The 56,341-nt window shown below is 64.5% G+C and carries 54 protein-coding genes and 1 pseudogene; 30 read left to right on the forward strand and 25 right to left on the reverse strand.

Translation table 11 applies throughout. From position 1 onward, the window contains the following. On the forward strand, positions 1–132 hold a 132-nt coding region (locus tag ACH196_RS27745), incomplete at its 5' end, for an integrase core domain-containing protein (protein ID WP_396650131.1). 28 nt (positions 133–160) lie between these two features. Here the strand turns inward: ACH196_RS27745 and ACH196_RS27750 are convergent. The 3 genes from ACH196_RS27750 to ACH196_RS27760 all read right to left on the reverse strand — a co-directional run bounded on the left by ACH196_RS27750 (position 161) and on the right by ACH196_RS27760 (position 1,878). After that, entirely contained in the window at positions 161–568 is a 408-nt protein-coding gene (locus ACH196_RS27750) for a type II toxin-antitoxin system VapC family toxin (RefSeq protein WP_396650080.1), read from the reverse strand. Next, positions 558–815 carry an antitoxin gene (locus tag ACH196_RS27755; protein WP_396650081.1) on the reverse strand — a complete coding sequence of 86 codons (258 nt, stop codon included), beginning with the start codon at positions 813–815 and terminating at the stop codon, positions 558–560. Before ACH196_RS27755 ends, ACH196_RS27750 begins: the two co-directional genes overlap by 11 nt. Positions 816–897: 82 nt before the next feature. After that, the gene (locus ACH196_RS27760; protein WP_396650082.1) at positions 898–1,878 is read right to left on the reverse strand and encodes a GlxA family transcriptional regulator; all 981 of its coding nucleotides are present in this window, start codon (positions 1,876–1,878) and stop codon (positions 898–900) included. 70 nt (positions 1,879–1,948) lie between these two features. On the opposite strand from ACH196_RS27760, the gene ACH196_RS27765 reads away from it, so the two are divergent. The 7 genes from ACH196_RS27765 to ACH196_RS27795 are packed head-to-tail and all read left to right on the forward strand — an operon-like array spanning position 1,949 to position 9,718. Next, a complete protein-coding gene (locus ACH196_RS27765; RefSeq protein WP_396650083.1) occupies positions 1,949–2,866 on the forward strand; it encodes a 3-keto-5-aminohexanoate cleavage protein in 918 nt (305 codons plus the stop codon). Between the two features lie 22 nt (positions 2,867–2,888). Further along, positions 2,889–3,512 carry an HD domain-containing protein gene (locus ACH196_RS27770; protein WP_396650084.1) on the forward strand — a complete coding sequence of 208 codons (624 nt, stop codon included), beginning with the start codon at positions 2,889–2,891 and terminating at the stop codon, positions 3,510–3,512. After that, on the forward strand, positions 3,509–4,591 hold the full coding sequence (locus ACH196_RS27775) for a 3-hydroxyacyl-CoA dehydrogenase NAD-binding domain-containing protein (RefSeq protein ID WP_396650085.1): 1,083 nt from the start codon (positions 3,509–3,511) through the stop codon (positions 4,589–4,591). The genes ACH196_RS27770 and ACH196_RS27775 overlap by 4 nt, the downstream gene beginning before the upstream one ends. Before the next feature lie 4 nt (positions 4,592–4,595). Beyond that, on the forward strand, positions 4,596–5,759 hold the full coding sequence (locus tag ACH196_RS27780) for an acyl-CoA dehydrogenase family protein (protein ID WP_396650086.1): 1,164 nt from the start codon (positions 4,596–4,598) through the stop codon (positions 5,757–5,759). Next, the gene (locus tag ACH196_RS27785) at positions 5,759–8,032 is read left to right on the forward strand and encodes an acetate--CoA ligase family protein (RefSeq protein ID WP_396650087.1); all 2,274 of its coding nucleotides are present in this window, start codon (positions 5,759–5,761) and stop codon (positions 8,030–8,032) included. Before ACH196_RS27780 ends, ACH196_RS27785 begins: the two co-directional genes overlap by 1 nt. Positions 8,033–8,043: 11 nt before the next feature. After that, positions 8,044–8,826: a carnitinyl-CoA dehydratase gene (locus ACH196_RS27790; protein ID WP_396650088.1), complete on the forward strand. Its 783-nt coding sequence runs from the start codon at positions 8,044–8,046 to the stop codon at positions 8,824–8,826. 52 nt (positions 8,827–8,878) lie between these two features. Then, a complete protein-coding gene (locus ACH196_RS27795) occupies positions 8,879–9,718 on the forward strand; it encodes an alkaline phosphatase family protein (RefSeq protein WP_396650089.1) in 840 nt (279 codons plus the stop codon). Positions 9,719–9,770: 52 nt separating this feature from the next. Here the strand turns inward: ACH196_RS27795 and ACH196_RS27800 are convergent, their stop codons facing one another. The 4 genes from ACH196_RS27800 to puuE are packed head-to-tail and all read right to left on the reverse strand — an operon-like array spanning position 9,771 to position 13,164. After that, positions 9,771–10,364, reverse strand: a complete 594-nt coding sequence (locus tag ACH196_RS27800; protein WP_396650090.1) for a nucleoside deaminase — start codon at positions 10,362–10,364, stop codon at positions 9,771–9,773. 18 nt (positions 10,365–10,382) lie between these two features. Beyond that, positions 10,383–10,883: an ureidoglycolate lyase gene (locus ACH196_RS27805; protein WP_396650091.1), complete on the reverse strand. Its 501-nt coding sequence runs from the start codon at positions 10,881–10,883 to the stop codon at positions 10,383–10,385. After that, positions 10,880–11,710 (reverse strand): bifunctional allantoicase/(S)-ureidoglycine aminohydrolase, encoded by an 831-nt coding sequence (locus ACH196_RS27810; protein WP_396650092.1) that lies wholly within the window; start codon positions 11,708–11,710, stop codon positions 10,880–10,882. The genes ACH196_RS27805 and ACH196_RS27810 overlap by 4 nt, the downstream gene beginning before the upstream one ends. Before the next feature lie 11 nt (positions 11,711–11,721). Beyond that, a complete protein-coding gene (gene puuE / locus ACH196_RS27815; protein WP_396650093.1) occupies positions 11,722–13,164 on the reverse strand; it encodes an allantoinase PuuE in 1,443 nt (480 codons plus the stop codon). A gap of 172 nt (positions 13,165–13,336) precedes the next feature. Between puuE and uraH the strand changes: the two genes are divergently transcribed. The 5 genes from uraH (at position 13,337) to ACH196_RS27840 (ending at position 19,557) form a co-directional block, all read left to right on the forward strand. Beyond that, entirely contained in the window at positions 13,337–13,702 is a 366-nt protein-coding gene (gene uraH / locus ACH196_RS27820) for a hydroxyisourate hydrolase (protein ID WP_396650094.1), read from the forward strand. Between the two features lie 2 nt (positions 13,703–13,704). After that, the gene (gene xdhA / locus ACH196_RS27825) at positions 13,705–15,180 is read left to right on the forward strand and encodes a xanthine dehydrogenase small subunit (RefSeq protein WP_396650095.1); all 1,476 of its coding nucleotides are present in this window, start codon (positions 13,705–13,707) and stop codon (positions 15,178–15,180) included. 10 nt (positions 15,181–15,190) lie between these two features. Next, the gene (gene xdhB / locus ACH196_RS27830) at positions 15,191–17,548 is read left to right on the forward strand and encodes a xanthine dehydrogenase molybdopterin binding subunit (RefSeq protein ID WP_396650096.1); all 2,358 of its coding nucleotides are present in this window, start codon (positions 15,191–15,193) and stop codon (positions 17,546–17,548) included. Between the two features lie 21 nt (positions 17,549–17,569). Then, entirely contained in the window at positions 17,570–18,550 is a 981-nt protein-coding gene (xdhC, locus tag ACH196_RS27835) for a xanthine dehydrogenase accessory protein XdhC (protein WP_396650097.1), read from the forward strand. 239 nt (positions 18,551–18,789) lie between these two features. After that, positions 18,790–19,557: a 3-ketoacyl-ACP reductase gene (locus ACH196_RS27840; protein ID WP_396650098.1), complete on the forward strand. Its 768-nt coding sequence runs from the start codon at positions 18,790–18,792 to the stop codon at positions 19,555–19,557. Between the two features lie 103 nt (positions 19,558–19,660). Here the strand turns inward: ACH196_RS27840 and ACH196_RS27845 are convergent, their stop codons facing one another. The 3 genes from ACH196_RS27845 to ACH196_RS27855 are packed head-to-tail and all read right to left on the reverse strand — an operon-like array spanning position 19,661 to position 22,429. After that, positions 19,661–20,452 carry an aldolase gene (locus ACH196_RS27845; protein WP_396650099.1) on the reverse strand — a complete coding sequence of 264 codons (792 nt, stop codon included), beginning with the start codon at positions 20,450–20,452 and terminating at the stop codon, positions 19,661–19,663. A gap of 41 nt (positions 20,453–20,493) precedes the next feature. Beyond that, complete coding sequence (locus ACH196_RS27850) at positions 20,494–21,387, reverse strand: dihydrodipicolinate synthase family protein (protein WP_396650100.1); 894 nt, start codon at positions 21,385–21,387, stop codon at positions 20,494–20,496. Between the two features lie 25 nt (positions 21,388–21,412). Further along, positions 21,413–22,429: a dihydrodipicolinate synthase family protein gene (locus tag ACH196_RS27855; RefSeq protein WP_396650101.1), complete on the reverse strand. Its 1,017-nt coding sequence runs from the start codon at positions 22,427–22,429 to the stop codon at positions 21,413–21,415. 176 nt (positions 22,430–22,605) lie between these two features. Here ACH196_RS27855 and dctP point away from each other — a divergent pair, with 176 nt between their 5' ends. Genes dctP through ACH196_RS27880 form a run of 5 tightly spaced genes read left to right on the forward strand, consistent with a single transcriptional unit; the run spans position 22,606 to position 28,032 of the window. Continuing rightward, the gene (gene dctP, locus ACH196_RS27860; protein ID WP_396650102.1) at positions 22,606–23,634 is read left to right on the forward strand and encodes a TRAP transporter substrate-binding protein DctP; all 1,029 of its coding nucleotides are present in this window, start codon (positions 22,606–22,608) and stop codon (positions 23,632–23,634) included. A 3-nt stretch (positions 23,635–23,637) separates the two neighbouring features. Further along, positions 23,638–24,153 (forward strand): TRAP transporter small permease, encoded by a 516-nt coding sequence (locus tag ACH196_RS27865; protein WP_396650103.1) that lies wholly within the window; start codon positions 23,638–23,640, stop codon positions 24,151–24,153. A 7-nt stretch (positions 24,154–24,160) separates the two neighbouring features. Next, on the forward strand, positions 24,161–25,471 hold the full coding sequence (locus ACH196_RS27870; RefSeq protein WP_396650104.1) for a TRAP transporter large permease: 1,311 nt from the start codon (positions 24,161–24,163) through the stop codon (positions 25,469–25,471). Positions 25,472–25,518: 47 nt separating this feature from the next. Further along, positions 25,519–26,988 (forward strand): aldehyde dehydrogenase, encoded by a 1,470-nt coding sequence (gene aldA / locus ACH196_RS27875; protein ID WP_396650105.1) that lies wholly within the window; start codon positions 25,519–25,521, stop codon positions 26,986–26,988. A 33-nt stretch (positions 26,989–27,021) separates the two neighbouring features. Then, a complete protein-coding gene (locus ACH196_RS27880) occupies positions 27,022–28,032 on the forward strand; it encodes a hypothetical protein (protein ID WP_396650106.1) in 1,011 nt (336 codons plus the stop codon). On the opposite strand, the gene ACH196_RS27885 is transcribed toward ACH196_RS27880, so the two are convergent. From ACH196_RS27885 to ACH196_RS27895, 3 genes are read right to left on the reverse strand one after another with little or no spacing between them, the layout of a single operon-like run. After that, positions 28,033–28,224, reverse strand: coding sequence for a 4-oxalocrotonate tautomerase (locus ACH196_RS27885; RefSeq protein ID WP_396650107.1), 192 nt, complete (start codon positions 28,222–28,224; stop codon positions 28,033–28,035). Positions 28,225–28,244: 20 nt separating this feature from the next. Then, positions 28,245–29,768, reverse strand: coding sequence for a UxaA family hydrolase (locus ACH196_RS27890; RefSeq protein ID WP_396650132.1), 1,524 nt, complete (start codon positions 29,766–29,768; stop codon positions 28,245–28,247). 43 nt (positions 29,769–29,811) lie between these two features. Beyond that, positions 29,812–30,513 (reverse strand): GntR family transcriptional regulator, encoded by a 702-nt coding sequence (locus ACH196_RS27895; RefSeq protein ID WP_396650108.1) that lies wholly within the window; start codon positions 30,511–30,513, stop codon positions 29,812–29,814. A 146-nt stretch (positions 30,514–30,659) separates the two neighbouring features. Here ACH196_RS27895 and ACH196_RS27900 point away from each other — a divergent pair, with 146 nt between their 5' ends. The 3 genes from ACH196_RS27900 to ACH196_RS27910 all read left to right on the forward strand — a co-directional run bounded on the left by ACH196_RS27900 (position 30,660) and on the right by ACH196_RS27910 (position 35,781). Then, the gene (locus tag ACH196_RS27900) at positions 30,660–32,744 is read left to right on the forward strand and encodes a hydantoinase/oxoprolinase family protein (protein ID WP_396650109.1); all 2,085 of its coding nucleotides are present in this window, start codon (positions 30,660–30,662) and stop codon (positions 32,742–32,744) included. Continuing rightward, positions 32,741–34,465 (forward strand): hydantoinase B/oxoprolinase family protein, encoded by a 1,725-nt coding sequence (locus ACH196_RS27905; RefSeq protein WP_396650110.1) that lies wholly within the window; start codon positions 32,741–32,743, stop codon positions 34,463–34,465. The genes ACH196_RS27900 and ACH196_RS27905 overlap by 4 nt, the downstream gene beginning before the upstream one ends. A 236-nt stretch (positions 34,466–34,701) precedes the next feature. Further along, positions 34,702–35,781: a tartrate dehydrogenase gene (locus ACH196_RS27910; protein ID WP_396650111.1), complete on the forward strand. Its 1,080-nt coding sequence runs from the start codon at positions 34,702–34,704 to the stop codon at positions 35,779–35,781. A 27-nt stretch (positions 35,782–35,808) separates the two neighbouring features. On the opposite strand, the gene ACH196_RS27915 is transcribed toward ACH196_RS27910, so the two are convergent. Continuing rightward, positions 35,809–36,345 (reverse strand): winged helix-turn-helix transcriptional regulator, encoded by a 537-nt coding sequence (locus ACH196_RS27915; RefSeq protein WP_396650112.1) that lies wholly within the window; start codon positions 36,343–36,345, stop codon positions 35,809–35,811. Between the two features lie 125 nt (positions 36,346–36,470). Here ACH196_RS27915 and ACH196_RS27920 point away from each other — a divergent pair, with 125 nt between their 5' ends. From ACH196_RS27920 to ACH196_RS27930, 3 genes are all read left to right on the forward strand, one after another. Beyond that, the gene (locus tag ACH196_RS27920) at positions 36,471–36,944 is read left to right on the forward strand and encodes an SRPBCC family protein (RefSeq protein ID WP_396650113.1); all 474 of its coding nucleotides are present in this window, start codon (positions 36,471–36,473) and stop codon (positions 36,942–36,944) included. 101 nt (positions 36,945–37,045) lie between these two features. Next, a complete protein-coding gene (locus ACH196_RS27925) occupies positions 37,046–37,789 on the forward strand; it encodes a DUF899 domain-containing protein (protein WP_396650114.1) in 744 nt (247 codons plus the stop codon). A 33-nt stretch (positions 37,790–37,822) separates the two neighbouring features. Then, a complete protein-coding gene (locus tag ACH196_RS27930) occupies positions 37,823–38,500 on the forward strand; it encodes a glutathione S-transferase family protein (RefSeq protein ID WP_396650115.1) in 678 nt (225 codons plus the stop codon). Between the two features lie 112 nt (positions 38,501–38,612). Here ACH196_RS27930 and dps read toward each other — a convergent pair whose 3' ends face one another. Next, positions 38,613–39,095 carry a DNA starvation/stationary phase protection protein Dps gene (gene dps / locus ACH196_RS27935; protein WP_396650116.1) on the reverse strand — a complete coding sequence of 161 codons (483 nt, stop codon included), beginning with the start codon at positions 39,093–39,095 and terminating at the stop codon, positions 38,613–38,615. Between the two features lie 376 nt (positions 39,096–39,471). On the opposite strand from dps, the gene ACH196_RS27940 reads away from it, so the two are divergent. Next, the gene (locus ACH196_RS27940) at positions 39,472–40,413 is read left to right on the forward strand and encodes a hypothetical protein (protein ID WP_396650117.1); all 942 of its coding nucleotides are present in this window, start codon (positions 39,472–39,474) and stop codon (positions 40,411–40,413) included. A 58-nt stretch (positions 40,414–40,471) separates the two neighbouring features. On the opposite strand, the gene ACH196_RS27945 is transcribed toward ACH196_RS27940, so the two are convergent. After that, on the reverse strand, positions 40,472–41,392 hold the full coding sequence (locus tag ACH196_RS27945) for a LysR substrate-binding domain-containing protein (protein ID WP_396650118.1): 921 nt from the start codon (positions 41,390–41,392) through the stop codon (positions 40,472–40,474). Between the two features lie 144 nt (positions 41,393–41,536). Between ACH196_RS27945 and ACH196_RS27950 the strand changes: the two genes are divergently transcribed. From ACH196_RS27950 to ACH196_RS27965, 4 genes are all read left to right on the forward strand, one after another. Continuing rightward, complete coding sequence (locus ACH196_RS27950; protein WP_396650119.1) at positions 41,537–42,754, forward strand: urate hydroxylase PuuD; 1,218 nt, start codon at positions 41,537–41,539, stop codon at positions 42,752–42,754. Then, a complete protein-coding gene (gene guaD, locus ACH196_RS27955) occupies positions 42,751–44,064 on the forward strand; it encodes a guanine deaminase (RefSeq protein WP_396650120.1) in 1,314 nt (437 codons plus the stop codon). Before ACH196_RS27950 ends, guaD begins: the two co-directional genes overlap by 4 nt. Positions 44,065–44,201: 137 nt before the next feature. Then, complete coding sequence (locus tag ACH196_RS27960; protein WP_396650121.1) at positions 44,202–44,702, forward strand: heme-degrading domain-containing protein; 501 nt, start codon at positions 44,202–44,204, stop codon at positions 44,700–44,702. 39 nt (positions 44,703–44,741) lie between these two features. Continuing rightward, complete coding sequence (locus tag ACH196_RS27965; RefSeq protein WP_396650122.1) at positions 44,742–46,007, forward strand: glycerate kinase; 1,266 nt, start codon at positions 44,742–44,744, stop codon at positions 46,005–46,007. 2 nt (positions 46,008–46,009) lie between these two features. Here ACH196_RS27965 and ACH196_RS27970 read toward each other — a convergent pair whose 3' ends face one another. From ACH196_RS27970 to ACH196_RS27985, 4 genes are all read right to left on the reverse strand, one after another. Beyond that, positions 46,010–47,497, reverse strand: coding sequence for a UdgX family uracil-DNA binding protein (locus ACH196_RS27970; protein ID WP_396650123.1), 1,488 nt, complete (start codon positions 47,495–47,497; stop codon positions 46,010–46,012). Next, positions 47,494–48,732, reverse strand: a complete 1,239-nt coding sequence (locus ACH196_RS27975) for a putative DNA modification/repair radical SAM protein (RefSeq protein ID WP_396650124.1) — start codon at positions 48,730–48,732, stop codon at positions 47,494–47,496. Before ACH196_RS27975 ends, ACH196_RS27970 begins: the two co-directional genes overlap by 4 nt. 87 nt (positions 48,733–48,819) lie before the next feature. Next, a complete protein-coding gene (locus ACH196_RS27980) occupies positions 48,820–50,205 on the reverse strand; it encodes a glutamine synthetase family protein (protein ID WP_396650125.1) in 1,386 nt (461 codons plus the stop codon). A 28-nt stretch (positions 50,206–50,233) separates the two neighbouring features. Next, positions 50,234–51,610 (reverse strand): aspartate aminotransferase family protein, encoded by a 1,377-nt coding sequence (locus ACH196_RS27985; RefSeq protein ID WP_396650126.1) that lies wholly within the window; start codon positions 51,608–51,610, stop codon positions 50,234–50,236. Between the two features lie 154 nt (positions 51,611–51,764). Between ACH196_RS27985 and ACH196_RS27990 the strand changes: the two genes are divergently transcribed. Beyond that, on the forward strand, positions 51,765–52,217 hold the full coding sequence (locus ACH196_RS27990; RefSeq protein WP_396650127.1) for a hypothetical protein: 453 nt from the start codon (positions 51,765–51,767) through the stop codon (positions 52,215–52,217). A 3-nt stretch (positions 52,218–52,220) separates the two neighbouring features. Here ACH196_RS27990 and ACH196_RS27995 read toward each other — a convergent pair whose 3' ends face one another. The 5 genes and pseudogenes from ACH196_RS27995 to ACH196_RS28015 all read right to left on the reverse strand — a co-directional run. Beyond that, positions 52,221–53,195, reverse strand: coding sequence for a WD40 repeat domain-containing protein (locus tag ACH196_RS27995; RefSeq protein WP_396650128.1), 975 nt, complete (start codon positions 53,193–53,195; stop codon positions 52,221–52,223). Continuing rightward, the gene (gene imm45 / locus ACH196_RS28000) at positions 53,195–53,542 is read right to left on the reverse strand and encodes an Imm45 family immunity protein (RefSeq protein WP_396650133.1); all 348 of its coding nucleotides are present in this window, start codon (positions 53,540–53,542) and stop codon (positions 53,195–53,197) included. Before imm45 ends, ACH196_RS27995 begins: the two co-directional genes overlap by 1 nt. A gap of 28 nt (positions 53,543–53,570) precedes the next feature. Then, positions 53,571–54,620: a CobW family GTP-binding protein gene (locus ACH196_RS28005; RefSeq protein ID WP_396650129.1), complete on the reverse strand. Its 1,050-nt coding sequence runs from the start codon at positions 54,618–54,620 to the stop codon at positions 53,571–53,573. A 351-nt stretch (positions 54,621–54,971) separates the two neighbouring features. After that, a complete protein-coding gene (locus tag ACH196_RS28010; protein ID WP_396650130.1) occupies positions 54,972–55,937 on the reverse strand; it encodes a hypothetical protein in 966 nt (321 codons plus the stop codon). A gap of 114 nt (positions 55,938–56,051) precedes the next feature. Beyond that, a pseudogene (locus tag ACH196_RS28015) lies at positions 56,052–56,341 on the reverse strand (hypothetical protein); the annotation flags it as partial.

A 56,341-nucleotide genomic window follows, 5' to 3' on the forward strand; every position in this document is an offset into this window, starting at 1 on the left:
TCCGCACAGCGAACCGCCGCAATGCCTGCATGGCTCGGCGATTACAACAACCGCAGACCTCACGCCGCCCTCGGCGGAAAACCACCCATAGCTAGATTGATCAAGGACAACGTCCTTGGAAATGACACCTAGGACCTGCCCTCGGAGGCGGCCTGGACGACTAGGCTTGCAGCCAATCTTCCACTCTTAGTTGCGGTATGTTTCGGAACGCCATGTCGCTGGTGACGAGGATGGCGCCGATTTCGTAGGCTTGTGCCGCAATCATCATATCCAGAGCGCCAAGGCTAATTCCCCGGCGGTTGAGTTCGGCCCGCAGTGTCCCATAGGCGGTGGCGGTTTGGCTTGTCCAGGGTAGGATGGCGAACTTTGCCAGCACCGCTCGCATCCCCGCAGCGATCCTTGTCGCCTCCGATGATTTCGCGATGCCAAACAGAATCTCGCCTTCCGTCACTGCCGAAATGAAGATGCTTTCGGGATCGTGGCTTCTCAGACGGGCGTCAGCCTGATGCGACCTTGCTCTGACCAGGACGCCAAGAGTATTCGTATCCAGCAGCAGTTTAGAGGTCATCAAAAATATCGTCGCGCTGGGGAAGGCCCGGGTCTCTGTCCTTCATGAAATCAGCCGGCAGATCGAGTTGATCGCGCAACCGGAAGAACTCATCCCAAGACTTTTCCGCCCGCCGCTCGGAAAGGATCACATCCCCCGTCTCAGGGTCGCGCCGTATCTCGACCTCGGTGCCCTCAAACCGGAATTCCGCGGGAAGGCGGACGGCCTGGCTGCGGCCATTCTTGAATAATTTGGCGACGTGGGGCATGGGCGCCTCCAAGTGGTATAGACCACGATATATACCATCATCATAAGACATTCAATGCGAGCCTAAGGTCCGTCCGTCTAAACTATTGGCGGCGCATGATCGTGGGCGAATTGCCGAACGCCCGCGAGAATGCACGGGAGAAGGCGGCCGAACTGGAGAAGCCGCAGCGTGCGGCGATATCGGCCATGGCGATGCGGGTGTCGATCACCAGCCGGCGCGCGGCATGCAGGCGCAGGCGAAGGTAGTAGGCGCCCGGTGTCTCGCCAATCGAGCGACGAAAAATGCCTTCCAGCGCGCGGGCCGTCACGCCGGCTCGCCGGGCGATGGCGGCTGTGGTGAGCGGCTGGTCGATATGGGATTCCATCAGCCGGATCGCTTGGGCAAGGCGTGGATCGTAGCCGTCGAGCCGGCCGAGCGAGACAAGCGGCTGAGCGTCGGTGGCGGCGCGTGCTTGGTCGTAGATGAAGACGCTTGCAACATCGAGCGCCACGGCCATGCCGAGGCGCGAGCGGACGAGGTGGAGCATCAGGTCGAAGGTGGGGGAGGCGCCGCCGGCGGTGAAGGCGAGACCGTCGATGACGTAGCGGTCCGGCCGCACGTCGATGCCGGGGAAGGCAGCGGAAAAATCCTCCATGTCTTCCCAGTGCGTGGTGGCGGCGTGGCCTTCCAGCAGGCCGGTGCGGGCGACTAGCCAGGACCCTGCCTCGATGCCACCGTAGGAGCGGGCGGAACGGGCGACGCGGCGGATGCCGGACAGCAGCGCCGGTGTGCCATGATCGCGGGTGCCAAAACCGCCGACGATCGCCAGCATGTCGGTGTGCTCGGTGGGGTCGAAGGGCCCTGAAACGGCGACGGGCAGGCCGGATGTGGTGACCGGCGGCGCGCCGTCGACGGATACGATCTTCCAGTCGAACAGGGTCTCGCGGGTGACGCGGTTGGCGGCGCGCAGCGGATCGATCGCCGAGGCGACGCACATAATGGAGGAGCCGGACAGGACAAGGAAGGTGACCGAGAGCGGCGTGCGTTCAGACCGGAATACGGAGGGCTTTTCGCTTTTTGCCATTTGTCTTTCGTAAAACGCAAAAGCAGGGACGAGCAAGTGGGGCATGGTCGCGGCAACAGGAGGAGATGTCATGCCGCTCGAAATGAACCGTGAGGTTTTTATCACCTGCGCCGTTACGGGGTCTGGCGGGACACAGGATCGCAGCCCGCATGTGCCGCGCTCGCCGAAGCAGATCGCCGAGTCGGCCATCGACGCGGCGAAGGCCGGGGCAGCGATCGTGCATTGCCACGTGCGCGATCCCGAGACGGGAAAGCCGCGCCGCGACGTGCATCTCTATCGCGAGGTGACCGAACGCATCCGCGACGCCAATGTCGACGTGGTGCTGAACCTGACGGCTGGCATGGGCGGCGACATGGTGTTCGGCTCCGTCGAAAGCCCGCTGCCGCTGAAGGAGCGGGGCACCGACATGGGCGGCGCGTCGAACCGCGTCGAGCATGTGCGCCAGTGTCTGCCGGAAATCTGCACGCTCGACTGTGGCACGATGAATTTCAACGAAGCTGATTATGTGATGACCAACACGCCCGGCATGCTGCGCGCCATGGGCGGCATGATGACCGAGATGGGCGTCAAGCCGGAGATTGAGGCTTTTGATACCGGGCATCTCTGGTTCGCCAAGCAACTGGTGACCGAGGGGATACTGAAGCCGGACGCGCTGGTGCAGCTCTGCATGGGCGTGCCGTGGGGCGCGCCAGACGACCTCAACACCTTCATGGCGATGGTCAACAATGTGCCGGCCGACTGGACATGGTCGGCTTTCTCCATCGGCCGCAACCAGATGGCGTATGCGGCGGCGGCGGTGCTGGCCGGCGGCAATGTGCGGGTCGGGCTGGAGGACAATCTGTGGCTCGACAAGGGCGTGCTGGCGACCAATGCGCAACTGGTCGAGCGGGCCGTGTCGATCGTCTCGAACATGGGCGCACGGGTGCTCGGCCCGGACGAGGTTCGGACGAAGCTCAATTTGACCAAGCGCGCGCCGCTGCAGGCATAGCGGCGGCAATCGGGAGCCGGCGGTGAAGACGGTCGATTTCACGGCGATGAAGGATGGGACGCGGGAGGAATATGAGTTCCTCACCGCTCATGAGATCGACTACGCCGCAAAGACCGGCGAGCGGCTGCTCGACGCACTTGTGAAACTCGACGAGGGTCTTTCGGGCTACAAGGTCACGCGGCTCGGCCATTCGCTGCAGGCGGCGACGCGAGCATGGCGCGACGGAGCGGACGCCGACTGGATCGCCTGCGCGCTGCTGCACGACATCGGCGACATCGATGCGCCGTACAACCACGACGAATACGCCGCGACAATCCTGAAACCCTTTGTGCGGGAGCAATGCACCTGGGTGGTCGAGAAGCATGGCGACTTCCAGCGGCTATATTATGCCCACCATCTCGGCGGAAACCGAAACGCGCGCGAGAAATTTGCCGGGCACGCTTACTTCGACGATTGCGATCAGTTCTGCGAACGCTGGGATCAGTCGAGCTTCGATCCGGATTACGAAACGTTCGATATCGACTTCTTCCGGCCCATTGTGGCGGAGGTTTTCGCGCGAAAAGCCTACGACCCGTCGGTCATCCGCGCAGGCGTGCGTGTGGCGCTGACCGATCCCGAAACGGCAAGACAAAGAGCAAATGCATGAGCACGATCAGGAAGGCAGCGGCCATTGGCGGCGGCGTCATCGGCGGCGGGTGGATCGCGCGGCTCGCGTTGAACGGCATCGACGTCGCGGTGTTCGATCCCCACCCCGAGGCCAAGCGCAAGGTCGACGAGGTGATGAATAATGCCCGCCGCGCCTACAAGCGCATGGCGACGAAAGGCCTGCCCAAGGAAGGCCGGGTGACCTTCGCGCCGTCCATCGCCGAGGCGGTGAAGAATGCCGACTTCATCCAGGAGAGCGTGCCGGAACGGCTCGAACTCAAGCTGAAGACGCTGGCCGAGATCGAAGCCGCGGCACCGGTTGACGCGCTGATCGGCTCGTCCACCTCGGGCTTCAAGGCGACCGACATGGCGAAGGACATGAAGCATCCCGAGCGCTTCCTGGTCGCCCACCCGTTCAACCCGGTCTACCTGCTGCCGATCAACGAGATCGTGCCCGGCGAGAAGACGAGCAAGGAATTCGTCGAGCGGGCGCGCGAGGTCTATACGTCGATCGGCATGAAGTGCGTCGTCATCAACAAGGAGATCGACGCCTTCGTCGGCAACCGGCTGCTGGAGGCCGCCTGGCGCGAGGCGCTGTGGCTGGTCAAGGATGGCATCTGCACGGTCGAGGAACTCGACGACATCATGCGCTACGGCTTTGGCCTGCGCTGGGCGCAGATGGGCATGTTCCAGACCTACCGCATTGCCGGCGGCGAGGCGGGCATGCGCCATTTCATGGCCCAGTTCGGCCCGGCGCTCGCATGGCCATGGACAAAACTGATGGACGTGCCGGAGTTCAACGACGAACTGGTCGACCTGATCGCCACGCAGTCCGACGACCAGTCCGGCCAATGGTCGATCCGCGAGCTGGAGCGCATCCGGGACGAGAATCTTGTCGGCATCATGGAGGCGCTCGCTCTGGCCGAGAAGGGCAAGGGCTGGGGCGCTGGCGAGTTGCACAACAGCTACGTCAAGCAGCTCGGCAAGACGGCGAAGGCCAAGGTCTCGCAGGCCGCCGCCAGGGCGAAGGCCGAAAAGCCGAAGAAGGCCGCGCCGGCGAAGGCAAAGAAGAAGGGCTGAGACGATGGATTTCGGTCTTTCCGAGGAACAGAAACTCATCGTCGAGACGACGCGCGCCTTCGTCGAGAACGAGCTTTATCCGCACGAGCGCGAGGTGGAGCGCAGCGGCCATCTCCGCATGGAACTCATCAAGGAGCTGCAGAAAAAGGCGATCGAAGCCGGGCTCTATGCCGCCAACATGCCGGAGGATGTCGGCGGGGCGGGGCTCGATACGGTGACCTGGCTGCTCTACGAAAAGGAACTTGGCCGCGCCAATTATGCGCTGCATTGGACCTGCGTGGCGCGGCCCTCCAACATTCTGCTCGCTGGTACGCCGGAGCAGCGCGAAAAATATCTGTTCCCCTGCATTCGCGGCGAGAAGTGGGACTGCCTCGCCATGACCGAGCCGGGCGCCGGCTCCGACCTGCGCGGCATGAAGGCTTCGGCCGTGCAGGACGGCGACGACTGGGTGCTCAACGGCACCAAGCACTTTATCTCCCATGCTGATATCGCGGATTTCGCGATCGTTTTCATGGCGTCCGGCGAGGAGGACTCTCCGCGAGGCAAGCGGAAAAAAATCACGGCGTTCTTTGTCGACAAGGGCACGAAGGGCTTCACCGTCCGCGACGGTTATCGCAACGTCTCGCATCGCGGCTACACCAATTCGGTGCTTGAATTCGACGACTGCCGGCTGCCGAAGGAGCAGATTCTCGGTGAGGTTCATAAGGGTTTCGAGGTGGCGAATAGCTGGCTCGGCGCGACGCGCCTGCAGGTCGGCGCCACCTGCCTCGGCCGCGCCGAGCGCGCCTTGCAGCACGCCATCGAATATGCCGCGCAGCGCGAACAGTTCGGCCAGCAGATCGGCAAATTCCAGGGCGTGTCGTTCAAGCTGGCCGACATGGCGACCGAGTTGAAGGCGGCCGACCTGATGGTGTTCGAGGCCGGCTGGAAATATGACCAGGGAACCGTCACCGACCAGGACATGGCGATGGCCAAGCTGAAGGCCACCGAAGTGCTCGCCTTCGTCGCAGACGAGGCGATCCAGATCCATGGCGGCATGGGGCTGATGGACGACCTGCCGCTGGAACGCATCTGGCGCGACGCGCGGGTGGAGCGGATTTGGGAAGGCACGAGCGAAATCCAGCGGCACATCATCAGCCGGGCACTACTCAGGGCGGTGGGTGGCTGATGGTCAACCGCCTCGAACGCATGCTGCGGCCGAAATCCGTCGCCATCATCGGCGGCGGGGCGTTCGGCACCAATGTCGTGAAGCAATGCCTGAAGATGGGTTTCGCCGGCGATATCTGGCCGGTGCACCCAACCAAGGCGGAGGTCGAGGGGGTAAAAGCCTACAAGACCGTGGCCGAGCTGCCCGGCGCGCCGGACGCGGCTTTCATCGGCGTCAACCGCCATCTCACCGTCGAGATGGTGAAGGCGCTGCGCGACAAGGGCGCGGGCGGCGCGGTGTGTTTCGCATCGGGCTTTCGCGAGACCGGCCACTACGATCCCGAGGGCGACGGGTTGCAGGACGCCCTGCTGGAGGCGGCCGGCGACTTGCCGATCATCGGGCCGAACTGTTACGGCCTGATCAATTATGCCGACGGCGCGCTGCTGTGGCCCGACCAGCATGGCGGCATCAGGCTGGCCGACGGCGCGACGGGTGTCGCCATCATCACCCAGTCCTCCAACATCGCCATCAACATGACCATGCAGGCGCGCGGCCTGCCGGTCGCCTACATCATGACCGCCGGCAACCAGGCGCAGACCGGGCTGTCGGAGATGGCGCTGGGCCTGATCGAGGATTCGCGCGTGTCGGTTCTCGGCCTGCACATCGAGGCCTTCGACAAGGTCGATAGTTTCGAAAAACTGGCGGCGCGGGCGCGGGAACTGAAAAAGCCGATCGTCGCCATGAAGATCGGCCGTTCCGAACAGGCGCGGGCCGGCACCGTGTCGCATACCGCCTCGCTGGCGGGCTCGGACGCGGCGTCCGATGCGTTCCTGAAGCGGCTGAGCATCGCGCGGGTGAACTCGATCCCCTCCTTCCTGGAGGCGCTGAAGCTGTTGCACGCGCATGGGCCGCTCACCGGCTACCGGCTGTCGTCAATGAGTTGTTCCGGCGGCGAGGCGTCAGTCATGGCCGACAGCGCCGAGGGGCGAAAAGTGTTTTTTCCGCCGCTCACCGAGGAGCACCGGGCGCGGGTGAAGGCGACGCTGGGGCCGCTGGTGGCGGTAGCCAATCCGCTCGACTACCACACCTTCATCTGGAACAACGGGCCGGCCATGACCGCCACCTTCGGCGCCATGGTGTCCGGCGGTTTCGATCTCAACATCCTGGTGCTGGACTTTCCGCGCCGCGACCGCTGTTCGGACGTCGACTGGTGGACGACGCTGGCGGCCTTCGAAAGCGGGCTGAAGACGCATGGCGCCAAGGGCGCGGTGCTGGCCTCGCTGCCGGAAAACCTGCCGGAAGACTATGCGCCGAAACTGATGGCGCGGGGCATGGTGCCGCTCTACGGGATCGCCGAGGCGCTGGATGCGGCGGAAGCGGCGGCGACGATCGGCGAGGCGTGGCGTCGGCAACCCTTCACCTCCCCCTTGTGGGGAGGTCGCGCCGAAGGCGCGGGTGGGGGGGCTGGTACGCCGGCGTTTCACGATACCCCCACCCCGGCGCTCCGCGCCGACCCTCCCCACAAGGGGGAGGGTAACGCCTCTGTAGACGAAGCCGCCGCGAAATCGCTGCTCGCCGAGGCAGGCGTTTCGGTTCCGGCCGGACGCCGTGCGGCAAGCATCGAGGAGGCTGTCGCCGCCGCCGAGGCGCTGGGTTTTCCCGTCGCGCTGAAGGCGATGGGCGTGGCGCACAAGTCGGAAGCCGGCGCGGTGAAACTCAACTTGCGCGACGCGGCGTCGGTTCGGGATGCAGCCGGCACGCTGCTGCCGCTGGGCAGCAGGCTTTTTGTCGAGCGCATGGTGCAGGGGGGCGTGGCGGAACTGATCGTCGGCTTCACCCGCGATCCGCTGTTCGGGCCGGTGATGACGCTCGGCTCCGGCGGCGTGCTGGTCGAACTGTTGAAGGATTCGGCGACCCTGCTGCTGCCGGCGTCACGATCCGAAATCGAGGCGGCGCTGCGCAGCCTGAAACTGTTTCCGCTGCTGGACGGTTTCCGTGGGCGGCCGAGGGCCGATTTGCAAGCGGCGATCGGGGCGGTCGAAAAGCTGGCCGGTTTCGTGCTCGCGCATGCCGGCGAGATCGAAGAACTGGACGTCAACCCGCTGATCGTCTGCGGCGAAGGCAAGGGCGCCTGGGTCGCGGATGCATTGATGGTTCCAGCTCCCACCTCCCGCTTGTGGGGGCGCGAAGCGCGCGCCGAAGGCGCGGGTGGGGGTATGGAAACGCAGCTATCTCAAGTTACCCCCACCCCGACCGGCTTCGCCGGTCGACCCTCCCCACAAGGGGCAGGGTAAGGAGCGAACCCATGACCGATGTCGTCACCACCCGCCGCGAGGGCGCGATCCTCGAAGTCACGCTCGACCGGCCGAAGGCCAACGCCATCGACCTGAAAACCTCACGGCTGCTGGGCGAGACTTTTCGCGCCTTTCGCGACGATCCGGAATTGCGCGTCGCGATCGTCAAGACGGCGGGCGACAAGTTCTTCTCGGCCGGCTGGGACCTGAAGGCGGCGGCGTCAGGCGACGCGGTAGACGGCGACTACGGCGTCGGCGGTTTCGGCGGATTGCAGGAATTGCGCGACATGAACAAGCCGGTGATCGCCTGCGTCAACGGCATGGCGGTGGGCGGCGGCTTCGAACTGGCGCTGTCCTGCGACCTGATCTACGCTGCCGATCATTCGAGCTTTGCGCTGCCGGAAATCCGCGCCGGCACTTTGGCCGATGCCGCGACAGTGAAACTTCCGAAGCGCATCCCGTATCATGTCGCCATGGATCTGCTGCTCACCGGCCGCTGGATGGATGTGCAGGAGGCGCATCGCTGGGGGCTGGTCAACGAGGTTTTGCCAAAGGACAAGCTGGAGGAGCGCGTGTGGGAGATCGCGCGGCTGCTCGCGTCCGGGCCGCCGCTGGTGTTCGCGTCGATCAAGGAGGTGGCGCGTGAGGCCGAGGCGATGACCTTCCAGGACGCTATGAACTGGATCACCAAGCGCAAATTCCGCACCGTGGACGAACTCTACGCCTCGGAAGACGGACAGGAGGGTTTTCGCGCCTTTGCCGAAAAGCGCGATCCGGTTTGGAAGGGGCGTTGAAGGCGGATTGGTTGTCGTTGAAGAAGCCCTGGAGTTGATTTCGGAAACACCGATGCCCCTGTCCTCAAAGCTTCTGCTGATCATCCTCGACGGCCTGCCCTGGCGGAACTGGAAGCCGTTCATGGGCAATCTGGAGGGCTGGGTGCAGTCCGGCGAAGCGCGCAAATGGCGGATGCGTTCCGTGCTGCCGTCGACTTCGGCGTGCTGCTACGCCTCGATCCACACCGGCTTGCCGCCGCAGGTGCACGGCGTCACCTCCAACGAGTTCCGGATGCGGGTGAGCCAGCCCGACATTTTTTCCGAGGTGACCAGGGCGGGCGGCAAGACCGGCGCAGTGACGCATTCCTACTGGTCGGAATTCTTCAACCGCTATCCCTTCGATCCGGTTCGCGACATCGAGTATGACGAGCCGAAAGGGCCGATCACGTATGGCCGGTTTCACACCATGACCGGCTACAACCATACCAACCAGATGACGCCGAGCGATGTCGACCTGTTCGCGACGCTGACGCGGCTGGCCGAGGTCAAGGGCATCGACTACGGCATCCTGCACACCTGTACGGTGGATTCGATGGGCCACCGCTACGGCCAGGACTGCGTCGAGATGGACAATGCGCTCTATTATCTCGACTCGGCGCTCGCCGGATTCCTGCCGCGCTGGCGCGAAGCCGGCTACGAAGTGATCGTCACCGCCGACCATGGGCAGACGCATCGCGGCCATCACGGCGGCCATGACGAGGAAATGCAGGACGTGGCGCTTTATTATTTCGGTGGCGGCGAAGGGCCGGCGGCTGACGTGCTGCTGGATCAGTTGCAGCTTGCCCCGACCGTGCTGACGCGGCTAGGCGTGCCGGTGCCGGGCGCGATGCGGGCGAAGCCGTTTCTGACCTGAGGCGCGCCGGCCGGCAAGGTTGCCACGGGCTGAACCGGCGGCTGCCGGTCCTTCAATTCAACGGGATGTCGTTGTCCGTCTTGCCGTCCTGATATTCCCGCGAAAGCGCGTCATAGCGGCGCGAGATGCCGGCGATGCGGGTTTCCAAGCGTTTTCGGTCGGCCTCGGGCAGGTCGCGCAGCAGGCGGCGGATCGAAAAGCTTTTCCAGTAGGCGTTTTCGGCGTTGTAGCCGCCGGGGCCTAGGGTGAAGACCTCCTTCAGGATCTTCAGATCGTGCGGGATGGCGAAGGAGTCGCGCGAATCCTCGTGGCTGAACAGGTAGTAGAAATTGTCGAAGCCTGTCCAGGTGATGGCCGACAGGCAGAGCGAGCAAGGCTCGTGGGTGGCGATGAACAGGCAGTCCTTCGTGTCGGGCCGGTCTGCCTTGGGCATTTCATAGAATCGCTTCAGGCAATGGACCTCGCCGTGCCAGAGCGGGTTTTCGGTCTCGTTGTTGGTCTCTGCGATGACGAGCGAGCGATCGCCCTTGCGCAGGATGGCGGCGCCGAACAGCTTGTTGCCGTGGGCGACGCCTTCTGCCGTCTTCGGAACGATGTCATCCTCGATCACGTCAAGAAGCCGGTCGATCAGCGAAACGTCGGTCATGGCGTCACTCGGTTGTTGTCAGCCTGGCAGGCGGACTTCATAGGGTTCGTCGAAGAAGAACTCTTCCAGGTTGTTGCCGTCGCCGCCGCGGTCGACGATCGCAAAATCCTGCGCCTCGCCGATCGGGGTGAGCACACCGTGCCAGGAATTGCGCGGATAATTTACCCCCTGGCCGGGCGCGGCGAGGAAGGCATGCGGCGTGCCGGGTTTTCCATCCTCGTCGTGGCAGACGACGACCAGGAAAGGCCGCGCGCCGAGCGGGATGAAGGCCTGGCTGCCGAAGGGATGGCGCTCGACCATGCCGAGCGTGAGCGGAAAGGTGTAGGGCGTGCCCCGCACGGTCGAGATCAGCACGCGGGCATTGGGGCCGGTGGCCTCCGCCGTGGCCAGTGCGTGAAAACGCTCGGCCTTGCCACCGTTGATCGGAAAATGGTTGTCGGTTGTGCCGGTCTCGATGACCTCGCCGAACGGCGCGAAATCTTCGCGAGTCAGCGGTTTTGCGGTGACGACGCGGCTCATCGGTGCAGGCCCAGCTTCATGTGGCGGTTCACGTCCTTGTAGAGCAGATAGCGGAATTTTCCGGGGCCGCCGGCGTAGCAGGCCTGTGGACAGAAGGCGCGCAGCCACATGAAGTCGCCGGCCTCGACCTCCACCCAGTCCTGGTTCAGCCGGTAGACCGCCTTGCCCTCCAGTACATAGAGGCCGTGCTCCATGACATGCGTCTCAGGAAAAGGAATGACGCCGCCCGGCTCGAAGGTCACGATGGTGACGTGCATGTCATGGCTGACGTCGGCGGGGTCGACGAAGCGGGTGGTCGCCCAGCGGCCGCCGGTGTCCGGCATGGCGAGCGGCTCGATCTCCTGTTCGTTGGCGAAGATGGCTTGCGGCGGCTCGATGCCCTCAACGAATTCATAGGCCTTGCGGATCCAGTGGAACCGTGCGGGAACGCTGTCTGCATTGCGCAGACTCCAGTCGCTGCCGGGCGGGATGAAGGCATAACCTCCCGGTGTCATCCGGTTCGTCTTGCCGGCGAGCGTGACCGTCACTTCGCCTTCGACCACGAAGATCACACCCTCGGCGCCTTTGTCGAGCTCGGGGCGGTCGCTGCTGCCACCCGGCAGCACCTCCATCACATATTGCGAAAACGTCTCTGCAAAGCCGGACAACGGCCGCGCAATCACCCAGGCGCGGGTCTTTTCCCAGAAGGGAAGGTAGCTGGCGACGATGTCGCTGAACTCGCGGCGCGGGATGACCACATAGGCCTCCGTGAAGACGGCCCGGTCCGTAATCAGGTCGGTCTGCGGCGGCAGACCGCCCTTGGGCGCGTAGTAGCTGCGAGCAGTCATGGTCTCATCCCTCAAACAGGCAGAAGGTCGTTCAGGCGCAGTCGAGCAATACGTTCGACCTGCTTGCACGCGGTCGCGAATTCAATCGCGCGGTCGTTGGCGATGCGTGTCTCGAAGGCTTGCAAAATGCTGGCCTTGGTATTGTCGCGCACCGTGATGATGAAGGGAAAACCGAACTTTTCGACATAGGCGGAGTTCAGTTCGGTGAATTCTTGCCGCTCAGCGTCGGTCAGCGCGTCAAGGCCGGCGCTGGCCTGCTCGGCGGTCGATTCCTCCGTCAGGCGCTTTGCCTGTGCAAGCTTGCCGGCGAGATCGGGATGGGCCTTGAGCACGCCAAGGCGCTCGTCCTCGTCGGCTGAGCGGAAGGCGCGGCAGAGCGCGTTGTGCAAGCCGCCGGCGCTGTCATGCGCCGGGCCGAGTTCGAACTCGAAGGCGCGTTCGGCGATCCATGGAGAATGTTCGAAGATGCCGCCGAATTTTTCGACGAACGCCTTTCGGTCCATGCGCGACGGGCGAAGCACCGGAGCTTGGTAGGGATGCGTCTCGCGCCAGTGACGGGCAATGTCGATGCGGCGCGGCAGCCAGACGCGCTCGTGCGATTTCACGTAGTCGATGAAACGCTTCAGCGCAGCCGCGCGGCCGGGGCGGCCGACGAGACGGCAATGCAGGCCGATCGACATCATGCCGGGCCGGCCGGCCTTGCCCTCCGCGTACAGCGTGTCGAAAGCATCCTTCAGATAGGCGAAGAACTGGTCGCCATTGGTGAAGCCGGCCGAGATGGCGAAACGCATGTCGTTGGCGTCGAGCGTGTAGGGGATGATGAGTTGGGGCGCGATCGGATTGCCGTGGCCGTCATGGTCGAGCCAGTAGGGCAGGTCGTCGTCATAGGTGTCCGAGATGTAGGCGAAGCCGCCTTCCTCCGCCGCCAGCCGGACCGTGTTGACCGAGGTGCGGCCCGTGTACCAGCCGGTCGGCCGCGCGCCGGTGACTTCCGCATGCAGGTGGATGGCCTCAGCCATATGCGCCCGCTCGTCGTCGGCTGAGGCGTCGCGATAGTCGATCCATTTCAGCCCGTGCGAGGCGATCTCCCAGCCGGCCTCCAGCATGGCAGTGACCTGGTCGGGCGAGCGGGCGAGCGCCGAGGCGACGCCGTAGCAGGTGACCGGCACGTTCGCCTGCGTGAACATGCGGTGGAGCCGCCAGAAGCCGGCGCGCGCGCCATATTCGTAGATCGATTCCATGTTCCAGTGGCGCAGGCCAGGCCATGGCTGCGCGCCGGTGATCTCGGACAGGAACGCCTCCGAGGCGGCGTCGCCATGCAGCACGTTGTTTTCGCCGCCTTCCTCGTAGTTGACCACGAACTGAACGGCGACATGGGCGCCGCCCGGCCAGCGCGGATCGGGCGGGTTTGCCCCGTAGCCGCGCATATCCCTGACATAACGTTTCGGGTTCATTGCCCCAGGCGTTCCTCTTTTGACCGAAGGATATCGAAAGCGACGGACGAGCCATCCCCCGAAAAAATTTGAAAGTCTTTTTGTGGCGCTCCGCTTCACCCGGACTTATGCATGGCCTTTAATTGCCGCACAATTCATGATCGCGTTCGAATGTACCGAGGGAGGGAGCCGAATGGCGAAGGCGGAAGGCGGGCGGCTGACGACCCATGTGCTGGATACTGCGTCCGGCAAGCCGGCTGCCGGGCTCAAGATCGCGCTCTATCGCGTCAGTGGAAATTCGCACCATCTGCTCAAGGCGGTCGAGACCAACGCCGACGGCCGTTGCGACGCACCGCTGCTCGAAGGGGCGGATTTCAAGACGGGGCAATATGAGCTGATCTTTTTCGCCGGCGACTATTTGCGCGGAACCGGCGTGGCGCTACCCGATCCGGCCTTTCTGGACCAAGTGCCGATCCGCTTCGGTATGGCGGAGAATACGCACTACCACGTGCCGCTGATGATTTCGCCCTACGGCTATTCGACCTATAGAGGAAGCTGACCGTGGCCAAGGTGAAACCCAGGACCGAAATCCGCTTCATCCTGAATGGCGAGGACGTCGCGCTGAGCGACGTCGCGCCAGACGAGACACTGCTCGACTGGCTGCGCCTCGAACGCCGGCTGCGCGGCAGCAAGGAAGGCTGTGCCGAGGGCGATTGCGGCGCCTGCACGGTGCTGGTCGGCCGGCTTTCCGGCGGAAAACTCGTCTATGAAAGCGTCAATGCCTGCATCCGCTTCGTCGGCTCGCTGGACGCCACCCATGTCGTCACCATCGAGCATCTGAAGGGCAAGGACGGAAACCTGCATCCGGTGCAGCAGGCGATGGTCGATTTCCACGGTTCGCAATGCGGTTTCTGCACGCCGGGCTTCGTCATGTCGCTCTACGGGCTGTGGATGAAGTCGGCAACGCCGTCCGACGCCGAGATCGAGAAGTCGCTGCAGGGCAATCTCTGCCGCTGCACCGGCTACGAGGCGATCGTGCGCGCGGCAAAAGCCATTTCCACCTATGGCAAGGCTGCGAAGGATCCGCTGCTCGCCGAGCGCAAGGCGATCATTGCACGGCTTTCAGCGCTGAAGGACGGGCGCCGCGTCGAGATCGGCGAAGACAAGCAGCGGCTTGTCGTTCCCGGGTCGCTGGACGATTTCGCAAAACTCTACAAGGACGAACCGAAGGCGACCATCGTCGCGGGATCGACCGATGTCGGGCTGTGGGTGACCAAGCATATGCGCGATATCGCGCCGGCGGTGTTCATTGCCGGGCTTGATGAGTTGAAGGCGATTTCGGAAACGGACGGGGCTATCACCATCGGAGCCGGCGTCACCTATACCGAGGCCTTCGCGTTGCTCGCCAGGCGCATTCCTACAATGGGCACTTTGCTCAACCGGCTGGGCGGCGAGCAGGTGCGCAATATGGGCACGATCGGCGGCAACATCGCCAACGGCTCGCCGATCGGCGATACGCCGCCGCCGCTGATCGCGCTGGGGGCGCGGCTGACGCTCCGGCGCGGCGCGAAGTCGCGGACGATACCGCTGGAGGATTTTTTCGTCGCCTACGGCAAGCAGGACCGGCAGCCGGGCGAATTCGTCGAAAGCGTCACCGTTCCCTTGCCGGCGCGCGGCGAAAAATTCGCAGTCCACAAGGTGTCGAAGCGCCGTGACGAGGACATCACCTCGACGCTGGGCGCCTTCCGGCTGGCAGTTGCGCGCGACGGCACGGTTGCGGCGATCCGCGTTGCTTTCGGCGGCATGGCGGCGACGCCGAAGCGGGCCTTCGCTGTGGAGGCGGCACTGATCGGCAAGCCTTGGACGGAAGAGACGGTCGAGGCGGCGATTGCGGCTTTCGACACGGATTTCACGCCGCTCACCGACATGCGCGCCACTGCCGAATACCGGATGCTGGCGGCCAAGAACCTGCTCAGGCGGTTTTTCATCGAGACCAGTGGGACGAAGGCGCCGGTGCAGGTCGGGCGGGCGGCGTGAGAGGTGTAGGATGACAAAACACACACCCAATCTCGCGGCCGCAAAAATCGTCGGCGCGGTGCATACCGACCAGCGGCACGACTCCGCGCACAAGCACGTCACGGGCGAGGCGGTCTATATTGACGACATGCCGGAGCCGGCAGGTACGCTGCATGGGGCGCTGGGGCTGTCGACCGTAGCGCATGGGACGATCCGTACGATCGACTTGTCGGCGGTGAGGCGCGCGCCTGGCGTGATCGATGTGCTGACCGCAGCCGATGTGCCAGGCGAAAACGACATCTCGCCGACCGGCCGCCATGACGAGCCGATCCTGGCCGAGGGCAAGGTGCAGTTTTTCGGCCAGCCGGTGTTCTGCGTGATCGCCGAGACACGCGAGCACGCCCGCCGCGCCTGTCGGCTGGCTAAGATCGAGTTTGATGAACTGCCGGCGGCTATCGATGTCTGGGATCTCGATCCGTTCAACGACAAGCTCGTGACTCCGCCGCTGACGTTGAAGCGCGGCGACGCCGCTGAGGCGATCGCCAAGGCGCCGCGCAAGATCAAGGGGCGGATGCGGGTCGGCGGGCAGGATCATTTTTATCTCGAAGGCCAGATATCCATGGCCATTCCCGGCGAGGATGGCGACGTTACCGTCTATTGCTCGACCCAGCATCCGAGCGAGGTGCAGCACATGGTGTCGCATGCGCTCGGCGTGCCGAGCCATGCGGTGACGGTCGAGATCCGGCGCATGGGCGGCGGTTTTGGCGGCAAGGAGACGCAGGGCAACCAGTTGGCCGCGTTGGCCGCGATTGGCGCGAAGCGGCTGAAGCGGGCCGTGAAAATCCGGCCCGACCGCGACGACGACATGATTGCGACCGGCAAGCGCCACGATTTCGTCATCGACTACGAGGCCGGGTTCGACGACGAGGGCAATATTTCCGGCGTGAACTACGTCTATGCGGCGCGCTGCGGCTTTTCCTCCGACCTTTCCGGTCCAGTGACTGACCGCGCGCTGTTCCACTGCGACAACGCCTATTTCTGGCCAGCCGTGCTGGCGAAATCGGCGCCGCTCTACACCAACACTGTGTCCAACACCGCCTTCCGCGGTTTCGGCGGGCCGCAAGGCATGGTCGGCGCGGAGCGCATCATCGACGAGGTGGCTTTCGCCGTCGGCAAGGACCCGCTGGAGATCCGCAAGCTGAATTTCTACGGCCGGAAGGGGGACAAGAGAGGCGACAGGAACGTCACGCCGTATCACCAGACGGTGGAGGACAACATCATCCACCGCATCGTCGCCGAACTGGAGGAGAGTTCGAACTATGCGCGGCGGCGGCGGGAGATTTCCGCCTTCAACGCCAACAGCCGCATCGTCAAGCGCGGGCTGGCGCTGACGCCGGTGAAATTCGGCATCTCGTTCACGGCCACCCACTATAACCAGGCGGGCGCGCTGGTGCATGTCTATACCGACGGTTCGGTGCATCTGAACCATGGCGGCACCGAGATGGGCCAAGGCCTCTACGTCAAGGTCGCGCAGGTGGTGGCCGAAGAATTCCAGATCGACATCGACCAGGTGAAGATCACCGCGACGACCACCGGCAAGGTGCCGAACACCTCGGCGACCGCCGCTTCCTCCGGCTCGGACTTGAACGGCATGGCGGCGCAGAACGCGGCGCGGCGGATCAAGCGGCGCCTGACCGATTTCGCGGCGGACAAATATTCCGTGCCGGTCGAGCAGGTCGAGTTCCTGCCCAATCGGGTGCGCGTCGGCAACCAGGAGATTCCGTTCGCCGACCTGGTCAAGCAGGCCTATTTCGCCCGCATCCAGCTTTCAGCGGCGGGTTTCTACAAGACGCCGAAAATCCACTGGAACCGCGACAAGGGGGAGGGACATCCCTTCTATTATTTCGCCTATGGCGCGTCGTGCTCGGAAGTCTCGGTCGACACGCTGACCGGCGAATATGTGGTCGAGCGCACCGATATCCTGCACGAGACCGGGCGGTCGCTGAACCGGGCGATCGACCTTGGTCAGATCGAAGGCGGATTCATCCAGGGGATGGGCTGGCTGACGACGGAGGAACTGTGGTGGGACGGCAAGGGCCGGCTTCGCACGCATGCGCCCTCGACCTACAAGATCCCGCTTGCCTCCGACCGGCCGAAGATTTTCAATGTGGCGCTTGCCGACTGGCCGGAAGCGCACGAGCCGACCATCCATCGCTCCAAGGCTGTGGGCGAGCCACCCTTCATGCTGGCCATGTCGGTGCTGCACGCGCTGTCGGATGCGGTGGCCAGTGTCGCCAATCACAGGATCTGTCCGCGACTCGACGCCCCGGCGACGCCCGAGCGCGTGCTGATGGCGATCGAGCGGCTGAAGGCCGAGGCGAAGGCATAGGAATTCTGGTATAGTACCATCATGGCATCGATCGCCAAAGACCTCCGCGCTTTCCTTGATGGGTCCACTACCGCCCTTGTCGAGGTCGCGTCCGCGAAAGGCTCCACGCCGCGCGAGAAGGGCGCGTGGATGCTGGTGTCGAGGACCGCGATCTTCGGCACGATCGGCGGTGGTCAACTGGAATATATGGCGATCGACAAGGCGCGGATGATGTTGCGGGAGCCTTTACCCTCCCCCTTGTGGGGAGGGTCGGCGAGCGGATTGAGCGAAGCGAAATTCGAGAGCCGGGGTGGGGGGCAGGGACAGAAGGCTACCCCCACCCCGGACCTTCGGTCCGACCCTCCCCACGGGGGGGAGGGTAAGGCGCTACTCTCCATCCCACTTGGCCCCGAGATTGGCCAATGCTGCGGGGGCCGAGTAGAAGTGTCGATCACACAGGTGGACGAGGGCGTAAAGGCGCACCTTCTGGCGACAGTGGAGTCCGAGGAGGCGCGACTGCCGCATGTCTATGTGTTTGGCGGTGGGCATGTCGGTCAGGCGCTGGCGTCGGCCTTTTCGCTGCTGCCGCTCAGGACGATCGTGGTGGAGAGCCGCGCCGACGCTCTGGAAGGCATGCCGGCCGGCATCGAGACGAGACTGACGCCGATGCCGGAGGAGATGGTGCGGATCGCGCCCGCCGGTTCGGCCTTCGTCGTGCTGACCCACGACCACGCACTGGACTTCCTGATTGCCGCCGAGGCGTTGGGACGGGATGACGCGGCCTATGTCGGCATGATCGGCTCGAAGACCAAGAAGGCGACCTTCCGGAACTGGTATCTGAAGACGGCCGGCGGGACGAATGCGTCGTTCGCGCGGCTGGTCTCGCCGATTGGCGGCGACGCGGTCAAGGACAAGCGGCCGGCGGTGATCGCCGCGCTGGCAGCGGCCGAGATCATGACTGTGCTGGCCAAGGCGTCGATGGATGGCGTTGCCGTCGCGGGGGCATCGTTGCAAAATACCTGACACGACGCAGCTTGGGTCCGCTTCCGTTCATACCTTGCATTGCCTTCCATGTGTTATCGCGAGTCGCGCCTCGCGCAGCATCGCCATCGTTTCCGCGACCGGCACAACTCGCTTTGCGCCAAGCTTGGGAGTCATTGGCCGGACCATCGAACGCGACGGTCCAAAGGAAATAAAGCGCGCCAGTCCTATGAAAAATCTCTAAGGAATGATTGTTAGCATTCAGCGAGAGGTGGCTGGGAATGGGTTTATCGCGCGTGGTTTTGGTGACCGGAGGATGCAGCGGCATCGGTCTGGCGACGGCTAGGGAACTGGCGCGCTCAGGGCTGGCGATAGGCGTTATGGACCGGACAGTGCCCGATGCGTCGGCGCTTGTCAGTGAACTGGTTTCGCTGGGGGCGCAGCGCGCCCATGTCGTGGCCGGCGACCTGGCCGACAGCGATGTGCATGACCGCGTGATCGACGAGATCGAGGCAGCACTTGGGCCGATCGACGTGCTGGTCAACAATGCCGGTGTGCCGGCGAGGGTGCGCGGCGACCTGCTGGAGGTAACGCCGGAAGCCTTCGACTTCATTCTCGGCATCAATTTGCGCGGGACGTTTTTCCTGACGCAGAAGGTCGCACGGCGGATGGTGGCGCAACCGGCCCGCGAAGGCCGCGCCATCGTCACCGTGTCGTCGGTGAGCGCAACCATGGCCTCGATCGAACGCGGCGACTACTGCCTGTCGAAAGCGGCGTTGCCCATGTTGGTGAAACTGTTCGCCCTGAGGCTGGCCGAGCACGGCATCGGCGTGTTCGAGGTGCGGCCCGGCATCATCCGCACGCCGATGACGGCCGGCGTCGCCGCGCGCTACGACGGGCGCATCGCCGACGGGCTGGTTCCGGCAAAACGCTGGGGCGAGGCGGAGGATGTCGCGCGCGCCATACGCATGCTGGCGGGGCAGGAGTTGTCCTTCGCGACCGGATCAGTGATCCACGCCGATGGTGGGCTGACCATCGAAAGGCTGTAGCCGCCGGCTTGCCTAAAGGATTCTCGAAACGAATGGCACCCGTATCAAAGGTCATTTGCCTTGGCCGCCGGTACAGAAGGTCAAGGCAAATAGCCGGCCGGTGTCAGTTCCTATAGCCGGGCTCCTCGGCGTCCAGTACCCGCTTGACGCTTTCGAGGTGAAGCCGGGCGGATTCGGGGTCGCCCTCGCGCATCTGGCGGTAGGCTGCCTCGGCGATCGCAGGGTCGATCGACAGCACCGGCCGGCCCGTTGACAGAGCCAGGCACTGAACCTGCGCGGCGCGCTCCAGGTAATAGAGATCGTCCCAGGCCTCGGCGATGGTCGGCCCGAGCACCATCACGCCATGATGTTTCATGAAGACGATGTCGGCATCTCCGACGCTGGCCGCGATGCGGTCGCCTTCGTGCTCGTCGAGCGCCAGTCCTCGATAGTCGCGATCGAAGGTGGTGCGGCCATAAAACTTCAGCGCCGTCTGGCCTGCGAAGATCAGCGGATCGCCTTCCGTCATCGCCAGCGCCGTCGCATAGGGCATGTGCGTGTGGAAGGCGACGCGGGCGCGCGGCACATTCTTGTGGATGCGCGCGTGGATGTAGAAGGCAGTCGCCTCCGGCTGGCCCTCGCCGGCCACCACGTGTCCGTTGAAATCGCAGATCAGCAGGCTGGAGGCCGTGATCTCGCGAAAAGCGTAGCCGTAGGGATTGACCAGGAACAGGTCGTCAAAGCCCGGCACAAGTGCGGAAAAATGGTTGCATATGCCTTCCTCCAGCCCCTGCCGCGCGGCGACGCGAAAGCAGGCGGCGAGGTCGATGCGCGCCTGCCGGATTTCCGGCGTGTCGAGGTCCAGCTGGTTGGCGCCGTGTCTGGTCGCGTCGGCCGCGGTGAAGGCGTGAGCCATTTTTTCTCCTTCCGATCCGGCGGCCGGTCTGCCCGACGATCTTAGGCGGCCGCGAGCTTGCGGATTGTCTCCTCGATGACCGCCACGACCGTTTCACGTTCGGCGCCTTCGAGCGGCAGGCGCGGCGGGCGCACCCATTCCGGCGCGCCATAGACCATCTGCTCCGCCATCTTGATGTACTGCACCAGCTTCACGTGGGTGTCGAGGTGGAAGGCCGGCGTCAGGATGCGGTAAAGCGCGCGCGCCTCGTCGTAGCGGTTGGCGCGGGCCAGTTCGAACAGGCGCACACATTCCTCCGGCCAGGCATTGGTCATGCCCGACACCCAGCCGGTCACGCCGAGCGCAACGCTTTCCAGGATGAGGTCGTCGACGCCGCAGAAGATGGAGAAGCGGTCGCCGCAGGCATTGTAGAGGTCGGTGACGCGGCGGATGTCGCCGGACTCCTCCTTGATGCAGACGATCGACGGGGTGTCCGCCAGAGCGCTGAGGATGGGTGGGGTTACGTCGACGCCATAGGCGATCGGGTTGTTGTAGATCATGATGGGCAGGCCGCAGCTTGCCGCCAGCCCCTTGTACCAGGTGATGGTCTCGCGCGGATCGCTCTTGTAGGCGATCGATGGGAACGCCATCAGCCCTTCGGCGCCGAGCTTTTCATAGTGGCGCGCGGACGCGGCGGCGGAGGCCGCCGACACTTCCGCCAGCCCGCTGAGCAGCGGTACGCGGCCGGCGACGACCTCCCTGGCGGCGCGGATGACGGTCTCGCGATCGGCCATCGACAGCGAGGCGTTCTCGCCCAGCATCGGCAGCACGATGACGCCGGAGACGCCGCCGGCGATCAGCCGGTCGATGCTCTTCTGCGTCCATGCGACGTCGACGGCGCCGTCGGCCGTGAGTTTCGTGGTCACCGCGGGGAAAACACCCGTCCATTTCGTCATCTTTTCGATTTCCTTGCTGTCCTGTTCACGAGGCCCGCCGCAGCGGCGTGACTTTTTGAACTTCGTCCGCGCCCGAGGAGGCGAATGTGCGCATGGGGGACGGCAGCGACGCGTCCCAGCGGAAAAAATCCTCCAGCATCCAGCGCCGCTCCGGGTGGGGCAGGGCGTTGATCGGCGGGATCATGCGGTTCCATCCTGCCTGGCCCGAGGCATGGGCGAGCACGGCCTTGATCGACGCCGCGAAGGACTGGCGCGACAGGACAAGGTCGCCCGAAGTGATCAGCGGAACCAGCTTGCGCCGGTCGAAGGCGGTCGGCGCCTCGAACATCGCGCGCATCAGGCGAGGCATGACATTGGCGAGGCCGCAGATGGTGCCGCGCGCACCGATCGCCAGCGCCCGCGGGACATGAATCTCGGTGCCGGTGTAGACGCCGAGGTGGCTGAAGGAGCGCACCAGCGTCTCGGTGAAGCCGAGGTCGCCGCCGCTGTCCTTGATGCCGGTGACGATGCCGGGAAATCCTTCGTCCAGCCTGCGGACCACGCGCGGCGTCAACGGCACGCCGCAAATGTCCGGAAAATGGTAGAGGCAGAGCCGCAGATCGTCGCGCGCTAGCCGGTCGATGACCGTCGCGTAGAACCGGTACGTGCCTTCCTCGGTGACGCCGGACCGGTAGACGCAGGGCGGCATCAACAGAATGCTGTCCACGCCGGCGGCGAGTGCGTGCCGGGCGAGTTCCACGATATCGGGAATGGCGAGCGCCGTCACCGAGACGATGAGCCTCTTTGCCGGGATGCCGGCGGCCAGCACTGCATCAAGCCCGGCCATGCGGTCGCGCACCGAGAATTCCGGACCCTCGCCCGTGGTGCCGAAGAGCGCGACGCCGTCGCAGCCCGCCTCCAGCAGCATCTTGCAATGCGCGGCCAGCAGCAGGGCGTCGGGCTGGAACGTGTCCGTCACCGGCGTCGCCGCCGCGACGGCCAGGCAGCGGGTCGCCGGCAAGGAACCGGAATGGGAGGCGGCAAGCCCGGAGGCCTGGGTCATGATGAATCTCGCAGGCGGCGGAAAGCAGGAAACAAAGCCGCGCCGTCAGAGAAAAATGATTGATTGCAAATTGTCAACATTCATCTTGACGCTTCGGAATGGCTGTGGAAGCATCATCGGGTAGGGGCGAGGCTCTCGGCCCGCGATAAGAAAATTGCACCGCAGAGGGAGACATCATGACGGAACAGAGGAGTTTCCGGCCCGGCCGGATAATCAGCCGCCGCGCACTGCTTGCAGGAGCCGCCGCCGGCGTGCTCGCAACGCCATTGCTGTCGCGGACCGCGTTTGCCGCCGGCAAGGTGATCCGCATCTCGACGCCCGGCTCGGCGGAGGAATGGCAGTCTAAAGGCCTGGTGAAGTTCAAGGAGGCGCTGGACCGCGACGCGCCCGGAATGTTCGACGTGCAGATCCACTTCAACGGCACGCTGTTCGGACAGGGCACCGAAGTCGAGGCCATGCAGCGCGGCAATCTCGAGGTGGGCATGATCTCGCCGCAGGACATCGCCGTGCTGATCCCGGAGTATTCGATCTTCACGACCGGCTACCTGATGCGCGACGCCGCGCATCTGGATGCGGTCTACGACGGCGACATCGGCGCCGAGTACAAGGCGCGCGTCGCCAAGGATATCGGCCTGCACATCGTCAAGAGTCAGTACCTCGGCAGCCGCCAGGTGATGCTGCGCGAGCCGAAGGACGTGAAGACGCCCGACGACCTCAAGGGTCTGAAGCTGCGTATGCCGGGCTCGGAAGCGTGGCAGTTCCTCGGCAACGCGCTGGGCGGCAACGCCACGCCGCTCGCCTTCGAGGAAATCTACCTTGCGCTGCAGACCGGCACGATCGACGGCCTGGAAAACCCGCTGACGGACATCATCTCCAGCAAGTTCTACGAGGTTGCCAAGCAGATCGTACTGACCAACCACCAGGTGTCGAACACCTTCTTCGCCATGCCGGTCGCGTTCTGGGACAGCCTCACGCCTGAAGAACAGGCGGCGGTCCTGGCGGCCGAGATCGAAGCCAAGAAGTTCAACGACGAGAATGTGCTCGCCGGTGAGAAGGATGCCGCCGCGTTCCTCGAAAGCAAGGGCGTCACCGTGTCGACGCCGGATGTCGACGCCTTCCGCGCCAAGGTGCTCGGCGCGTTCGAGAATTCCGATTTCGCCAAGTCCTGGCCGGCTGGCCTGCTCGACCGCATCAAGGCTGCCTGACGCATGGAGACGGCCGGCGCCGCAAAGGTTGAGGCGCCGGCGACGGGCTGGATGGGCCGCTGGAACCGCTCCGTGGAGCAGGTTTCCGCGGTCCTGTTCGCAGTGATGTTCGCCGGCTTCCTGATCCAGATCATCAGCCGTTACGTGCTGAACATGCCGGTGGCATGGTCACTGGAACTGTGTTCGATCGGCTATGTGTGGGTTGTGTTCTTCAGCGCCGGCATGCTGGTCAGCGAGCGGCGGCAGATCGTCTTCGACCTCATCTACCACGCGATCCCGCCCCGCAAACGGCGGGTCCTGGCGATCGTCAACACCGCCACGATGGGGCTGATCTTCCTGGCGGCGTTGCCCGGTGTGCTCGACTACGTGATCTTTCTCGGCAGACGCTCCTCGATGCTGCTCAAGATCCGGATGGATCTCGTCTATTCCTGCTTCGTCATCTTCATGCTGGCGGTGATCATCGGGTCTGCCATTCGCGTCTGGCGGCTTGCCGGCCGGCGCTGGGAAGAAAATCTCTGAGGCCGGCGTGAGCATTTCAGCCTGGATCATGTTCGCGCTGTTCTTTGTTTGGTCGTTCCTCGGCATGCCGATTGGCCACGCGATGCTGTGCGCGGCGATCGTCTACCTGTTCCTCACCGGGCAGGATATCGGGCTCGTCGCTTCGCAGAGTCTCAACGGCCTCTATTCCAGCTTCGTGCTGATGGCGGTGCCGCTGTTCATCTTCTCGGCTGAGATCATGAACGCCTCCCGGATCACCGACCGCCTGTTCGAGTTCGCCAACCTGCTCGTCGGGCGCTTCAAGGGTGGGCTGGCGCACGTCAACATCGTCGCCAGCGTCATCTTCTCCGGCATGAGCGGCAGCGCGCTCGCCGACGCAGCCGGACCGGGTAAGCTGGAAGTCGACATGATGGTGAAGGCCGGCTACTCGCCCGGCTTCGCTGCCGCGCTGAGTTCCACTTCCGCCATCATCGGACCGATCATCCCGCCGTCGATCCCGATGATCCTCTACGGCACCGTCACCAACACCTCGATCGGCTATCTGTTCATGGGCGGCGTGATCCCGGGGCTCCTGCTTGCCGGGGCGCAATCGCTGGTCGTCGTCTACCTGGCGCGCCGCCGCAATTTTCCGACCGAACCGCCTCCAACCATGAAGCGTGCCGTCAACGCCACGTTTACGGCGCTGCCGGCGCTGATGATCCCGGCGATCATGCTCGGCGGCATCTACAGCGGCGCCGTGACGCCGACCGAAGCCGCCGCGGTGTGCGCCGCGATCGGCCTCGTACTAGCCTTTCTCTGGTACCGCTCCTTCAGCCTTCCCGACTTCGTCGGCGTGCTGGTCGAATCTTCGCGCGCCACCGGAATTGTCGCCATCACCATCGCCGGCGCGCTTGTCATGAACTGGATCGTCGCTTCGGAACAGATTCCCGAACGTTTGGGGCTCTGGATGTCTGGCCTCGACCTGTCGCCAACCATGTTCCTGCTTATGGTGACGATCCTGTTCCTGATCCTCGGCGCCTTCCTCGACACGCTGCTGATGCTCTTGATCATCGTGCCGATCCTGATGCCGACCGTCATCCATCTCGGCATCGACCCGGTGCATTTCGGCGTGACCTCGGTCGTCAACATGATGATCGGCCTGGTGACGCCGCCGATGGGCGAACTGGTTTTCCTGATCGCCGGCGTGTCGGGCATCAAGGTGGCCGAGATCACCAAGGAATTGTGGATATTCCTGTTCGTGCTGATCGCGCTGCTGTTCGTTCTGGTGTTCGTGCCGGACATCACGCTGTGGCTGCCGGAGATGATGGGCTACGAGCGGCTCCGCCCCGTCGCCGGCTGACCGAAAACCTCAATCTCTCAACGAGAAAAAGATAGGAATACAATCGCATGCCGGCCATGAAGGAACTGGTGAAGGGCGTCGACCGCTACAAGCAATTCATCGGCGGGCAGTGGGTCGAATCCACCGTCAAGGAATGGATCGACGTCGAGAACCCAGCGACGGAGGCGGTCATCGCCTCCGTGCCGAATGGCGGCGCCGACGACGCCGACCGCGCGCTGGTGGCGGCGCGCGCGGCGCAACCGGGCTGGGAGGCGCTGCCGCCGGCGACGCGCGGCCAATATCTGAGGGACCTCGCCCGGCTGATCCTCGAAAACCGCGAACGGCTGGCGCGCATCGTAGTGGCCGAGCAGGGCAAGCCGAACCAAGAGGCGCGCGGCGAGATCGAGGGGGCGGCGCTTTACCTGACCTATGCGGCCGAAGAAGCGCGCCGCATCACCGGCGACATCATTCCCTCCGACATGCCGGACGAGCAAATCTGGATCCAGCGCGTCGCCCATGGCGTCGTGGTCGGGCTGACGGCCTGGAACTATCCGGCGGCGCTGATGTGCCGCAAGATGGGACCGGCGCTGATCGCCGGCAACACCGTCGTCATCAAGTCGCATGAAGGGACGCCGCTTTCGGCGCTCGAAATCGCGCAGCTATCGGTACAGGCGGATTTCCCGCCGGGCGTCGTTAACGTCGTCAGCGGCACCGGCGAGAATCTTGGCGCAGCACTTGTGCGCCATCCGATTCCGAGGCTGATCACGCTGACCGGCAGCGTGCGGGCCGGCAAGGAGATTTTCCGCAATGCCGCCGACGACCTGAAACTGCTCAGGCTGGAACTTGGTGGCAAGGCGCCCTTCGTCGTCGCCGAGGACGCCGATATCGGCGCGGCGGTGCGCGCCGCCGTGCTGTCGCGCTTCGAGAATTGCGGGCAGATCTGCATCTGCAACGAGCGCATGTATGTGCATCGCCGCGTCGCCGGCGAGTTCACCGAGCGCTTCGTCGCCGCCGTCGAGGCGCTGAAGGTCGGCGACCCAACGCTGCTGGTCGATGTCGGACCGAAATTCAGCAAGCCGGAACTGGAGAAGGTCGAGCGTATGGTGGCACGCGCCACCACCGATGGCGCCGAGGTGCTGACCGGCGGCGGGCGCATGGCCGGCGAGGAATTTTCCAAGGGTCACTGGTTCCAGCCGACCGTGCTTTCGGTGGACGACAACCAGATGGCGATCATGCAGGACGAGGTTTTTGGGCCGGTCGTGCCGATCATGCAGGTCGATGATTTCGACGAGGGGCTGCGGCTCGCCAACGAGTCGCGTTACGGCCTGTCGGCTTACGTCTTCACCAAGGATATGCGCCGAATGATGCGGCTGGTGCGCGAGCTGAAATTCGGCGAGATTTACGTCAACCGGCCGGGCGGCGACGCGGTCCACGCCCACCACGCCGGCATTCGCGACAGCGGCATCGGCGGCGAGGACGGAAAATATGGCCTGGACGCCTATTTCCAGAAGAAGACGATCTACGTCAATTACGCCTGACGCGGGTCGCCGTCGCGTTCAAGGAGCGTTTTCGTGTTGAACCTGGCAAGGCGCCTCGGTCTGCTCGATCCGCCGGGGCAGCCGCACGACCGCCGTCCGGCCGTCGTGCTGCACGGCGATGCAGCGTCGGTCGAGCGTGCCTGGCCGGACGTAGACGCGCTGCTGCGCGACCGGTCGGATTTTCGGCTGATCCTTGCCGTGCCGCGCGGCGACCTGGAGGCGGTACGCCGCCGTTTCAGCCATGAACTTGTTATCGAAGGGCCGCCCGACGGAAGGTTTGCGGACCGGTTCTGGCGCCGCTGGCGGGTGGCGAAATTTCTGGACGCCGCCGCGCCGGAAGCAGTGAGGCGAGGGTGGGCGCGTGATCTCGGGTCGCCGGTGGAATCCACACGCGGGAAGAAAATACGCCGGCAAAGCATCTTGGAGAAACTTATCTGCGTTCCGGAGATCGGCAGCGTTGAAACGCTTCGAACGCGGCTTGGCACGCCTGAGACGATCGTCTGCCTCGGCAACGGCCCCACGTCCGAACGCCCGGAGCTGATAACCTACCGCGACGCGACGCTCTTCCGTGTCAACTGGACCTGGGCTGCGCGTGGCGTGATGACTAATCCCGACGCCGTCTTCACCGCCGATCCCGATGTGCCGCCCAGGGGATCGAAGGCGATCCTGGTCTTTCCGAGATCGGAGGGCGGACGGATCGTGTTGTGTCAGCATCTTTTTGCCGGCCGCCGCGCCAAGAATGGTTTTGTGATGCTCGATCGGCTGGAGCCGGCCATAGCCGATTTCGGCGCCAGGGAAATCCCGACGAACGGCGCGCTGATGATCGCCGTTGCGGCGGCCCTGCAGCCGCGCCGCCTGGTCATCGCCGGCATGGACCTCTATCGCCATCCGGAAGGCCGCTATCCCGGCGCGCAAGCGGTGAATGGTTATGCACGTGGCCACAGCGCGCGCTGCGACCTCGCGCTGATCGAAGGCGCGCTGGCCGGCTATAAGGGCGAAACGGTGATCCTCAGCCCGAACCTGCGCGCCGCGCTGGGGCGCTGATCAGCTTTTCGGATCGCTTGCGAGTTTTCCAGCCACGGCCCATTCGTCGCGGCGGACCTCCGAGAACACGACGTTGACGGCCTCAGGCGTGCAGCGAAGGATGCGCGCCGTCTCGCGGGTCACGACCTCGGCGAATTCGCGCCTCTGCTCGACGCTGCGGCCTTCCAACAATTCGACGCGGATGATCGGCATGATGTCCTCTCGGTTCGATTTCAGAGCCAGGCATTGACGTGCCACGGCGCGAATTCGTCCTCGCCGTAGCCCAGCAACTCGCTTTTGGTCGGCGCGCCTGACGCCGTGGCGAGCATTGCGCGGAAAATGCGCTCGCCCATCTCGTCGACGCTTGCCATGCCGTCGAGAATCTCGCCGCAGTTGACGTCCATGTCTTCTTCCATGCGCCGGTACATGGCGGAGTTGGTGGCGAGTTTCAGCGAGGGGGCCGGCTTGCAGCCGAAGCAGGAGCCGCGGCCTGTGGTGAAGCAGATGAGATTGGCGCCGCCGGCCACCTGCCCGGTCGCCGAGATCGGGTCGAAGCCGGGCGAATCCATGAAGATCAGGCCAGGGCCGCGCGCCTCAGCGGCATAGGCGATGACGTCGACGAGATTGGTGGTTCCGCCCTTGGCCACCGCGCCGAGGGATTTTTCGAGGATCGTCGTCAGGCCGCCCGCCTTGTTGCCGGGCGAAGGGTTGTTGTCGAGGCCCTGCGGTTCGTCGCGGGTATGCTCCTCCCACCAGTCGAGCAGGCCGACCAGTTTTTCGCCCGCCCCGCGGCTGGCGGCGCGTTCCAAGAGCAGGTTTTCCGCGCCATAGATCTCCGGCGTCTCCGAAAGAATCGCCGTGCCGCCGCAGGCAACCAGCCGGTCGACCGCCGCGCCCAGCGCCGGATTGGCTGTGATCCCGGAAAAGCTGTCCGAGCCGCCGCATTGCAGCCCGACCGTCAGTGCGCTCGCCGGAACGGGTTCGCGCACCGCCTTCGACGCCTGCTCCAGCATTTCCTCGACCGCGCGGATGCCAGCGGCGACGCTGGAGCGTGTGCCGCCGACCTCCTGCATCACGAGCGTACGCATGGCCGGGCCTTCGACAAGGCCTTCGTCGCGCATCAGCGCCTTGATCTGGTTGTCCTCGCAGCCGAGGCCGACGAGCAGCGTTCCGGCGACATTGGGATGGCGCGCATAGCCGCCGAGAGTCCGCCGCAGCATGCCCATGGAACGGCCGCCCTCGGAGACGCTGCAGCCCGACTTGTGGGTGAGCGCGACCACGCCGTCGACGCCGGGGAAATCGGCGAGTACCGCCGGGTTGCGGAAATGGTCGGCGATCATGCGCGCTACCAGCGACGAGCAGTTCACCGAGGTCAGCACGGCGACGTAGTTGCGGGTGCCGACACGGCCGTCCGACCGCCGAAAACCGTCGAAGGTCGGCACCTCGCTTGCCGGCAGAAAGGGCGTGTTGCTGAGGCGCGTGCCGATCTCGCGCTCCGCCAGTGACACTTCGAAACCGAGATTGTGCACATGCACATGCGCGCCGGCATCGATCGCCGCCGTCGCCAGGCCGATCGGCTGGCCGAGGCGGTGTAGCGGCGCACCGGCGGAAAGCGCTTGTAGTGCGACCTTGTGGCCGAACGGGATCGGCTCGCGGGCGACTGTCGCAAACGGCGCCAGCCGCTCGCCGGCGGCGATGTCGCGCATGGCGATGGCCACCTCGTCGCCGGCCCGCAATTGCAACGCCACGTTCTGCATGTCGTTCACTTTCCCATGCGCGGGTCCGGCTGGGCCGTCGCGGCTATGCGCGTTCCGGCTCCGCAACCTCGCTGCGGGTGCCCCGGTGCAGCAGTTCGGTCAGCGCCTTGACCTCGGCCTCGTTGTGGCTGCGCGCCAGAAACTCGGCGCGGTCGGCGTCGCCGCTGATCACCGCCTCGATCAGCGCCTCGTGCTCGTCGATCAGATGGTCATAGTCCTTCGGCAGGAAACCCGACTGCACCATGTGGAAGCGCACCTGGTGAAGGATCAGCCGATGCTGGTCGGCCAGCCGTCCGTGGCGGGCGGCGGCGATGATCGCGGCATGAAGATCGAAGTCGATGTCGGTGGCGTCCTGGAACCGTCCCTCGCGGATCGCCCGCAGAAGCTCGCCGCCGATGGTGCGCAGTTTTGCACCTTCTTCCTTGCCGAGGCTCATCGCCGCAAGCCGTGCGCCCAACCCCTCGAGTACGCCGCGCAGCGTGTAGATCTCCCAGGCGTCCGCGGCTGAGGTGCCGGACACTTCCCAGCGCGTGAAGGCGACCTGCCGCACAAGCCCCTCGCCGGCAAGCTGCGCCAGCGCCGAGCGCACTGTGCCGCGGCTGACTTCCAGTTCCTCGGAGAGCTGGGTTTCCAGCAGGCGGCTGTTGGCGGGCAGGACGCCGGCAAGAATGTGGGAACGGATATGATCGGCGGCGCGGCGATCGAGCAGGCGTTTTTCGGTCTTCAGGCTTGCGAGTCTGGTCATGAGGCCTCGTACCGGCATCTTTCCGTTGGAGATAAGCTGCCCGTTCGAAGCACGCAAGCAAAATTGCTGACAATCAAGAATCGCCCCTTGTGTTCGGGGCGTGCCGATGCAGAATGTCAGCATTCAGCAATCGAGGATTGGAAAGCATGCCGGGTGTCCGCATCGGGGTCGACATCGGCGGCACGTTCACCGACCTCGTGCTGATCGCGGAAAATCGTCCGGCGGTGTTCCTCAAGGTCTCATCGACGCCGGCTCGCCCGGAAGAGGCAGTGGTCAGCGGCGTTCGCGCCATCCTTGCCGAGGCCGGCTACGACCCCGTTGACGTTTCCGAAGTGCTGCACGGCACGACCGTGGGTTCCAACACGCTGCTGCAAAAGGCCGGTGCTCGTTGCGGCCTCATCACCACGAAGGGTTTTCGCGACGTGCTGGAGATCGGGCGGGTTCGTACGCCCGGCATGTTCGATCTCTCCTGGCGCAAACCGGAGCCGCTGATCCGCCGACGCTGGCGGGTCGAGGTCGACGAGCGAACTGCCTCCGACGGGACAATTCTCATGCCGCTCGATCCGGCGCAGGCAATCGAAGCCGCGCGGTTTCTCGTTGGCGAGGGGATCGAATCGATCGCCATCTGCTTCCTGAATTCCTACGCAAATCCGGCGAACGAACGCGCCGCCGCCGAGGCGGTCGCCGGGGCTTTTCCGGAATGCAGCGTCAGCGCCTCGGTCGCGGTGCTGCCCTCCATGGGGGAATACGAGCGCTGCTCCACAGTCGCGGTGAACGCCTATGTGCTGCCGGTGCTGCGCGGCTACATCGCGCGCCTGGAGGACGCGTTGGCCGCGCTGGGTATCCGCGCGCCGCTGCTGATCGGCAATTCGAATGGCGGCCTGTCGACGGTCGCGCTTGCCCGGTCGAAGCCGGTGTTCTTCATCAGTTCGGGGCGGTCGTCCGGCGCGGTCGGCGCGGCGCGCCTCGGCGCCAGTATCGGTCAGGGCGACCTCATCGCCTTCGACATGGGTGGCACCACCGCCTCGGCGACCCTGATCGCCGGCGGTGAAGTCAGCCGCACCCACGAATACGAATTCCGGGACGGCATCTCGACGCCCAGCCGCTTCATCAAGGCCGGCGGCTATCTCATGCGCGTGCCGACTGTCGACGTTGCCGAAGTGGGCAGCGGCGCCGGGTCGATTGCGGTGCTCGACGAGGGCGGGCTGCTGCGGGTAGGGCCGGTCTCGGCCGGCGCGGTGCCAGGGCCGGCCTGTTACGGTCTTGGCGGCGAACGCCCTACGGTGACGGACGCCAATGTCGTGCTGGGGCTGTTGCCGGCGGCGCTCGGCGGCGGGGCGCTGATGCTCGACGTCGAGGCCGCGCGACAGGCGATCGACACGCATATAGCGAGGCCGCTCGGCATATCGGTGGAAGCGGCGGCGCAGGGCATCCGCGACGTCGCCAACACCAACATGGCGCGCGCCATCCGGGCTGTGACCGTGGAGCGCGGCGTCGATCCGCGCGATTTCACGTTGCTTGCCTTCGGCGGTTCGGGGCCGGTTCATGCCTGCGATCTTGCGGCCATGCTCGGCATCCGCCGCATCCTGTTCCCTGTCGCGCCGGGCGTGTTCACGGCGGCTGGCATGCTCGCCGGTCGGCTGGAGCATCATTTCACGCGTGCCCTGCCGGGCCGTCTCGACGATCTGGACCCTGGCGTGTTGCATGAGGCGGTGGAAGGCCTCGGCAGGCAAGCGGAGGATGCTTTCCGCGCCGACGGCTATGCCGGCGCGGCCCTGCATCATGACTTCACCGTCGAACTGCGCTTCCAGGGGCAGGAGGCGGTGGTCGCCGTTCCCCTGCCAGCCGAGGTGAGCGCCGCCGCGTTGCGAGAGGACTTCCTGTCGCGCTACAAGACGATCTACGGCTACGCGTCGAAGGATGCGATCGAGACCGCAGCGGTTCGGCTGGCGACATCGCTGGCCGAAGGCGCCGTGCTGGATTTCGCAGCCATGCGAAGCCCGGACGCCGGAGCGCTGGCTGCAAGCTCCCGCCGCCATGCCTATTTCGGCAGTAGTCTGGGATGGCTGGATGCCGTGGTCATGCAAAGAGGCGCCTTCGCGGGGGCGATGCGTGGCCCGCTCATCCTTGAAAGCCGCGACTCGACGGTCGTCATTCCACCGTCCGCAAGCGTCGAGGTCGACGCGGCAGGCAACCTCATCGCGACCCTGTCGGCGGAGGACCGCGCATGAGCGATTCATACGATCCGATCACCTTCGCGGTGATCAAGAACGCGCTCGACACCATCGTCGACGATATGGCCTACGCGGTGATGCGCACGGCGCGCTCGCCGATCGTCCGCGACGTGCTCGATTATTCCGTCACGCTTTGCGACCGACAGGGCCGCATCCTGTCGCAGGCGAAAACCGTCGCGCTGCATCTCGGCGCCGTGCCGGACGCGATGGAGGTGGTGCGCGAACGTTTTGCCGAAAGCCTTTCGCCCGGCGACGTCATCGTGCTCAATGATCCCTATGCCGGCGGCATGCACCTGCCCGACATCTTCATGTTCAAGCCGGTGTTCCGGGCCGACCGGCTGTGCGGCTTCGCCGTGGTGATCGCCCATCATTGCGATGTCGGCGGCCGTGTTCCCGGTTCCAACGCCAGCGACTCCACAGAGATTTTTCAGGAGGGGCTGCGTATCCCGCCGACAAAACTGTTCGACCGGGGCGAGCCGAACGAGACGCTGCTGTCGCTGATCCGTGCGAACGTCCGGCTCCCCGATCTGGTGATCGGCGACCTCGACGCCCAGCACGCCACGTGCATGCTGGGCGAGCGCGATCTGCTGCGGCTATTCGACCGTTATGGTGAGGCCGAACTCGAACTCTATTTCGACCGGCTGATGGATTACGGCGAGGCGCTGACGCGCAAGGCGATCGCATCGTGGCCCGACGGCGTCTATCATTTCGCCGACTACATCGACGGCGACGGTTTTTCGCCCGATCCGATCGCCATCAAATGCGCGCTGGCGGTCAAGGGCGACCATGTGCATGTCGATTTCGCCGGCTCCTCACCCCAGGTGCGTGGCGCGATCAATTCCACCTTCTCCTTCGTCAAATCCGCCACCTATCTGACCATCCGCTGCGCGCTTGACCGCGAGGTGCCCAACAATGCCGGCGTGTATCGCTGTATCAGCATCAGCGCGCCGGAGGGATCGATCCTCAACCCGCGCATGCCGGCGCCGGTCGCCGCCCGCGCATTGACCGGCTACCGTGTGGTCGACACGGTGATGGGGGCGCTGGCGCAGGTGGCGCCTCAAAAGGTGATGGCGGCGGGCGAGGGCGGCAACACGGTCGTCGCCATTGGCGGCTACAATGCCGATCGTACGCCTTTCATCCTCGTCGACATGATCAATGGCGCGTGGGGCGGACGCCACGACCAGGACGGCATCGAGGGCGTGACCAACCCGTCGCAGAACATGTCCAACCTGCCTGTGGAGACGCTGGAGGCCCGTTATCCGATCCGGGTGGAGACTTATGGCTTTCGTGACGATTCCGGCGGGGCGGGGGAATTCCGCGGCGGGCTCGGCCTTGTGCGATCGTATCGGCTTCTCGCTGAACGGGCCGTGCTGCAACTCCGAGCCGACCGCACGGGACACCAGCCCTATGGGCTGTTCGGCGGTGGGCCGGGCGCGCCGTCGCGCAATTTCATCAAAAAGGACGGCAAGGTGTCGCCCTTGTCCGGCAAGGTGACGCTCGACATTGGGGCCGGCACGTTGGTGCTGCACGAGCAGGCGGCAGGCGGTGGATATGGCGATCCGCTCAAACGATCGATCGACAGGATTCGCAAGGATCTGGACGACGGCAAGGTGTCGCGCGACAGCGCCGAGCAAACCTACGGCGTCGTTTTCCGGGACGACGGAATCGACGAGGCTGAGACGGTGCGCAATCGCGAAAGGCTGCTGGCGTCGAAGTGACGGACCTGCCGCGCCGGTGGCGCCGAACGGGTCAGAGCGCCAGCGTGCTGCTCCTCGGTGGCGACGTATCGGCTGAATCTTCGGGATAGTGCTTCTATCCTGGCACAGAGGCAAAGCGTCTCCCGCGTCGGCACGGGAACGCCGAAGCAGTAGCCCGCCTTGGGCGTTGACCCCGCGCCGCTCTCCAATCAGGGTGAGCGCCACCTCAACCCTCAAGGGCAAGCGGCATCACGATCATGAACACACGTAAGACCAACGCCTACCGGATCGCGGTCATCGCCGGCGACGGGATCGGCAGGGAGACGGTGCCCGAGGGCCTGCGTGTGCTCGAAGCGGCGTCGCGGCGGTTCGGTTTCGAACTCAAGCTCGACACGTTCGATTTTGCCTCGTGCGACTACTACGAGCGCCACGGAAAAATGCTGCCCGACGACTGGAAGGAGCAGATCGGCTCGCACGACGCCATCTTTTTCGGCGCGGTCGGCTGGCCTTCGCGTGTGCCCGACCACATCTCTCTGTGGGGTTCGCTGATCCAGTTCCGGCGCGAGTTCGACCAGTATGTCAACCTGCGGCCTTGCCGGCTGATGCCCGGCGTTCCCTCGCCGCTTGCCGGCCGCAAGCCCGGCGATATCGACTTCTACGTGGTGCGCGAGAACACCGAGGGAGAATATTCATCGATCGGCGGGCGCATCTTCCCGGGCACGGAGCGCGAGGTCGTGGTGCAGGAAACGGTGATGACGCGGATCGGCGTCGACCGCATCCTGAAATTCGCCTTCGAACTCGCCGCGACCCGCAAGGGCCACCTGACGTCGGCCACCAAATCGAACGGCATCTCCATCACCATGCCCTATTGGGACGAACGCGTCGAAGCGGTGGCGCGGAACTATCCCGAGGTCAAATGGGACAAATACCACATCGACATCCTGACCGCGCATTTCGTGCAGCATCCGGACTGGTTCGACGTCGTCGTCGCCTCCAACCTGTTTGGCGACATCCTTTCCGATCTCGGTCCAGCCTGCACCGGCACGATTGCCATCGCGCCTTCGGGCAACATCAATCCCGAACGCACATTCCCCTCCATGTTCGAGCCGGTGCACGGCTCCGCGCCGGATATTGCCGGGCTCGGCATCGCCAATCCGGTCGGCCAGATCTGGTCGGCGGCGATGATGCTCGACCATCTCGGCGAGCCGACCGCGGCGGCGGCGATCGTCAGGGGTATCGAGCGGACGTTGTCGGAGCCGGCGACCCGTACTCGCGATCTCGGCGGCCGCGCCTCGACGGTGGAATGCGGCAAGGCCGTCGCCGAGGCGGTCGAGTAGCAGGGAACGGAATGGCCGGCTGCGGGATCAAGCCGGCGGGAGAGGCGAGCCGCCACCGCCCTTGCGCGCCATCACCTCTTCATAGGCTTTCCGCAACTGCATCCAGACCGGAATCTCGTCCGGATCGGCGTTGTCCTGTTCGCCGAGATGCGCGCGGCGCAGCTCGCGCATGAACTGGTTCCACATTTTCGGGCCGCCTTGATCGAGCAGGATGGCGCGGATCGACAGTTCCTCGCTCACCGGCAGCCATTTCGAGCCCCAGGCGCCGATCTGCGCGAAGACCGGCACGAGTTCGATGGAACGTCCGGTCAGGCTGTAGATCGCCTTCTGCTTGTGGCTGGGGTCGTCGGCGCGGGTCAGCATGCCCTGCTCGACCAGTTTCTTGAGCCTGTCGGCGAGGATGTTGGAGGCGATGCCTTCCTGCGAATGGGTCAGCAGCTCGCGAAAATGGCGGCGGTTGCCGAACATCATGTCGCGCAGGATCAGCAGACTCCATTTGTCGCCGAGAATCTCCACCGTCAGGTTGATGGGGCACCCCGAGCGGTGGTCCGAAACCGCATCCATACATTTCTCCGAAAAACCAGTTGCAATATGCCATCGGTTTGGCTAATTTGCAACTGCTTGCATATTGCAACTAGTTAATTCGGCCGATAACTTTGAGAGCATGGCCGTTTGCGAGGAGAAAAGTCATGACCAAACATTCCGTCGAACACGCAAAATTCCGCATCGAGCGCCGTTACGATTTTTCGCCGGCGGTCGTTTTCAAGGCGTTTTCGGATCCGGCGCACAAGCGCAAATGGTTCGTCGACGGCGAAGGATGGACGACCGACAGTTATGAGAGCGATTTCCGCGTCGGCGGTTTTGAACGCAGCCGCTTCCGGTTTGGCGGGGGATCGCAGATGGGCAACGACACGGTCTTCATGGACATCGTGCCGGACACCCGGATCGTCTTCGCCTATTCCATGCTGCTCGGCGATACGCCGTTCTCCGCATCGCTGGCGACGATCGAGTTTCTGGCGGAAGGCGATGGCACGAAACTTGTCTACACCGAGCAGGCCGCCTTTCTGGACGGCAAGGACCAGGTGAAGGACCGTGAGGAGGGGTGCCGCTGGCTGTTCGAGGCGCTCGCCACCTATCTGGACGGCACGGCGCAACGGAAGTGAACCGTTCGGCGTTTCGGATGTCGGAACCGCCCCCGCCCCACCGTCCTTGATTTGCAGCGTCCGCGCCCGATCGGCGGACGCCGGACAAGAAGGAGAAAATCATGGCACTTCCCGAAATCGTATCGCAGGAGGAATGGACAGCGGCGCGCAAGGCGTTGCTAGACAGGGAAAAGGAGATGACGCGCGCCCGCGACCAGCTCAGCGTCGCCCGCCGCGAACTGCCGATGGTCAAGGTCGAAAAGGACTATGTGTTCGACGGGCCGGACGGCAAGGCGACGCTCCTCGACCTGTTCGAGGGCCGACGCCAGTTGATCATCGTGCATTTCATGTTTGACCCTGACTGGGAAAAGGGCTGCCAGGGCTGCACCGGAAGCGCCGACGAGATTTCCGACGGGCTGATCCGCCATCTCCATGCCCGCGCCACCTCGCTCGCGCATGTATCGCGCGCGCCGCTGGCCAAGCTGGAGTGCTACAGAGAAGAGCGCGGCTGGACCTTCCCCTGGTATTCGTCGTTCGGTTCGGACTTCAACTACGATTTCCAGGCGACGATCGACCCGAAGCGCGGCGCGGATACCTACAATTACAAGACCATCGCCGAGCACGAGAAAGCCGGCACCGGCTATTATTTCGAAGGGTCGAAGTCGACCGAGCAGCCCGGCCGCAGCGTCTTCCTGCGCGATGGCAGCACCATCTATCATACCTATTCGAACTACGGCCGCGGCGCGGAAATGGTCGGCGGCGGCTATTACTGGCTCGACCTGACGCCGCTCGGACGACAGGAAGAATGGGAGGAGCCGAAGGGCCGCGTTGCCTTCGCCAATCCGTCAACACCGTTCTTCGAGTAGGTTCCGGGAGTCATAATCGGGAGGCAGCCTACGGTGCTGAAGCTCTATTACCATCCGCTGGCGTCGTTCTGCCACAAGGTGCTGATCCCGCTCTACGAGAACGGGACCGGCTTCGAGCCGATTATCGTCGATTTCGGCAATCCCGATTCGGCGGCTGCCTTCAGGGCGGTCTGGCCGATGGCCAAGATGCCGGTACTGGTCGACGCGGAGCGCGGCGCCACGGTGGCCGAGTCGACCATCGTCATCGAATATCTCGACGCGTTTCATCCGGGGCCCGTGCGGTTCGTGCCGGACGACGCCGACGCGGCGTGGCGCGTGCGCTTCTGGGACCGGTTCTTCGACCACTATGTGCATGAGCCGATGCAGAGGATTGTGGCCGACGAGTTGCGGCCGCAGGGCAAGCGCGACCCGTTCGGCGTCGAGCAGGCGAAGGCCAGCCTCGTTGAGGCCTATGGCCATCTCGAGAGCGAACTTGGCGAGAAGACATGGATCGCCGGCGAGGATTTTTCACTGGGCGACTGCGCGGCAGCGCCGGCGCTGATGTACGGGCATACGCTGGTGCCGATCGGCAAGAACCAGAAGCGGCTGAGGGCCTATTACGGCCGATTGTTGACCCGGCCGTCTATCGCGCGGGTGTTCAGCGAAGCGGAGCCATATTTCCGCTTCTTCCCGCTGCCTGACAAACCGGTGCTGACGCCGCCCGACGTTTGAATGGCTTCAGTGGCAAGGATTCCGATGATCGACTTTTCGGCAGGACGTTTCCTGTCGAAATGTCGGTCACCGGAGGTCTGGAAGCCTGAGCGTATGAAATCCTGCAATGATTTCAGGCGCTTTCCTGCATATGCGCCTCCAGGAACCACAGCGACTTGTCGAGGGCGCGCGAATAGGCGGTAAATATGTCGGCGGTGTCGGCGTCACCGACGTCGCTGGCCTCCTCGATGGCGGCGCGCACCCGCTTGGCCGTCGCGGCATAGCGGTCGATCAGTGCGGCGAGGTGATCCTTGATCTTATGGATGTCGGTAGGATAGGCCGCCAGGGGCGTCTCGGCGGCGACCACCTGCGAAGTGCCAAGCGCCGTGCCGCCGAGTTGCACGGCGCGTTCAGCGATGGTGTCGACGTGGCCGTCCAGTTCGGTGCGAAAACCGTCCAGCATCTCGTGGATGGCAATGAATTGCGGCCCCTTGACGTTCCAATGCGCCTGCTTGGTGATCAGCGCGAGGTCGATGGCCTCGGCGAGGCGGGCATTCAAGATCTCGATCGAAGTCTTCCTGACATTGGATTTCAGGTCGTTGTGGGTCGATATCATTTTGGGGTCCCTCAAAGCGGTTAGACGGAGACAGTCGGCTTTGCCGGCCGGATATTCAACCGGTCATACGGCCGTGTCCATAACGCGGTTGCATGACGGAAGTTCACTTGCCCGTCAAAAGTGCCGCGGATCCTATGCCGGCGCCACCTGCAGGTTCGCCCGCACGGTAAGGCACGCCGGCAAAACCGTATTGTGGCGGAACTTTGTTCTTCCTTGCCTGTTTGCCTTCCACTGCGAAATGCACAAGGAGGCTTTCACATGCATGGCATCATTTATCTGGTCGGTCTCGTCGTCATCGTCCTCGCGATCCTGTCGCTGTTCGGTCTTCGCTGACCCGTTCGCACCCGCAAACAGGCAACTTATCGGAGAAACGACCATGGCAATCGCCGAAAACCTTACAACCGCAACGACGGCCGTCGTCGCCGACGACCGGAGCTATGTCGACTGGCCCGCAATCCTGGCCGGAACTCTGCTGGCGACGGCCGTATCGTTCGTGCTGCTGACCTTCGGCTCGGCGCTCGGCCTGTCGCTCACTTCGGCCTATGAAGGCGAGGGGCTGTCGATCATGGGCTTTGCCATAGCCGCGGCGCTGTGGCTACTCTGGGTGCAGATTTCGAGCTTCTTCGCCGGTGGTTATCTCGCGGGCCGGCTGCGCCGACGCTTCGGCGACGCCAGCGAGGATGAATCCGATCTGCGCGACGGCGCGCATGGCCTTACGGTCTGGGCGTTAGGTGTGCTGATCAGTGCCTTCATCGCCTATTCCGGCATAAGCGGCGTTGTCTCGACCGCGACTTCGGCCGTATCTGCTGCGGGAGGCGCCGCGGCCACCGTGGCCGCAGGTGCAGCCGGCGCCGCCGGGGAGGCGCTCGATCAGAACGAACTGATGCTCGACAGGTTGCTGCGGCCAGGCGCAGCGCAGCCGGGCGCCGCTGCCCCAGCGCCCGACAGCGCCGCGGCGGAGCGGGGTGGGTCAGGCGAGGATCGCGGCGGGCTTACCCGCATCCTGCTGTCCACCATCGCCGACGGGCAGATGAACGAGGCCGACCGCCAATATCTGGAATCGACGGTCGCCGAACGTGCCGGAATCCCGCCGGAAGAAGCCAAGCAGCGTGTCGACCAACTGGTTCAGCAGGCCGCCGAGCTGGAGGCCAAAGCCCGCGCCGCCGCCGACCATGCCCGCCGACTGACGATGCTTGCCGCCTTCATCACGGCGGCGTCGCTCCTGATCAGTGGTGTCGCGGCCTATTATGCAGCCACGCTCGGCGGCAACCACCGCGACAAACAGACTTTTGTCGTGGGCTGGAGCCGGCCCTGGTAGGCCACCCGTCCGGCAACGAAGCTTCGGCCCGCATCTCGCGCCATAGGCGGGATGCGGGCTATTTTCCGGTCAGAATATCCCGGATCAGCCGTTGGCAGCGCTCGGCCATGAAGTCGAGCAGCAGGCGCACCTTCGGATCCTGCAGCTTCTTGTGCGGATAGACGGCAGCCAATTGAACCGGCGTGGGCGGGTAGTCGGGAAGAATCACCTTCAGTCGCTGGTCGCGGATGAAGGGCTCGATCTCGAAGCGGGGCTTGTTGAGGATGCCGCGGTCCGACAGCGCCCAGCCGGTCAGCACATCGCCGTCGTCCGAATCGAAGGGACCGTGGACTTCGTATTTGTGCGGGCCGGCGGGCGTCGCCAGCGTCCAAAAGTGCTCGCGCATGCCGGGAAAGCGCAGCATCAGGCAGTCGTGGCCGTCGTCGATGAGCTGCTGCGGCTCCGTCGGCTCGCCGCGCGCCTCGAGATATTTCGGCGAGGCGACCAGCACCCGCTCGCATTCCATGATGCCGCGCATGCGCAGGCTGGAATCCTCTAGCAGGCCCAGCCGGAAGGCGACGTCGATGCCCTCCTTCATGATGTCGACATTGTGGTCCGACAGCCTCAGCCGTACCTCGATCTGCGGATAGCGGTCGCGGAATTCGGGGATGCCGGAAGCGATGAAGCGGCGGCCGAAGCCGAGCGGCGCGGTGATGCGGATTGTGCCGCGCGGCTGGCCTGACAGCGCGCTGACGGCGGCTTCAGCCTCGGCGATGGCGTCGAGCACGCGCTTGGCGCCGTCGTAGAATACGGTGCCCTGCTCGGTCGGCATCAATTGCCGCGTGGTGCGGTTGAACAGCCGCACGCCGAGATGTTTTTCCAGTTCCTTGATGCGGTTGGAAGCTACGGCCGGCGAGACGCGCAGGTCGCGGCCGGCGGCCGACAGGTTGCCGAGTTCGACGACGCGGACGAAGACTGTAAGGTTGTCCAGATAGGCCATGCCGGCTCCCACCCTGGCGCCGGACGGTCACGCCCGGTCCCGTCATCATTATTTTCCAGAATTTTTTGAAAGTCATCGTGCATCTCAACTCTTTCGCGATAGGCTCGATGCCGCGACAATCGGATGGGCGATTGAGGTTCTGGGATGTTGGATTTCGCGATCTTCTGGGAGTGGCTGAGCTTTGCCGCGCGATGGCTGCACGTCATCACGGGCATCGCCTGGATCGGCTCGTCCTTCTATTTCGTGGCGCTGGACCTCGGTCTAAGGCAGCGCCCCGGGCTGCCCGCCGGCGCGCATGGCGAGGAATGGCAGGTCCATGGCGGCGGCTTCTACCACATCCAGAAATACCTGGTGGCGCCGGCGGAGATGCCGGAGCATCTGACCTGGTTCAAATGGGAATCCTACGCGACCTGGATGTCGGGCTTCGCCATGCTTGCCATCGTCTACTACGCCGGCGCCGACCTGTTCCTGATCGACCGCAATGTGCTCGACGTATCGGCGCCGGTGGCGATCCTGATCTCACTGGTCTCGATCATCGCTGGCTGGATCGTCTACGACCAGCTTTGCCGGCTGTTCTACGGCAAGAGCGACACGATCCTGATGCTCCTGCTCTATTGCATCCTCGTGTTCCTCTCCTGGGGGCTGACGCATCTGTTCACCGGCCGCGCCGCCTTCCTGCATCTCGGCGCGATCACCGCGACGATCATGTCGTGCAACGTCTTCATGGTCATCATCCCCAACCAGAAGATCGTGGTGGCCGACCTGATCGCCGGGCGCAAGCCGGACGCCAAATACGGCAAGATCGCCAAGACGCGCTCGCTGCACAACAACTACCTGACGCTGCCGGTGCTGTTCCTGATGCTGTCGAACCACTATCCGCTGGCGTTTGCTACCCAGTTCAACTGGATCATCGCCTCGCTGGTGTTCATCATCGGCGTGCTGATCCGGCATTATTTCAACACGGTTCATGCGCGAAAGGGCAACCCGCACTGGACATGGCTGGCGGCGACGATCCTGTTCGTCATCATCATCTGGCTGTCGACCGTGCCGAAGGTGCTGACGGGTGAGGAGAAGGTTGCCGCAGGCACGGAAACGTTGATCGCCTCGACGCATTTCTCGGCGGTGCGCGATACCGTGATGGGGCGCTGCGCCATGTGCCATGCGGCGGAGCCGTCGTATGAAGGCATCTACCATGCGCCGAAGGATGTGGTGCTGGAGACCGACGACACCATCGCCGAGCACGCCAGGGAGATCTATCTGCAGGCGGGCCGCAGCCATGCCATGCCGCCCGGCAATGTCACGCAGATCACGCCGGAGGAACGCGCGCTGCTGGTGGCGTGGTACGAGGAGGCGCGCAAGTGACCTCTACCCTGCTCCGGGGCAGAACCCTCTCGTTCGTCCGTTTTCCCGAAACCATCGATGATCTCGCCGCCTGCCGTTATGAAGAGGGCGGCGGCCTGCTGATCGAGGACGGGCGCATCGTCGCTTCGGGTCCGTTCACCGACGTAAAGGATAAGGCGGGCGAGGGTGTCAAAATCGTCGACCACCGGCCGAATCTGATCCTGCCAGGCTTCATCGACTGCCATGTCCACATGCCGCAGATGCAGGTCATCGCCTCCTACGGCGCGGAGCTGCTGGACTGGCTGAACACCTACACGTTTCCGGAGGAAACAAAGTTCCGCGACGCCCAGCACGGCCGCCGTATCGCGAGGCTGTTCCTCGACGAGATGCTGCGGCAGGGAACGACGACGGTCGCTGCATACTGCTCGGTGCACAAGGCGTCCGCCGAAGCCTTTTTCGCCGAATCGCACGACCGCAACATGCTGAACATCGCCGGCAAGGTGATGATGGACCGCAACGCGCCGGAGGGGGTGCTGGATACGCCGCAGTCGGGTTATGACGACACCAAGGCGCTGATCGCCGAGTGGCATGGAAAAGGCCGGCAGCATTATGCGGTGACGCCGCGCTTCGCTATCACGTCGTCGCCCGAGCAGATGGAGATGGCTCAAGCGCTGATGCGCGAGCATCCCGACCTGCATATGCAGACGCATCTTTCGGAAAACCATGCCGAGATCGCCTTCACGCAGGCACTCTATCCCTGGTCGAAGGACTATACGGACGTCTATGAACGCTACGGGCTGCTGGGACCCAAAAGCCTGTTCGGCCATTGTATCCATCTGTCGGAGCGCGAGGCGGACGCGATGTCTGCCAGCGGTTCCGTCGCCGTTTTCTGCCCGACCTCCAACCTGTTCCTCGGCTCCGGCCTGTTCGACTACCAGCGGTTCCGCAAGCGCCAAAACCCGCTGCGGATCGCGGCGGCGACCGATGTCGGCGGCGGCACAAACTATTCGATGCTGCGCACCATGGACGAAGCCTACAAGGTGATTGCGCTCAACGGCGAAAAGCTCAATCCGCTGGCCTCGTTCTGGCAGATCACGCGGGGCAACGCCGAGGCGCTGTCGCTGGCGGACAGGATCGGTACGCTGGAGCCAGGCACCGATGCCGACCTCACGGTTCTGGACGCCCGCGTTACGCCGGGCATGCGGCTGAGGATGGAGACGGTCGGCACGCTGGCGGAAGAACTTTTTCTCCTGCAGACGCTGGGCGACGACAGGACCGTCGTCGAGACCTACGTCGCCGGAAAACCGTTGAAGAGTGTCTTGCCCGCCTAGCTTTGAATGCGGATGGCATTTCCGGTGGCCAACCGGCGTTGCGGCAGCCAGAGAAGGCAATGACGGACAGGCCGCTTCTATCCGGGCGGATCTTGCTCTAAACCGGCGCTCGACTCGCCAGCAATGCGGAGCGCATGATGAACGCCAGCACCGACGACATCGCCAAAATAACCGCGCAGGAGGCCGCGCTCGTCTTCTCCACCTTCGACGAGGCCACGGCCTTCGCCATCGGCTCGGCGCTCCGCGACAGGGCGCTGGCGGAAAAGCTGCCGATCGTCGTCGACATCCAGTTGTGGGACCGGCCGCTGTTCTACGCTGCGCTGCCGGGCTCGACGGCCAGCAACACCAACTGGGCGCGGCGCAAGCGAAACGTGGTGCGCATCTACCAGAAGAGCACCTATCGGATGGTGCATGAGAAGGCGCGGCCGGATCGCATCTTTCCACCCGCAGACGGGCTTGATCCGGCAGATCACGTGCTTGCCGGCGGCGGGTTTCCGATTACGGTCAATGGCGTCGGCGTCATCGGGGTGATCGCCGTGTCCGGCCTGCCGGAGCGGCAGGACCATGCGGTGATCGTGGAAGTGCTTTGCGCTCATCTTGGCCTCGAGCACGCCGCCCTTGCCTTGCCCGCCGCCTGATTTTCGCGGCCAGCTTTTTCACCGAGGGTATTTTTAGATATGCCTTTTGAGTCGCGCGATTTCCTGACTTCGATCTTCAAGGCGGCAGTGGCCGCCGCCGATCCCGAACTGACCATGCGCAAGCATCTGCCGAAGAAACCGAAGGGCCGCCTGGTGGTCGTCGGTGCGGGCAAGGGCTCGGCGCAGATGGCCGCCGCCTTCGAGCGCGCCTGGGACGGGCCGCTGACCGGCGTGATGGTCACCCGCTACGGCTATGCGGTAAAATGCAAGCGCATTGAGGTGCTGGAGGCCGCGCACCCGGTTCCGGACGAGGCTGGGCTGGCGGCATCGAAACGGCTGCTGTCGGCGGTTTCCGGCCTGACGGAAGACGATCTGGTGGTGGCGCTGGTGTCGGGCGGAGGCTCGGCGCTGCTGCCGTCGCCGCCGCAGGGGCTGACGCTGGCCGACGAGATCGCGGTCAACGAGGCGCTGCTGGCCTCGGGCGCGCCGATCTCGGCGATGAACACGGTGCGCAAGCATGTGTCGACCATCAAGGGCGGGCGGCTGGCCGCCGCCGCCTGGCCGGCGCGGGTCGTGTCGCTGGTGGTTTCCGACATTCCGGGCGACAATCCGGCGCTGGTCGCCTCCGGGCCGACCGTGCCGGACGCCGCGACGCGCGCCGACGCGCTGAGGATCGTGGAGACTTATCGCATGAAGCTGCCGGAGGCCGTGACGGCGCATCTCGCGTCGGGAGCCGCCGATGCGCCGCGCCCGGACGATCCGCGCTTCAAGGCCAACGAGGTGCATGTCATCGCCTCGGCGGCCGTGTCGCTGGACGCCGCCGCGGAAGAGGCGCGGCGGCTCGGCATGGAGGCCGTCATCCTCTCCGATTCCATCGAGGGCGAGGCGCGCGATGTCGGCTCCATGCACGCGGCGATCGCCCGCGAGGTGGCATTGCGCGGCCGGCCCTTCGCCCGGCCGATCCTTATGCTGTCAGGCGGCGAGACCACCGTCACGCTCCGCTCCAAGGGCGGCAAGGGCGGACGCAACAGCGAGTTTTTGCTGTCCTTCGCCATCGGCGTCGACGGGTTCGAGGGCATCCACGCGCTCGCAGCCGACACGGACGGCATCGACGGCTCGGAGAACAATGCTGGCGCCTTCGCCGACGGTCTTAGCGTGGCGCGGATGCGGGCAGCCGGGGTGGATGCCAAGGCGATGCTTGCCGGCAACAACGCCTGGACGGCGTTCAATGCCGCCGACGACCTGTTCGTGCCCGGCCCGACGGGAACGAACGTCAACGATTTGAGGGCGATCCTGGTGCGGTAGCGTCACGCCGCCATCAACTCCCTCACTGCCCGCATATCCGCCCGGAACCGGTCGCGTTCAGCCTCCTTCTCGTCGTTCTCGCGAATGCGCAGGATAAAGGACGGGTGGATGGTCAGAAACACTTTCAACCCGTCCTCGCGCTCGACCACCTTGCCGCGCATTTTGGTGATCGGCACGGGTTTGCCCAGCAGCGACTGGGCGGCTGTGGCGCCGAGCGCCACGACGAGGTCGGGTTTCACCAGCGCCAGTTCCTTGTCCAGCCACCAGCGGCAGGCCTGGATTTCGCCGGCATTGGGTTTCGAGTGGATGCGGCGCTTTCCGCGCGGCTCGAACTTGAAGTGCTTTACCGCATTGGTGACATAGACCTTTTGGCGGTCGATTTCGGCTTCTTCGAGGATGGCGTCGAAAACCTTGCCGGCCGGGCCGACGAAGGGTTTTCCCGCCAGATCCTCCTGGTCGCCCGGTTGCTCGCCGACAAAGATCACCTTGCCATCCTCAGGCCCCTCGCCAAAAACCGTCTGCGTGGCGTCGCGCCACAATGGGCAGCGGCGGCAGGCGTTCGCGGCCGTGCGCAGTTCGGGAATGGAGGTGGCATCCGCCCCGTCGTCCGGCGCTGCCGGCATGTTGCGGGCCGGCCAGTGCTTCGCCTGGATTTTTGCGTGATGCGGGGCAGGGACCGTCGGCATTTTTTCGATCATCTCCCTGGCCGAAGTCTCGGCGCCGGCGATGAGGGTCGGGATAAGCTCGGCCTCGGGCAGGTTGTGCCAGTATTTCTTGGGCATCTCGGCCTGCATCGCCTTCACCTTCAACCGCGCCGGATTGAAGATGTTCCGGAAATAGGTCAGCCAAAGCTCCTCCGCCGCGTCCTCGGCTGGCGCATCCTGCCGCGATGCGCCCGGTCCGATCAGCAGCCTCTCGCCGTCCCAGGAGGCGGAGGCGTGCGGCGTCAGAATCGTCCAGCGCATGCCGGTGAAGCGGCGCACGAAGAAGGCCGCATTGCGCTCGAGGATAAAATGGTCGGGCTCGAACCAGGCGACATAGCGCGCCTCCGGCTCCTCGCCGACCTGCCGGAACCGCACGAAGGCATGCATCTTGTGCATGTCGCGGCGCACGGCCTTTTCCATCGCCTCGAACCGGCGCACGTCGACGTCCGAGGCTATGCCGAGCAGATTGCGGTCGGCCTGCAATCGCCACAGCAGGCGGTAGAGGAAGCCGAAACGTTGCGGGTTGGAATGGCAGATCACGGTTTCCGAGCGTTCGATGAAGTCGCGCGGGACGTTGAGCGTGGCGCCATTGGGGACAGCCGGTAGTTCGCCGCCACGCGCGCCGAGCAGGTCGGCGACGGCCTCGCCGACCGTCCAGACGACGCGGTCGGGCGCGATGCCATTCAGCGCGAGCGCCCGCGCCGCATTGCGCCATCCGGCGAAATCGATCTCGCTGGCGAGCCGCACGCCAAAACTTGCCCGCTCGGAGTGCAGCGCCGCCGTCATGCGAACAACTCCATCTGCCTGGCCGGAGGAACGAGTTTCTGCCGCAGCGCCGGCCGGTCGATCAGCCCGCCCGGCGACCAGCCTTCGGCGACCACGAAGGGCCGCACTTTGGCGATGGATGCGCAGAGCCGCCCGACATCCTCCAGCCGCAGGCGGCGGAATCTTCGCGTCGAGAGAATGCGGTCGACCGCTTTCGTGCCGAGACCGGGGACGCGCAGCAGCGCCTCACGGTCGGCGCGGTTGACGTCCACCGGAAACCGCCCGCGATGCCGCAGCGCCCAGGCGAGTTTCGGGTCGATCTCCAGATCGAGCATGCCGTCCTGCCGGCCTTCCAGAATCTCCGGCTGGGAGAAACCGTAAAACCGCATCAGCCAGTCGGCCTGGTAGAGCCGGTGCTCGCGCATCAGCGGTGGTTTTTTCAGGGGCAGGGCGGAGGAAGCGTCCGGGATCGGGCTGAAGGCGGAATAATAGACGCGGCGCAAATGGTAGCTGCCGTAGAGTTTTGCGCTGGTGTGCAGGATGCCGTCGTCGGAAGTGGTGTCTGCGCCGACGATCATCTGCGTCGACTGGCCGCCCGGTGCGAAACGTTCGCGCTTTTTCGTGCGCAGCGTCGGCTCGCGTTTCTCCTCGATCTTGCTGCGCAGTTTCGCCATCGACAGCCGGATGGTTTCCGGCTTCTTCTCCGGCGCCAGTCTTTTTACGCCTTCGTCGGTGGGCAGTTCGACATTGATCGACAGGCGGTCGGCGAAGCAGCCGGCCTGCTCGATCAGCTCCGGCGCGCATTCCGGAATGGTTTTCAGGTGAATATAGCCGCCGAATTTTTCATCGATGCGCAGGCGTCGGGCGACCTCGACCATTTCGGCCATCGTCTCGTCCGGCGAGCAGATGACGCCGGAGGACAGGAACAGGCCCTCGATGTAGTTGCGCTTGTAGAAATCTATGGTGAGCCGCACCACCTCGCCGATGCTGAAACGGGCGCGGCGGACATTGGATGACGAACGGTTGATGCAATAGCTGCAGTCGTAGATGCAGAAATTGGTGAGCAGGATTTTGAGCAACGAGATGCAGCGGCCGTCCGGCGCGTAGGAATGGCAGATGCCCATGCCCTCAGTCGAGCCGATGCCTTTCGTCTTCAGCGAATCGCGTTGCGTGGCGCCCGACGAGGCGCAGGAGGCGTCGTATTTCGCCGCATCGGACAGGATCGCCAGTTTTTCGCGTGTGGTGAGAACGACCATGTGTTCATGATATGTTCTCTTTAGCCTCGACGCCACATCAAAAGACATATCCGGCCGATTTTAACGGCCAACCCCTGACAGGCGGCGTCAGACCTCGTGCAGATAGAGGTGGTAGTCGAGTTCGCTCACGGTGCGGGCGACGCGCAGATATTCGGCGCGCTTGATTTCCGTGAAGGTGCGGTGGAGGTCCTCGCCGAGCGCCTTCTTGAGGAATTCCGACGCCGTTGCCGCCTCGATCGCCGAACGCCAGTCGGCGGGTGCGTCCGCCAGCTTCGGCGCGTTCTCGTAGCCGTTGCCGGTGGTTTCCGGTTCCGGATCCAGCTTTTCCTCGAGACCTTTGGCGATGCCGGCGAGCACGGTCGCGGCGACGAGATAGGGATTGGTGTCGACGCCGGCCGGGCGATGCTCGATGCGGCGGTTCTTTACGTCGCCCGCCGGGATGCGCAGCGCCACGGAGCGGTTGTTGACGCCCCATGTGGCGGCGAGCGGCGCGTAGGATTGCGCGACGAAACGGCGCCAGGAATTGGCGTGCGGCGCAAAGACCAGCATCGATTCCGGCATGGTGGCCGCCAGCCCGCCCAGCGCGTTGAGCATTTTGGGGCTCCACTCGCCCTCTGTGTCCTCCGCCAGCACGTTGCGGCCGGCGCCGTCCTGGAGGGATATGTGGAAATGCATGCCGGAGCCGGCGTATTTCTGGATCGGCTTGGCCATAAAGCAGGCGGTGACGCCGTGGCGGCGCGCCTGCATGCGCACCAGCCGTTTCAACTGCACGAGGTCGTCGGCGGCCTGCATGACGTCCTTGCGGTAGTTCAGCGTCAACTCGTACTGGCCGGGCGCATATTCCGAGATCAGCGTTTCGACGGGGATGTTCTGGGCCTGTGCGCCGGCGTAGATGTCGGAGAACAGCGGCTCCATGCCGTGCAGATGGTCGACCGAATAGACCTCCGTCTTGCCGCTTGCCCGCCCGTCGAGCACGGCGTCCGCCGGCTGGACGCGGCCCTCGGCGTCGCGCTCGTTCTTCAACAGGAAGAACTCCAGCTCGAAGGCTCCGGCCGGATGCAAGTCCTTTTGCGCGAAAAGCTCGATCTGCCGCGCGAGCGCGTGGCGCGGGTCGGAACTCATCGGCGTACCGTCGAGATGGTACATCGACATCAGCACCTGGGCGCGGGCGGGGCTGGTGCCGTGCAGCGGCACCAGCGTGCCGGGAATCGGCCAGGCGCGCAGGTCGCCGTCGCCGGAATCCCAGATCAGCCCGGTCTCGTGCACATCCTCGCCGGTGATGTCGAGGCCAAGGATGGAGATCGGCATGTGCCGGCCGCCCTGGTAGATGCTCATCAGTTCGTGACGGCGGATAATCTTTCCGCGGCCGATGCCGTTGACGTCCGACAGAACGATGTCGACCGCCTCGATCTCGGGGTGTTCGTCGAGGAACTTTTGTGCTTCCTCGATGGTCGAGCCGGACGGTGACGTCATGATATCCCTCTGTTCGCCGTCTTCTTTGTCACGCGGCCAGAACTTCGGCAATATCGGCGAAGGCGCCGGCCAGCCGGTCGACCTGCCGGCGCGTAGTCGCCGGCGAGATCAGCATCATGTTGTGGAAAGGGGCGATCAGCACGCCGCGATTGACCAGCGCGATATGGATGGCGGCCTCCAGCGCCGGCGCATGCGCCGCCTCGGCCTCGCCGCCATTTCTGAGCGGCCCCGGCGCGCAGATGAACTCGACGCGGGCGCCGACGCGGGCGACGTGCCAGGGGAGAGCGTGTTTTTCGATGCTTTGCTGGAGGCTGGATTGCAGGCGGGAGGCCAGTGTCTCCATATGGGCATAGTTCGCGTCGGTCATCACCTCTTCCAGCGTCGCGCGCATGGCGGCGAATTGCAGCGGGTTGGCCGACAGCGTCGTGCCGATGCCGGAATAGCCGGGTTCCTTGGTGGCGAGATAGTCGTCGTAGCGTTGCGCGGTTTCGGCAGAGAGGCCCCAGACGCTGGCCGGAACGCCGCCGGCGATCGGCTTGCCGAGCACGAAGATATCGGGCTTTAGTCCGTGTCGCCTTGTGTAGCCGCCGGGCGCCGTCGAAATCGTATGGGTCTCGTCGATCAGCAGCAGCGTGCCGGTGTCGCGCGTCAGCCGGCGAAGGTTTTCGTGGAAGCCGGTTTCGGGCGGCACCATGCAGCAATTGGTCAGCACGGGTTCGGTGATGACACAGGCGACGTCGAGGGCGGCAAGGGCCGATTCGAGTGCGGCAATATCGTTGAATTCGACGATCTTGGTGTCTTCCGTCAGGTCGCGGAACTCGCCGGCCAGGCCCCGCTTGTTGGCCGGCCGGCCATGGTCGAGGCGCACAAAAGTCTCGTCCACGGCGCCGTGGTAACAGCCGTTGAAGACCAGCAGCTTGCGCCGGCCGGTCACCGCGCGGGCGGCGCGCAGCGCAAAACGGTTGGCGTCGCTGGCGGTGGTGGCGATCTGCCAGCGCGGCAGGCCGAATTTTTCCGTCAGCAGTCTTCCGACGGCGACGGCGTCCTCGGAGGGCAGCATGTAGGTCAGGCCGCGCGAGGCCTGGCGGCGGATGGCGCGAGCGACCGGCGGCGGCGAGTGGCCGAACATCGAGCCGGTGTCGCCGAGGCAGAAATCGGCGAGAATGTTGCCGTCGATGTCGATGATGGTGGCACCACGCGCCCTCTCGACCATGATCGGAAACGGCGTCGGCCAGTCGTTCATCCAGTGCATCGGCACGCCGCCGAGAAAGCCTGAGAGCCCGTCGCCGAAGGCGCGCGCCGATTTCGGCCGCGCCGCGCGGAATGTTTCCGCCTCGCGCTCGCGGAGACGGGCGATGCGCTCCGACGCGATGCCGCCGGAATTGCCGTTGTCAGTGCCTGCCATGATTTCCCCTCTTGCCGGCGCACTCTAGCCAATTGGCTAAGCGAGCGGCAATCGCCGCTGGCGCGTTGGCGGTGAGGCCAGCCCATCAGGCATCGGGCTTGACGGCGGCGGCCGGAGAACGCCTCAATGGCTCGAATTTCGGGGGAGGGTTTGCATGCGTTTCATTCTGTGCGCCGGCTTGCTGATGGCGGGCGCTGTTCCAGCCTTTGCCTCGGGCGGGCTTTCCTGCGAGGCCGAAGGCGGCTCGGCCAAGATTGCGGTCGAGAGCGGCGTGACGCGCGGCATGGGCAGCCCGGTGTTCAACTTTCGCGGCTCGGTGGTAATCTCGGAAAAATCCGTTGCCGAGGATCTGCGCACGACGGCCTTCACCGGCGAACATCTCGCCCAATATTGGCTCGACGGCGAGGAACTGCGCCTCGTGCTCTACCGGGAGCGGGAGGGCGACAAGCCGCATGGCTATGTCGAGATCACCGTGCTGACCAAGAGCCACGGCGACGAGGGCGGCTATGCCGGCACCTACGACCTGACCGCCTACGATGGCACGGGCGACGATCCGGAAGGCAAGACGGTCAAGCTTGAGGGAAAGATTGGCTGCTTCGTCGAGTAGGCCTCAAGCCGAAATGTCGATCACCCCGCAGTCGCCGGCGGCGCTGCCGAAGACGATGCGGCGTTCGGACTTGTCCCACATCAGCGCGGTGACGGCGCCCTTGCCGGGGCGGCGCAGCAGCACTTCCTTGGCGTCGGCGAAGCGCACCGCCATCACCATGCCGTCCTCGTAGCCGATCGCGGCGATGTCCTCGCTTGGGTGGCAGGCGACTGAGGTCACCATGGTGTTGCCGCGCGTGCCGAGCTCCAGCGGCGCCTTGCCCATCGGCCCGTCCTTGGCCTGGAACGGCCAGACGATCGCCGCCGGCGCGCCGGAGCTTGCCAGCCATTTTCCCTTGGCGCTCCACGACAGCGACTTCACCTTGGCGGGATAACCCGACATGCGCATGTGCTTGCCGTCGGCGAGCTTCCAGCCGTGCAGGGCATTTTCCTGCATGGTGGTGACCAAAAAGTTGCCGTCGGGCGAAAACGTGATGCCGGTATGGGCGCCGGCCCATTCGAGTTCTGTCGGTTTTCCGTCGGTGGCGGGGAAATGCAGCGTGGCGCCGTTGTAGCGGGCGACGCCGATTCGCAATCCCTTCGGTGCGAAGGCAAGGCCCTCGACCGAGCGCGGATGCGAAAATTCCTTCAGCTTGCCGTCCGGCAGTTTCACCCAGGCGCTGCGGCCCGCGCCATAGGCGAGCGCGCCCTGCGGGCCGGCGGCTACGCTGGTGATCCATTTGCGGCCGGCCTCGGCGACGATCTGCGCGGTGCCGTCCGCGCCTGTGGAAAAGACTTTTCCGTCCTCGCCGCCGGTGATCAGTTTTGTACCCGCCTGGTCGAGCGTGGCGCAGAGCAGGCCGTCATTGGCCTGCTCAGTCTTGTGGCCGTTGTCGAGGCGATGGATCGAGCCGTCGGCCAGCGCGAAATGCGGGATGTCGGCGAGGAAGACGGCAGCGACGCAATGGCCGTCGAGATCAAGGGGAGCGACTGTAGGCATCAGGTGGCCGCATCAATCCGATACTCTTGTCGTCTCATCACAAGAACCCCCTCCAATGTTATTCGCTCCAATTTTTCCGCGGACCCTTCATAGGCGAACCAGTCGCTCCAATTCTCGATCAGCCAAGAAACGTCGATGGAATTCCTGAACTGCAGTCCGCGGCTTTCTTTGGGAAGATAGGCCAATGTCACGCCCGCATCCCAGCCGGAGACGAACATCAACGACATGCCGCTGTCCTGGGGAGGTTCGCAGATCATCAGATCGAGCGGTTTCGACTTGTCGTCGTAGGAGTGATGCCCGTTCGGTAGACGAATAATATCGCCTCTCTCCAGAGTCTCACCTGCCATTTCAGCCAAGAACTTCACTCGTCGGCCTTTAAGCCTGGCACGCCTCAAAGCTCTTGCGCAGCCGTTCCTCGTCCAAATCGCGGCCGATGAAGACGAGGCGGCTCTCGTGTTTCTCGCCGTCCTTCCATGGGCGCTGGTGGTCGCCTTCCATGATCATGTGGACACCCTGGATGACGTAGCGATCCGGATCATCCTTGAAGGCGATGATGCCCTTGAGGCGCAGGATGTTGGGGCCGTCGTTCTGGGTAACCTTCTCGATCCACGGGAAGAATTTCCGGGAGTCCATCTCGCGGCCGCGCAGGGACACCGACTGCACCGTCACGTCGTGGATCGGCGACACAGCGCCATGATCGTGATCGTGGTGATGATGGTCATGATCATGGCCGTCGTGCTCGTGATGGTCATGGTCGCCGTGCTCGTGGGCGGCGTCGAGGAAATGCGGATCGTTGTCGAGCGCGCGCTTCAGGTCGAAGGCGCCGCGGTCGAGAACGTTGGTGAGGTCGACGCCGGCGCGGGTGGTGCGGTGGATTTTTGCCGCCGGGTTGATGGCGCGGATGGCGGCCTCCACGTCGTGGAGTTCCTCGGGCGTGACGAGGTCAGTCTTGTTGAGCACGACCACGTCGGCGAAGGCGATCTGGTCCTCGGCCTCGCGCGAATCCTTGAGCCGCAGCGGCAGATGTTTTGCATCGACCAGGGCGACGACGGCGTCGAGTTTGGTCCTCTTGCGCACGTCCTCGTCCATGAAGAAGGTCTGGGCGACGGGGACGGGATCGGCGAGGCCGGTGGTCTCCACCACGATGGCGTCGAAACGGCCGGGGCGGCGCATCAGGCCCTCGACGACGCGCACCAGATCGCCGCGCACCGTGCAGCAGACGCAGCCATTGTTCATCTCGTAGATCTCCTCGTCGGATTCCACGATCAGGTCGTTGTCGATGCCGATCTCGCCGAACTCGTTGACGATGACAGCGTAGCGCTTGCCGTGGTTTTCCGAGAGGATGCGGTTGAGCAGCGTCGTCTTGCCGGCGCCGAGGTAACCGGTCAGCACGGTCACGGGAATCTGGGTCTGTGCTTCGCTCATGATAGGCCCCGAAGGATTTTTGGTTTGGTGCATATAGGACTCCGCGCCGCGGATTGCACGCCTCAATCGGGTGATCGGCATGGGCCAGCCAGCCGGACGCCAGGCAGGTCTTTTCGGGCCGGCTTGCCCACGGGACGCACCGGCCGTGGCGGCCGGACCGGCGCAAGCGCCCGGGGACAGTTTACTTTTCCGCCCGCGCCAGCCTTGAAGCGGCTGCGCCCTTGTGCGGAAAAGTAAACTGTCCCCTGCACGCAGCCGTCTTCGCCGCCACACCCGGATTCTTTTCCGTGCAGCCATTAAATCATTGAGATACCTTGCTTTTCGAGACCTGCCGACTCGGCAGCGGCCGCGTCAGGATGTGTCGCGGCGCGGTGGCTCCAGCGCATAGAACGCCATTGCATTGGCATGCGCCAGAATCTCGTCGACCTCGCGGATGTTCTTGCGTTTCGGGGCATCCGGATCGAAGCGCGGCAATCTTCCGCCGGGCGGACGTCCGCGCCGGAGCGGCGAAAAGCGCCGGAACCGCACCGGGCCCGGCTTGCCCTGCGCGGCCGCAGCGTCGCGAGCCGCTTTGTCGCGTGCAAGGCCGGCGTCGTTGCGCGCCTTCCAGCGGGCGAAGCGTTGAGCCTGGCCGGAAAGATTGTCGAGTGCCCGGCCGAGCGCCTCCAGCCTGAGCGTCAGTTTTGCCGCATTCATTGGATCGTCATGCGACGGCGGCGGAGGCAGGGGGATGCGTGGCGTGTCGTCGTCGAGTGACCGGATGCGCGGCACGGCATGCGCCGGCACATATTTGCGGCGGATGCGGAACGGGTATTTCAGCGCATCAAGCAGCGAAAGGTTTGCTGTACGCGGGCGCGCGGCGCGCCGTTCGGCGGCCTTCCGCTCGGCTTCGTAGCGGGCAAAGTCTTCTCTCGACAGATTAACGGCAAGGCCGAGGCGGCGCATGGCGGCCACTGTGTCGGAAATTTTTGGCTTGAGCTTTCGCGGACGAAATGGCGGGAGCGTCACGACGATGCCTTGCGCCGCCGCGATGATCAGGCGACGTGCGGCGGATTCGGCCGGACGCAAGAGCAGCAGGATGGCGCGGTAGAGGTGGCGGGGGAGCGTAAGTGGCGGTGTAAGTGCCGGGGACAGTTTACTTTTTTCCGCCCACGCTTCGTTCTCAACTGCCGCGCCCTTCTGCGGAAAGAAAGTAAACTGTCCCCCAGCGCCTGGCCTGCCGAACCCCATCTCGGCCATGCCGACCAGCATCAGCAGGATATGCTTCAGCGCCTGCCGGTATCGCTCGATCGTCGCACTCGCGTCTCCAAACTCCACCGCCACCTCCTCCGGACAAGGCCGACATCCAATATGGAACATATGGGGAACATGCACAAGTAGCCTAAGAAAATAATCCTTGATGATGACGAAGTAGTCACCACAGTACACGACTCAAGCCGGGTATTGGCTCGAGAACGGTCTTTTGGGGGCTTTTTCGGCCCAAGCGTTTTTGGCTTCGATGGGTCGATTTGCGATCCAGTCCCTGAGGGCGTCGAGGCCGGTGCGGAACCATGATTTTGCGCGTCTGCCATGGCTTTTGCGGCGAATGGCCTTGATGCCCATGGAATGCGTGGCGCAGCGATAGGCCCATGTGATGGCGAGCATGATGATGACGATGAGGCTTGCCAGCTTTTCGGGATCGGTGATGTGGGTGTCTTCGATGTTGAGACCGCGGGTCTTGG

Origin of the sequence: Mesorhizobium sp. IMUNJ 23232 (assembly GCF_044326205.1) — a bacterium.
In the GTDB taxonomy this organism is placed as follows: domain Bacteria; phylum Pseudomonadota; class Alphaproteobacteria; order Rhizobiales; family Rhizobiaceae; genus Kumtagia.

Bases quoted from the DNA above. Each gene is read 5' to 3' on its own strand.
- ACH196_RS27750 (WP_396650080.1), bottom strand. From the start codon at position 568: ATGACCTCTAAACTGCTGCTGGATACGAATACTCTTGGCGTCCTGGTC.
- ACH196_RS27755 (WP_396650081.1), bottom strand. From the start codon at position 815: ATGCCCCACGTCGCCAAATTATTCAAGAATGGCCGCAGCCAGGCCGTC.
- ACH196_RS27760 (WP_396650082.1), bottom strand. From the start codon at position 1,878: ATGGCAAAAAGCGAAAAGCCCTCCGTATTCCGGTCTGAACGCACGCCG.
- ACH196_RS27765 (WP_396650083.1), top strand. From the start codon at position 1,949: ATGCCGCTCGAAATGAACCGTGAGGTTTTTATCACCTGCGCCGTTACG.
- ACH196_RS27775 (WP_396650085.1), top strand. From the start codon at position 3,509: ATGAGCACGATCAGGAAGGCAGCGGCCATTGGCGGCGGCGTCATCGGC.
- ACH196_RS27780 (WP_396650086.1), top strand. From the start codon at position 4,596: ATGGATTTCGGTCTTTCCGAGGAACAGAAACTCATCGTCGAGACGACG.
- ACH196_RS27785 (WP_396650087.1), top strand. From the start codon at position 5,759: ATGGTCAACCGCCTCGAACGCATGCTGCGGCCGAAATCCGTCGCCATC.
- ACH196_RS27790 (WP_396650088.1), top strand. From the start codon at position 8,044: ATGACCGATGTCGTCACCACCCGCCGCGAGGGCGCGATCCTCGAAGTC.
- ACH196_RS27795 (WP_396650089.1), top strand. From the start codon at position 8,879: ATGCCCCTGTCCTCAAAGCTTCTGCTGATCATCCTCGACGGCCTGCCC.
- ACH196_RS27800 (WP_396650090.1), bottom strand. From the start codon at position 10,364: ATGACCGACGTTTCGCTGATCGACCGGCTTCTTGACGTGATCGAGGAT.
- ACH196_RS27805 (WP_396650091.1), bottom strand. From the start codon at position 10,883: ATGAGCCGCGTCGTCACCGCAAAACCGCTGACTCGCGAAGATTTCGCG.
- ACH196_RS27810 (WP_396650092.1), bottom strand. From the start codon at position 11,710: ATGACTGCTCGCAGCTACTACGCGCCCAAGGGCGGTCTGCCGCCGCAG.
- puuE (WP_396650093.1), bottom strand. From the start codon at position 13,164: ATGAACCCGAAACGTTATGTCAGGGATATGCGCGGCTACGGGGCAAAC.
- uraH (WP_396650094.1), top strand. From the start codon at position 13,337: ATGGCGAAGGCGGAAGGCGGGCGGCTGACGACCCATGTGCTGGATACT.
- xdhB (WP_396650096.1), top strand. From the start codon at position 15,191: ATGACAAAACACACACCCAATCTCGCGGCCGCAAAAATCGTCGGCGCG.
- xdhC (WP_396650097.1), top strand. From the start codon at position 17,570: ATGGCATCGATCGCCAAAGACCTCCGCGCTTTCCTTGATGGGTCCACT.
- ACH196_RS27840 (WP_396650098.1), top strand. From the start codon at position 18,790: ATGGGTTTATCGCGCGTGGTTTTGGTGACCGGAGGATGCAGCGGCATC.
- ACH196_RS27845 (WP_396650099.1), bottom strand. From the start codon at position 20,452: ATGGCTCACGCCTTCACCGCGGCCGACGCGACCAGACACGGCGCCAAC.
- ACH196_RS27850 (WP_396650100.1), bottom strand. From the start codon at position 21,387: ATGACGAAATGGACGGGTGTTTTCCCCGCGGTGACCACGAAACTCACG.
- ACH196_RS27855 (WP_396650101.1), bottom strand. From the start codon at position 22,429: ATGACCCAGGCCTCCGGGCTTGCCGCCTCCCATTCCGGTTCCTTGCCG.
- dctP (WP_396650102.1), top strand. From the start codon at position 22,606: ATGACGGAACAGAGGAGTTTCCGGCCCGGCCGGATAATCAGCCGCCGC.
- ACH196_RS27865 (WP_396650103.1), top strand. From the start codon at position 23,638: ATGGAGACGGCCGGCGCCGCAAAGGTTGAGGCGCCGGCGACGGGCTGG.
- aldA (WP_396650105.1), top strand. From the start codon at position 25,519: ATGCCGGCCATGAAGGAACTGGTGAAGGGCGTCGACCGCTACAAGCAA.
- ACH196_RS27885 (WP_396650107.1), bottom strand. From the start codon at position 28,224: ATGCCGATCATCCGCGTCGAATTGTTGGAAGGCCGCAGCGTCGAGCAG.
- ACH196_RS27890 (WP_396650132.1), bottom strand. From the start codon at position 29,768: ATGCAGAACGTGGCGTTGCAATTGCGGGCCGGCGACGAGGTGGCCATC.
- ACH196_RS27895 (WP_396650108.1), bottom strand. From the start codon at position 30,513: ATGACCAGACTCGCAAGCCTGAAGACCGAAAAACGCCTGCTCGATCGC.
- ACH196_RS27900 (WP_396650109.1), top strand. From the start codon at position 30,660: ATGCCGGGTGTCCGCATCGGGGTCGACATCGGCGGCACGTTCACCGAC.
- ACH196_RS27905 (WP_396650110.1), top strand. From the start codon at position 32,741: ATGAGCGATTCATACGATCCGATCACCTTCGCGGTGATCAAGAACGCG.
- ACH196_RS27910 (WP_396650111.1), top strand. From the start codon at position 34,702: ATGAACACACGTAAGACCAACGCCTACCGGATCGCGGTCATCGCCGGC.
- ACH196_RS27915 (WP_396650112.1), bottom strand. From the start codon at position 36,345: ATGGATGCGGTTTCGGACCACCGCTCGGGGTGCCCCATCAACCTGACG.
- ACH196_RS27920 (WP_396650113.1), top strand. From the start codon at position 36,471: ATGACCAAACATTCCGTCGAACACGCAAAATTCCGCATCGAGCGCCGT.
- ACH196_RS27925 (WP_396650114.1), top strand. From the start codon at position 37,046: ATGGCACTTCCCGAAATCGTATCGCAGGAGGAATGGACAGCGGCGCGC.
- dps (WP_396650116.1), bottom strand. From the start codon at position 39,095: ATGATATCGACCCACAACGACCTGAAATCCAATGTCAGGAAGACTTCG.
- ACH196_RS27940 (WP_396650117.1), top strand. From the start codon at position 39,472: ATGGCAATCGCCGAAAACCTTACAACCGCAACGACGGCCGTCGTCGCC.
- ACH196_RS27945 (WP_396650118.1), bottom strand. From the start codon at position 41,392: ATGGCCTATCTGGACAACCTTACAGTCTTCGTCCGCGTCGTCGAACTC.
- ACH196_RS27950 (WP_396650119.1), top strand. From the start codon at position 41,537: ATGTTGGATTTCGCGATCTTCTGGGAGTGGCTGAGCTTTGCCGCGCGA.
- ACH196_RS27960 (WP_396650121.1), top strand. From the start codon at position 44,202: ATGAACGCCAGCACCGACGACATCGCCAAAATAACCGCGCAGGAGGCC.
- ACH196_RS27965 (WP_396650122.1), top strand. From the start codon at position 44,742: ATGCCTTTTGAGTCGCGCGATTTCCTGACTTCGATCTTCAAGGCGGCA.
- ACH196_RS27970 (WP_396650123.1), bottom strand. From the start codon at position 47,497: ATGACGGCGGCGCTGCACTCCGAGCGGGCAAGTTTTGGCGTGCGGCTC.
- ACH196_RS27975 (WP_396650124.1), bottom strand. From the start codon at position 48,732: ATGGTCGTTCTCACCACACGCGAAAAACTGGCGATCCTGTCCGATGCG.
- ACH196_RS27980 (WP_396650125.1), bottom strand. From the start codon at position 50,205: ATGACGTCACCGTCCGGCTCGACCATCGAGGAAGCACAAAAGTTCCTC.
- ACH196_RS27985 (WP_396650126.1), bottom strand. From the start codon at position 51,610: ATGGCAGGCACTGACAACGGCAATTCCGGCGGCATCGCGTCGGAGCGC.
- ACH196_RS27990 (WP_396650127.1), top strand. From the start codon at position 51,765: ATGCGTTTCATTCTGTGCGCCGGCTTGCTGATGGCGGGCGCTGTTCCA.
- ACH196_RS27995 (WP_396650128.1), bottom strand. From the start codon at position 53,195: ATGCCTACAGTCGCTCCCCTTGATCTCGACGGCCATTGCGTCGCTGCC.
- imm45 (WP_396650133.1), bottom strand. From the start codon at position 53,542: ATGGCAGGTGAGACTCTGGAGAGAGGCGATATTATTCGTCTACCGAAC.
- ACH196_RS28005 (WP_396650129.1), bottom strand. From the start codon at position 54,620: ATGAGCGAAGCACAGACCCAGATTCCCGTGACCGTGCTGACCGGTTAC.